58 protein-coding genes, 2 tRNA genes and 1 pseudogene (1 of these 61 running past the window's edge) are annotated in these 57,671 nt (G+C 43.1%); 13 read left to right on the top strand and 48 right to left on the bottom strand.

Translation table 11 applies throughout. From position 1 onward, the window contains the following. The 19 genes from nrfF to rsuA all read right to left on the bottom strand — a co-directional run. Positions 1-482 carry the beginning of a heme lyase NrfEFG subunit NrfF gene (gene nrfF / locus ACO5E4_RS05265; protein WP_485862308.1) on the bottom strand. Its footprint begins 568 nt before the window's first position, so the window shows 482 of its 1,050 coding nt (coding positions 1-482); it begins with the start codon at positions 480-482; the stop codon falls past the left edge of the window. Then, positions 479-1,009: a DsbE family thiol:disulfide interchange protein gene (locus tag ACO5E4_RS05260; RefSeq protein WP_230621623.1), complete on the bottom strand. Its 531-nt coding sequence runs from the start codon at positions 1,007-1,009 to the stop codon at positions 479-481. Before ACO5E4_RS05260 ends, nrfF begins: the two co-directional genes overlap by 4 nt. Continuing rightward, complete coding sequence (gene nrfE / locus ACO5E4_RS05255; protein WP_485862307.1) at positions 1,002-2,912, bottom strand: heme lyase NrfEFG subunit NrfE; 1,911 nt, start codon at positions 2,910-2,912, stop codon at positions 1,002-1,004. Before nrfE ends, ACO5E4_RS05260 begins: the two co-directional genes overlap by 8 nt. Before the next feature lie 349 nt (positions 2,913-3,261). Further along, on the bottom strand, positions 3,262-4,227 hold the full coding sequence (nrfD, locus tag ACO5E4_RS05250; protein ID WP_290520998.1) for a cytochrome c nitrite reductase subunit NrfD: 966 nt from the start codon (positions 4,225-4,227) through the stop codon (positions 3,262-3,264). Continuing rightward, entirely contained in the window at positions 4,224-4,901 is a 678-nt protein-coding gene (nrfC, locus tag ACO5E4_RS05245; protein ID WP_212510414.1) for a cytochrome c nitrite reductase Fe-S protein, read from the bottom strand. The genes nrfD and nrfC overlap by 4 nt, the downstream gene beginning before the upstream one ends. Beyond that, positions 4,898-5,563, bottom strand: a complete 666-nt coding sequence (nrfB, locus tag ACO5E4_RS05240) for a cytochrome c nitrite reductase pentaheme subunit (RefSeq protein ID WP_485862306.1) — start codon at positions 5,561-5,563, stop codon at positions 4,898-4,900. Before nrfB ends, nrfC begins: the two co-directional genes overlap by 4 nt. 72 nt (positions 5,564-5,635) lie before the next feature. Beyond that, the gene (gene nrfA / locus ACO5E4_RS05235; protein WP_485862305.1) at positions 5,636-7,159 is read right to left on the bottom strand and encodes an ammonia-forming nitrite reductase cytochrome c552 subunit; all 1,524 of its coding nucleotides are present in this window, start codon (positions 7,157-7,159) and stop codon (positions 5,636-5,638) included. Between the two features lie 395 nt (positions 7,160-7,554). Beyond that, entirely contained in the window at positions 7,555-7,839 is a 285-nt protein-coding gene (locus ACO5E4_RS05230; RefSeq protein WP_485862304.1) for a hypothetical protein, read from the bottom strand. 6 nt (positions 7,840-7,845) lie between these two features. Beyond that, a complete protein-coding gene (gene ccmI / locus ACO5E4_RS05225) occupies positions 7,846-8,784 on the bottom strand; it encodes a c-type cytochrome biogenesis protein CcmI (protein ID WP_485862303.1) in 939 nt (312 codons plus the stop codon). Next, positions 8,781-9,266 (bottom strand): cytochrome c-type biogenesis protein, encoded by a 486-nt coding sequence (locus ACO5E4_RS05220; RefSeq protein ID WP_485862302.1) that lies wholly within the window; start codon positions 9,264-9,266, stop codon positions 8,781-8,783. Before ACO5E4_RS05220 ends, ccmI begins: the two co-directional genes overlap by 4 nt. After that, on the bottom strand, positions 9,266-9,817 hold the full coding sequence (locus ACO5E4_RS05215) for a DsbE family thiol:disulfide interchange protein (protein WP_021615852.1): 552 nt from the start codon (positions 9,815-9,817) through the stop codon (positions 9,266-9,268). Before ACO5E4_RS05215 ends, ACO5E4_RS05220 begins: the two co-directional genes overlap by 1 nt. A 29-nt stretch (positions 9,818-9,846) precedes the next feature. Continuing rightward, positions 9,847-11,805, bottom strand: coding sequence for a heme lyase CcmF/NrfE family subunit (locus ACO5E4_RS05210; protein WP_485862301.1), 1,959 nt, complete (start codon positions 11,803-11,805; stop codon positions 9,847-9,849). After that, on the bottom strand, positions 11,805-12,323 hold the full coding sequence (gene ccmE, locus ACO5E4_RS05205) for a cytochrome c maturation protein CcmE (RefSeq protein WP_314954607.1): 519 nt from the start codon (positions 12,321-12,323) through the stop codon (positions 11,805-11,807). The genes ACO5E4_RS05210 and ccmE overlap by 1 nt, the downstream gene beginning before the upstream one ends. Further along, positions 12,320-12,526, bottom strand: a complete 207-nt coding sequence (gene ccmD / locus ACO5E4_RS05200) for a heme exporter protein CcmD (protein ID WP_454904906.1) — start codon at positions 12,524-12,526, stop codon at positions 12,320-12,322. Before ccmD ends, ccmE begins: the two co-directional genes overlap by 4 nt. Positions 12,527-12,543: 17 nt before the next feature. Beyond that, positions 12,544-13,281, bottom strand: coding sequence for a heme ABC transporter permease (locus ACO5E4_RS05195; RefSeq protein WP_314954603.1), 738 nt, complete (start codon positions 13,279-13,281; stop codon positions 12,544-12,546). Between the two features lie 10 nt (positions 13,282-13,291). Continuing rightward, positions 13,292-13,957: a heme exporter protein CcmB gene (gene ccmB / locus ACO5E4_RS05190; RefSeq protein ID WP_314954601.1), complete on the bottom strand. Its 666-nt coding sequence runs from the start codon at positions 13,955-13,957 to the stop codon at positions 13,292-13,294. 4 nt (positions 13,958-13,961) lie between these two features. Further along, a complete protein-coding gene (ccmA, locus tag ACO5E4_RS05185; protein WP_485862300.1) occupies positions 13,962-14,597 on the bottom strand; it encodes a cytochrome c biogenesis heme-transporting ATPase CcmA in 636 nt (211 codons plus the stop codon). 192 nt (positions 14,598-14,789) lie between these two features. Next, the gene (locus ACO5E4_RS05180; RefSeq protein WP_032997769.1) at positions 14,790-15,986 is read right to left on the bottom strand and encodes a Bcr/CflA family multidrug efflux MFS transporter; all 1,197 of its coding nucleotides are present in this window, start codon (positions 15,984-15,986) and stop codon (positions 14,790-14,792) included. Between the two features lies 1 nt (position 15,987). Further along, positions 15,988-16,692 carry a 16S rRNA pseudouridine(516) synthase RsuA gene (rsuA, locus tag ACO5E4_RS05175; RefSeq protein ID WP_485862299.1) on the bottom strand — a complete coding sequence of 235 codons (705 nt, stop codon included), beginning with the start codon at positions 16,690-16,692 and terminating at the stop codon, positions 15,988-15,990. Positions 16,693-16,918: 226 nt separating this feature from the next. Between rsuA and ACO5E4_RS05170 the strand changes: the two genes are divergently transcribed. Further along, entirely contained in the window at positions 16,919-19,183 is a 2,265-nt protein-coding gene (locus ACO5E4_RS05170) for an NADP-dependent malic enzyme (RefSeq protein ID WP_485862298.1), read from the top strand. 143 nt (positions 19,184-19,326) lie between these two features. Then, positions 19,327-19,971 (top strand): superoxide dismutase [Mn], encoded by a 645-nt coding sequence (sodA, locus tag ACO5E4_RS05165; RefSeq protein ID WP_485862297.1) that lies wholly within the window; start codon positions 19,327-19,329, stop codon positions 19,969-19,971. 67 nt (positions 19,972-20,038) lie between these two features. Here sodA and plsY read toward each other — a convergent pair whose 3' ends face one another. Next, the gene (gene plsY / locus ACO5E4_RS05160) at positions 20,039-20,635 is read right to left on the bottom strand and encodes a glycerol-3-phosphate 1-O-acyltransferase PlsY (RefSeq protein ID WP_109432751.1); all 597 of its coding nucleotides are present in this window, start codon (positions 20,633-20,635) and stop codon (positions 20,039-20,041) included. A gap of 94 nt (positions 20,636-20,729) precedes the next feature. Here plsY and folB point away from each other — a divergent pair, with 94 nt between their 5' ends. The 3 genes from folB to ACO5E4_RS05145 are packed head-to-tail and all read left to right on the top strand — an operon-like array spanning position 20,730 to position 22,742. Next, positions 20,730-21,083: a dihydroneopterin aldolase gene (gene folB / locus ACO5E4_RS05155; RefSeq protein WP_048750628.1), complete on the top strand. Its 354-nt coding sequence runs from the start codon at positions 20,730-20,732 to the stop codon at positions 21,081-21,083. 23 nt (positions 21,084-21,106) lie between these two features. Next, positions 21,107-22,627 (top strand): membrane-bound lytic murein transglycosylase MltF, encoded by a 1,521-nt coding sequence (mltF, locus tag ACO5E4_RS05150; RefSeq protein ID WP_485862296.1) that lies wholly within the window; start codon positions 21,107-21,109, stop codon positions 22,625-22,627. Beyond that, positions 22,596-22,742, top strand: coding sequence for a hypothetical protein (locus ACO5E4_RS05145; protein WP_162837158.1), 147 nt, complete (start codon positions 22,596-22,598; stop codon positions 22,740-22,742). Before mltF ends, ACO5E4_RS05145 begins: the two co-directional genes overlap by 32 nt. Before the next feature lie 59 nt (positions 22,743-22,801). Here the strand turns inward: ACO5E4_RS05145 and dsbB are convergent, their stop codons facing one another. After that, positions 22,802-23,341 (bottom strand): disulfide bond formation protein DsbB, encoded by a 540-nt coding sequence (gene dsbB / locus ACO5E4_RS05140; RefSeq protein ID WP_109859219.1) that lies wholly within the window; start codon positions 23,339-23,341, stop codon positions 22,802-22,804. Between the two features lie 24 nt (positions 23,342-23,365). Beyond that, positions 23,366-24,907, bottom strand: a complete 1,542-nt coding sequence (gene nhaB, locus ACO5E4_RS05135; RefSeq protein ID WP_485862295.1) for a Na(+)/H(+) antiporter NhaB — start codon at positions 24,905-24,907, stop codon at positions 23,366-23,368. 187 nt (positions 24,908-25,094) lie between these two features. On the opposite strand from nhaB, the gene fadR reads away from it, so the two are divergent. Continuing rightward, on the top strand, positions 25,095-25,820 hold the full coding sequence (fadR, locus tag ACO5E4_RS05130) for a fatty acid metabolism transcriptional regulator FadR (RefSeq protein ID WP_485862294.1): 726 nt from the start codon (positions 25,095-25,097) through the stop codon (positions 25,818-25,820). A gap of 93 nt (positions 25,821-25,913) precedes the next feature. Here the strand turns inward: fadR and ACO5E4_RS05125 are convergent, their stop codons facing one another. Next, the gene (locus ACO5E4_RS05125; RefSeq protein ID WP_485862293.1) at positions 25,914-27,128 is read right to left on the bottom strand and encodes a pyridoxal phosphate-dependent aminotransferase; all 1,215 of its coding nucleotides are present in this window, start codon (positions 27,126-27,128) and stop codon (positions 25,914-25,916) included. Between the two features lie 117 nt (positions 27,129-27,245). On the opposite strand from ACO5E4_RS05125, the gene ACO5E4_RS05120 reads away from it, so the two are divergent. From ACO5E4_RS05120 to metK, 5 genes are all read left to right on the top strand, one after another. Next, positions 27,246-28,553, top strand: a complete 1,308-nt coding sequence (locus ACO5E4_RS05120) for an isochorismate synthase (RefSeq protein WP_485862292.1) — start codon at positions 27,246-27,248, stop codon at positions 28,551-28,553. Then, the gene (menD, locus tag ACO5E4_RS05115; RefSeq protein WP_485862291.1) at positions 28,544-30,250 is read left to right on the top strand and encodes a 2-succinyl-5-enolpyruvyl-6-hydroxy-3-cyclohexene-1-carboxylic-acid synthase; all 1,707 of its coding nucleotides are present in this window, start codon (positions 28,544-28,546) and stop codon (positions 30,248-30,250) included. The genes ACO5E4_RS05120 and menD overlap by 10 nt, the downstream gene beginning before the upstream one ends. 51 nt (positions 30,251-30,301) lie before the next feature. Next, positions 30,302-31,066: a 2-succinyl-6-hydroxy-2,4-cyclohexadiene-1-carboxylate synthase gene (gene menH, locus ACO5E4_RS05110; RefSeq protein ID WP_485862349.1), complete on the top strand. Its 765-nt coding sequence runs from the start codon at positions 30,302-30,304 to the stop codon at positions 31,064-31,066. 80 nt (positions 31,067-31,146) lie between these two features. Then, positions 31,147-31,416: a 30S ribosomal protein S15 gene (gene rpsO, locus ACO5E4_RS05105; protein WP_021615823.1), complete on the top strand. Its 270-nt coding sequence runs from the start codon at positions 31,147-31,149 to the stop codon at positions 31,414-31,416. Between the two features lie 200 nt (positions 31,417-31,616). Further along, a complete protein-coding gene (gene metK, locus ACO5E4_RS05100; RefSeq protein WP_485862290.1) occupies positions 31,617-32,771 on the top strand; it encodes a methionine adenosyltransferase in 1,155 nt (384 codons plus the stop codon). An 86-nt stretch (positions 32,772-32,857) separates the two neighbouring features. Here metK and ACO5E4_RS05095 read toward each other — a convergent pair whose 3' ends face one another. From ACO5E4_RS05095 to tpiA, 15 genes and pseudogenes are all read right to left on the bottom strand, one after another. Next, positions 32,858-33,409 carry an REP-associated tyrosine transposase gene (locus ACO5E4_RS05095; RefSeq protein ID WP_485862289.1) on the bottom strand — a complete coding sequence of 184 codons (552 nt, stop codon included), beginning with the start codon at positions 33,407-33,409 and terminating at the stop codon, positions 32,858-32,860. 260 nt (positions 33,410-33,669) lie between these two features. After that, complete coding sequence (locus ACO5E4_RS05090; RefSeq protein ID WP_485862288.1) at positions 33,670-34,518, bottom strand: hypothetical protein; 849 nt, start codon at positions 34,516-34,518, stop codon at positions 33,670-33,672. Positions 34,519-34,581: 63 nt separating this feature from the next. Next, complete coding sequence (purL, locus tag ACO5E4_RS05085) at positions 34,582-38,475, bottom strand: phosphoribosylformylglycinamidine synthase (protein WP_485862287.1); 3,894 nt, start codon at positions 38,473-38,475, stop codon at positions 34,582-34,584. A gap of 159 nt (positions 38,476-38,634) precedes the next feature. Continuing rightward, on the bottom strand, positions 38,635-38,931 hold the full coding sequence (fis, locus tag ACO5E4_RS05080; RefSeq protein ID WP_032997766.1) for a DNA-binding transcriptional regulator Fis: 297 nt from the start codon (positions 38,929-38,931) through the stop codon (positions 38,635-38,637). A 20-nt stretch (positions 38,932-38,951) separates the two neighbouring features. After that, a complete protein-coding gene (gene dusB / locus ACO5E4_RS05075) occupies positions 38,952-39,914 on the bottom strand; it encodes a tRNA dihydrouridine synthase DusB (protein WP_485862286.1) in 963 nt (320 codons plus the stop codon). Between the two features lie 288 nt (positions 39,915-40,202). Then, positions 40,203-41,087, bottom strand: coding sequence for a 50S ribosomal protein L11 methyltransferase (prmA, locus tag ACO5E4_RS05070; RefSeq protein ID WP_485862285.1), 885 nt, complete (start codon positions 41,085-41,087; stop codon positions 40,203-40,205). Positions 41,088-41,103: 16 nt separating this feature from the next. Then, complete coding sequence (panF, locus tag ACO5E4_RS05065; RefSeq protein ID WP_485862284.1) at positions 41,104-42,537, bottom strand: sodium/pantothenate symporter; 1,434 nt, start codon at positions 42,535-42,537, stop codon at positions 41,104-41,106. Next, complete coding sequence (locus ACO5E4_RS05060; protein ID WP_485862283.1) at positions 42,537-42,809, bottom strand: YhdT family protein; 273 nt, start codon at positions 42,807-42,809, stop codon at positions 42,537-42,539. The genes panF and ACO5E4_RS05060 overlap by 1 nt, the downstream gene beginning before the upstream one ends. 58 nt (positions 42,810-42,867) lie before the next feature. Beyond that, positions 42,868-44,214 (bottom strand): acetyl-CoA carboxylase biotin carboxylase subunit, encoded by a 1,347-nt coding sequence (gene accC / locus ACO5E4_RS05055; RefSeq protein WP_314954554.1) that lies wholly within the window; start codon positions 44,212-44,214, stop codon positions 42,868-42,870. A gap of 41 nt (positions 44,215-44,255) precedes the next feature. Beyond that, entirely contained in the window at positions 44,256-44,714 is a 459-nt protein-coding gene (gene accB, locus ACO5E4_RS05050; RefSeq protein ID WP_485862282.1) for an acetyl-CoA carboxylase biotin carboxyl carrier protein, read from the bottom strand. Between the two features lie 149 nt (positions 44,715-44,863). Beyond that, entirely contained in the window at positions 44,864-45,313 is a 450-nt protein-coding gene (gene aroQ / locus ACO5E4_RS05045) for a type II 3-dehydroquinate dehydratase (protein ID WP_485862281.1), read from the bottom strand. A gap of 105 nt (positions 45,314-45,418) precedes the next feature. Then, the gene (menC, locus tag ACO5E4_RS05040; RefSeq protein WP_485862348.1) at positions 45,419-46,420 is read right to left on the bottom strand and encodes an o-succinylbenzoate synthase; all 1,002 of its coding nucleotides are present in this window, start codon (positions 46,418-46,420) and stop codon (positions 45,419-45,421) included. Positions 46,421-46,441: 21 nt separating this feature from the next. Further along, a pseudogene (locus tag ACO5E4_RS05035) lies at positions 46,442-46,708 on the bottom strand (nucleotidyltransferase domain-containing protein); the annotation flags it as partial. Positions 46,709-46,835: 127 nt separating this feature from the next. Continuing rightward, positions 46,836-47,693, bottom strand: a complete 858-nt coding sequence (gene menB, locus ACO5E4_RS05030; protein ID WP_485862280.1) for a 1,4-dihydroxy-2-naphthoyl-CoA synthase — start codon at positions 47,691-47,693, stop codon at positions 46,836-46,838. A gap of 111 nt (positions 47,694-47,804) precedes the next feature. Then, positions 47,805-48,596 carry a triose-phosphate isomerase gene (tpiA, locus tag ACO5E4_RS05025; protein WP_485862279.1) on the bottom strand — a complete coding sequence of 264 codons (792 nt, stop codon included), beginning with the start codon at positions 48,594-48,596 and terminating at the stop codon, positions 47,805-47,807. Positions 48,597-48,771: 175 nt separating this feature from the next. Here tpiA and ACO5E4_RS05020 point away from each other — a divergent pair, with 175 nt between their 5' ends. Then, a complete protein-coding gene (locus tag ACO5E4_RS05020; protein WP_454906442.1) occupies positions 48,772-49,215 on the top strand; it encodes a GNAT family N-acetyltransferase in 444 nt (147 codons plus the stop codon). 111 nt (positions 49,216-49,326) lie between these two features. Here the strand turns inward: ACO5E4_RS05020 and hemN are convergent, their stop codons facing one another. The 10 genes from hemN to gltX all read right to left on the bottom strand — a co-directional run bounded on the left by hemN (position 49,327) and on the right by gltX (position 57,336). Continuing rightward, positions 49,327-50,694: an oxygen-independent coproporphyrinogen III oxidase gene (gene hemN / locus ACO5E4_RS05015; RefSeq protein WP_485862278.1), complete on the bottom strand. Its 1,368-nt coding sequence runs from the start codon at positions 50,692-50,694 to the stop codon at positions 49,327-49,329. 16 nt (positions 50,695-50,710) lie between these two features. Next, positions 50,711-51,145 carry a DUF2489 domain-containing protein gene (locus ACO5E4_RS05010; protein WP_006717057.1) on the bottom strand — a complete coding sequence of 145 codons (435 nt, stop codon included), beginning with the start codon at positions 51,143-51,145 and terminating at the stop codon, positions 50,711-50,713. Between the two features lie 13 nt (positions 51,146-51,158). Continuing rightward, positions 51,159-51,719: a Der GTPase-activating protein YihI gene (gene yihI, locus ACO5E4_RS05005; RefSeq protein ID WP_485862277.1), complete on the bottom strand. Its 561-nt coding sequence runs from the start codon at positions 51,717-51,719 to the stop codon at positions 51,159-51,161. 99 nt (positions 51,720-51,818) lie between these two features. Next, positions 51,819-52,346: a tRNA adenosine(34) deaminase TadA gene (tadA, locus tag ACO5E4_RS05000; protein ID WP_485862276.1), complete on the bottom strand. Its 528-nt coding sequence runs from the start codon at positions 52,344-52,346 to the stop codon at positions 51,819-51,821. Between the two features lie 63 nt (positions 52,347-52,409). Then, positions 52,410-53,261: a thymidylate synthase gene (locus ACO5E4_RS04995; protein ID WP_485862275.1), complete on the bottom strand. Its 852-nt coding sequence runs from the start codon at positions 53,259-53,261 to the stop codon at positions 52,410-52,412. Further along, complete coding sequence (gene lgt / locus ACO5E4_RS04990; protein ID WP_485862274.1) at positions 53,258-54,055, bottom strand: prolipoprotein diacylglyceryl transferase; 798 nt, start codon at positions 54,053-54,055, stop codon at positions 53,258-53,260. Before lgt ends, ACO5E4_RS04995 begins: the two co-directional genes overlap by 4 nt. A gap of 8 nt (positions 54,056-54,063) precedes the next feature. Beyond that, entirely contained in the window at positions 54,064-54,861 is a 798-nt protein-coding gene (locus ACO5E4_RS04985; RefSeq protein WP_485862273.1) for a sulfite exporter TauE/SafE family protein, read from the bottom strand. A 2-nt stretch (positions 54,862-54,863) separates the two neighbouring features. Then, positions 54,864-55,463 (bottom strand): RNA pyrophosphohydrolase, encoded by a 600-nt coding sequence (gene rppH / locus ACO5E4_RS04980; RefSeq protein ID WP_485862272.1) that lies wholly within the window; start codon positions 55,461-55,463, stop codon positions 54,864-54,866. A gap of 273 nt (positions 55,464-55,736) precedes the next feature. Then, positions 55,737-55,812: transfer RNA gene (locus ACO5E4_RS04975), tRNA-Ala, on the bottom strand. Between the two features lie 78 nt (positions 55,813-55,890). Continuing rightward, the gene (gene gltX, locus ACO5E4_RS04970; RefSeq protein ID WP_485862271.1) at positions 55,891-57,336 is read right to left on the bottom strand and encodes a glutamate--tRNA ligase; all 1,446 of its coding nucleotides are present in this window, start codon (positions 57,334-57,336) and stop codon (positions 55,891-55,893) included. Between the two features lie 170 nt (positions 57,337-57,506). Between gltX and ACO5E4_RS04965 the strand changes: the two genes are divergently transcribed. Beyond that, positions 57,507-57,582, top strand: a tRNA-Val gene (locus ACO5E4_RS04965). Positions 57,583-57,671: the final 89 nt, after the last annotated feature.

Here is a 57,671-nt window from a genome sequence, read left to right as displayed (position 1 = left end):
ACGATCAATGCCGATTTAAGTTCAAATTTGACCACACTTTTCTCTTGTAAGGTTTGAAAGTGCAGTCGATTTTCCACCTGTTTTTCCGGTTCAAGCGGTGATGAACTGCGACTGGAAACCCAAATCAACCCAAACGCCACCAACAACAAACCTGCCGGTAATAGCCAAAGCAACGCCGTGTTCCATTGGAACGGCGGCTTATAATTGACGAAGTTACCGAAACGCGAGGTCATGGCATCAATAATTTGCTGGTTCGTTTTGCCTTCATTCACCATGTTATACACCTCAATGCGCAAATCATAGGCAATGGGTGAATTCGATTCGACTAAGTTTTGGTTTTGACATTGCGGACAACGCAACGACTTCGCCAATTCCACGGCACGGGTGCGATCTGCCTGATTCTGAAATTCAAAGGTATCCACCATTTCAGCAATGGCATTGACACTGATAAATAAAAAAATTAACGCGAAAAATCGTTTCATGGTTGTAATAGCTGGTTAAGTTGAGGCACGAAAGTTTTTTGCCAAGTTTCCCGATCTAATAAGCCGGAATGACGGTAACGGATAATGCCGTTGGCATCCACTAAATAGGTTTCCGGCGCACCATCCACACCGAGTTTTAACGCCAATTCGCCACGGCTGTCATCAATGACTAAGGTGTAAGGATTGCCCATATGTTGCAACATCGCTATACCATTTTGCGGTTTGTCGCGATAGTCCACACCCACGATAGGAATCTCTTTTGCTAACTCAAGCAATAATGGGTGCTCTTGCTGACAATAACCACACCAGCTTCCCCAAATATTGATCAAAAATGGGCGTTTCGGAAAATCTTTTGGGCTAAGCGTTTGACGATTATCCAATAAATTTGCCTGATAAAACTCTGGCACAGGCTTATCAATTAACGCAGAGGCGATTTTTTTCGGGTCTTGATTCAATCCCGCCAACAATAAAACGCATACGCCAAGTAACAATGCTAATGGCAGGAAGAAAATCACTTTTCTATTCATCACGCTTTCCTCTTCGCTTCGTGGTCAATACAGAACACAATGCACCAAATGCCATCAATACACCACCGAACCACAACCAACGAATCAATGGTTTGTAATGAAGTCGGAACGTAAACTCACCCTTATCGAGCGGATCCCCCATAACAATATACAAATCGCCCCAAAAACCACCGGACAACCCTACTTCACTCATGGTCATGGTACGCACATCATAATAACGGCGTTCCGGCTGTAATTCGGCATACGGCTTACCGTTTTCTGCCACGCTAAACGTTGCCACTTCAGCCGTAAAATTCGGGCCGATTTCATTGGAAAATCGTTCATAGTGAAAATTAAATGCACCGAGTTGTTGGCTTTGTTGCGGCGATAAACGTACACCAATTTCACTACCGAAATAACTGCTCATGACGGCGCCCATTGTGGCAATGGCCACACCGCTATGCGCAAAAATCATCGCATAGTGAGAAAGGCCTAACTTTCGCCAATTTTGCCACAACGTCGCCAATAACAACCAAATCGCTAAGGTGAGTAGGAAATAGGCTGTCCATTTGAACTGTAATGCACTGTCATTTTGCATAACGTGGCGAATGGCTAAATAGGCAAGCAACAAAGAGGGCAACAATAACGCCGTACGTTTTAATAAAATGCGTTTATCCGCCTTTGCCCAATGCAAGCCGAGCGAAATCACCATGGCAATTAACACTAACGCAATCAGCGGAAGGAAAATACTGTTGAAGTAAGGCGCACCAACAGAAATAGAGCCCCAATTCATGGCTTGGAATAACATTGGATAGAAAGTGCCGAGAAACGTGCTGACGGTAGCGATGCTCAATAAAACATTCAAAAAAAGCACCGCACTTTCTTTAGAAAGTAACTTTAATTTCACAGATTGCTGCTGCATATTCGCTTTGAAAGCAAACAAACCGAGCGCCCCAACAGTCAACAGGAAGAAAATCACAAGCAATGCAGTGCCTCGCTGGCTATCGACTGCGAAAGCATGTACAGATGTCAATGCACCTGAGCGCACGATAAAGGTGCCGAGTACACTGAAAGCGAACGCTAACAGCGAAAAAAGCGTTGTCCAATAATTAAAGATGCCCCGCTTTTCACTGACAATTAAACTATGTAACAGCGCCAAACCTAATAACCACGGCATTAATGACGCGTTTTCTACCGGGTCCCAGAACCACCAGCCGCCCCAGCCGAGCTCGTAATATGCCCACCATGCTCCTAGCACAATACCTAACGTTAAAAACAACCAAGAGACCAATACCCAAACTCGCATCACGCGGGCAATTTGGCTTTCTAAATGTTGATGTAACAAGGCGCTAACACTCAGGGCAAAATTCACTGCAAAGCCAACATAGCCGAGATACAACAACGGCGGATGAAAAATCAGCCCCACATCCTGCAACATCGGATTCAGATCTCGTCCTTCCAACGGTGCGGGGAATACGCGTCCATACGGATTAGAAAAGAAAACGATAAAAACCGCAAAGCTAAAACAAATTAAGCCTAAAATCACCAAGCTTTGTGCCACAAAAGTGCGGTCATTTTTTCGATTAAATAATGCAAACAGCACAACCCAAACGGAAAGCGAAAACAGCCAGAACAACATGGATCCTTCATGCCCGCCCCACGTTGCCGCAATTTTGAAGAAAGTCGGCAATTGAGAATTCGAATGGGCGGCAACATATTCCAAGGTAAAATCATCCACCGCAAAGGAATACGCCAAGATGGAAATCGCGGCTAACGTAAATAAGCCAAAGCAATAGCTTAATCCCCAAGCTAATTGGGTCAATGCGGGCTTACGCAGCCAAAGCCCAAGTTGTGGAACAACGGCGAGCAGCAACGCGCTCATCGTAGCGAGAAGAAGAGAGATAAAGCCAAGTTCGGGGATCATAAAATAATCTCGTGTTTTAGATTGTCATGTTGGTTTTGTGGATGATCACTTCAGGTTTCGCCTGCATTTTATACCGTCTCTTTAAGAAAGAAGAAGTTAGGAGGAGATATTGACGATATTGAACAACCTATAAGATTGAAATCACTTCTGCCAAATCTCCGCCCCCCTCTTTGCTATAAAGAGCGGAAAGTGAGATAAAAACGTTTAAAATTTTAACCGCACTTTACTCGTAGAAAAAACAAATCAGATTTCCTTCTTTGAGCCGTCTTTCTTTTTTATTTGCCAAAGAAAATAACGCCAAACAAAAAGGCGTATTTTACTACGCCTTTTGATACAAACAAAAACCTTATCATGCGGTTGTAAGCTGTCCTGCGTACAGAATAAAGTAACGCAAGCATAACACCCCAATCAAGTCGAAAATCGACACAAGGATGATAAAATTCTTGTTGAATTTCAAACGATCGCTAACAAACATATTAGCAATCAACGGAATTAAGATACCGATAAAGAATACCCCAATCCAGAAGACTGCGCCCCAGAAACCGGATAACGCATTATGTAACGCCACCACTTTTTGTCCGCCACCGAAGTAGAGTCCCACGAAGAAACAGATTAATAGCCCGAGCTCGGTTACCATAATCGGCACTTCAAATTTATGAATGAAGTGTGATTCATGGCTATCACCTTTTAATTTACCTGCAATGAGGATAAATAAGAAGGTCGCAGCGATACCGGAAGAGGTTCCGGAGGCTAAGAAGAGCGCCGGTAATACCGGGTTATTCAACATCGGATAGCTAATCAACGCAGAAAGTAAGAAACCGGTATAAGCCCCTAGCACCGCGGCTAAGATGAAGAGAATAACTTCAACAGGGGAGATTACGCGTTCTAATACATTGATAATTTTACCGACAAAGCTAAGTTTTGGCATAAAACGTTGGATCAATGCCATAATATCTTCTTTGAAGATAACGACACACCAACAAACCAAGAACAGCATATACACTTGGAATAACATAACCCCCATAGACATCACGGAATTAAATTGATAGTTAAACATCAATTTCCAGAATGTCCAAGGACGCGCCAAGTGGAAAATCAACAAGGTTAAACCGATTAATGTCGGCACACTCCCCAATACGGCAGCGGCACGAATAATCCAGTTTTTGTTTGGATTTTCAAGTTTGTTACTACGTTTATACGCAATCGCTAATTGTACCGCACCGGAAGAAATACCAAGTAAGAACAAGTAGATAGCGATTGTTGAATCCCACACCAAATTAGGTGTGTGAAACGGAACAGGATAATCTAATGTCATCTTCTTGGTTCTCCGTGTTGGAATGGAATATGGTAAAGATTCGGTTGTGTACCTAATTCCACTTTCGTGCGGTAAACAGGACTTTGTTTTACCTTGCGTGCCACTGCGCTTGTCGGATCATTCATATCACCAAAGGTTAATGCTTTGGTTGGACAAGCTTCTACACAAGCCGGTTGTTTACCAGCTGCTAAGTTTGTATCACGACAGAAGTTACATTTATCCGCAGTACGGTGTACCGGATGAATGAAACGTACGCGATATGGACAGACGGCAATGCAATATTGGCAACCGACGCAAAGATCTTTATTCACATCCACGATACCGGTTTCATGATCGATGAATGATGCCCCGGTTGGGCAAACCGCCACACAAGGTGCATTCGTACAATGTTGGCAAGATTGACGGAAAAACTCGTACTCTTGATTCGGGAATTCCCCATAAGGTTCGCTACGTAGGATTTCCAAACGTGAAACGCCTTCAGGCACGTGGTTAGTTTCACGACAAGCATCCATACACGCAGTACAGCCAATGCACGCGGTTTCATCGTGCACCATCGCGTAGCGTTTCGGTTTATCCGCCTTTTCCTCTTTCGCTAAAGAGGTCACTGATGTTCCCGTCATAAGGATCAACGCCCCCATGCCGGAAACAAAGTTTCGGCGTGAGCAAGTTGTCATTGTTTATCCTTTTGTTCGGTTGATTGCGTTTGTGATTGTGCGTCTTTTGCCGCTTTGCGTTTTTGTTGTTCGCCGTGGCAATCTACACAAAGTTTCACACGATTTTTCGGTTGAATACCTTTCATCGCATCATCTTTCGGGTGTAATGTGTGGCAGCTTGCACAAGGCAATTTCATTGCATGAACATCATGCGCCCAAAGTTTTTCACGAAGTTTATCCGGTTGGTGACAAGAGAAACAGACTTGGTTTTGTTCTTGTGCGCTATACATCGGTTTTTTCTCACCGAAAATATCGCCGTCAAAACGCATCACGTCTTTTGCACCACGACGGTGATCTTCAGAAATATTGCCATGGCAGTTCACACAATTAATTGGTTTACCGTTATTCGGGTTTTTCTGATTTAAGTGCGCACCATGAAACTTACCGAAGTGTAATTCACCACCGGATTGATCCAAGGTTTGGTTTTTATCGACTTTGTCGAATTTATGGCATTTGGCACAGTATTGGTTTGGATCGCGTTGATTATCCAATTGCGGTTCGTAAGTAAACTTGTCCGCAGCAGACGGCTGACCTTCTGCTTGTGCGAGCATCGGTGCGGCGACCAATACTGCAAGCAATGCAAGGGCTTTTGCCGGTTTGCGGAGTAGAGACGTTAAATTCATTCTGATTACCTCAAATTTGTTTTTGAAAATGACCGCACTTTTATAAAGTGCACAAAAGTGCGGTACGTTTTTCTATTGTTTTGTTGCGGAATCTTCAGCTAATTTGCCATTGGCTTTAGCTTCTTTGACCCATTGAGGTACAACAGTTTCTAAGAATTCTTTTTTCGCTTTACGTTCTTTCTCGATGTCAATACCCATTACTTTCCATGCTTTATCAGCTGTAGAAATATCTGGTACTTCAACCGGAGTTTTCACGCCATGTTTAGTTAAGATTGCTGCAAGTTTAGCACGTGCATCTGCTGCTTTGTCGATACCAGAACCTAATACGCGAAGCATTACATCAGGTGCGTGCATGTGACCACCGTGACTTGCTGCTGCGTAGTCCCAACGCCATTGAGCGTGACGGATATCCATTAAAGCAGGTTCCATTTCTTCTTTAGTTGCACCAGCATCCCATGCCGCTTTCGCTTCAAAGTGAGCACGAACAAGTTGATCTTCTAAACGACCCATTACATCTTTCACTTCTTTTTTACGTGAAGCAACGATGTCTTTAAGTTTTTCTTTGCTTTGATCGTGACAGTTTGCACATGTGGTATCAAATGCATCGAATGGGTTTTGGATTTGGTGGTCGGTGTAAACTTTACCATCTTTACCTTGTACTTTAGGCATGTGACAGTCGATACAAGTTACGCCGTTTTTACCGTGCATACCTAAAGACCAAATTTCAAAGTCAGGGTGTTGCGCTTTTAACATTGGTGCTTTAGAAAGCGAGTGAGTCCAGTCACTGAAGCCGATATCATCGTAGTATTTTTCGATGTCATCAACAGTTTGACCGTTGTTCCACGGGAAGGTTACTTGTTTTAAGTCGCCTGCGAAGTAGTATTCAACGTGACAGTTTGCACAGATTTCAGCACGTTTTTCAGTGCGAGCAGCTGTGTTAAAGCTTAAGTTAGCTTGTTCTTTACCTTCAGCTTTTGCTTTTGCTTGAAGTGCATTATTTAAGTGATCTAATGCACGAAGAACGTGTGGACGAGCAATACGTAATGCAGGTTTGCCTTCAGCAAAGTCTTTAGAGGTCGTATCGTGACAGTCAGCACAACCGATCGAGTTGACAATTTCTGGTCCACCTTTAGCCCATTTGGCACCAAAGTAACCATCTTCACCCCATTCTGCAATTAAACGAGGAACGTCTGGACCTTTACACGTCCAACATGCCATTGGTTGTGGGCCATCATTTGCATTTTTGGGCGCACCAGTACGTAAAATATTACGTACATCTTCTACTGCATAAACGTGACCACGAGGTGCGTTATATTCTTTTGCAAAAGAATAGCCGCCCCATAACACGATTAAACGAGGATCTTGTTCGTCGGCGTAGATAATTTTGTCACCTTTTTCAGTCGCTTTCCACGAATTGAATTGGCTAGGATATTTCTCAGCAAATTTTTCATTCACTGCTTCGATTTTTAGATTTGGGTTAGGCGCTTCAACCGGCTGCTCAACCGGTTTATACACCAATTCCGCCATCGCCGAATTACATACGCCGAAAGCTGCGAAAGAAGCTGCTACGAGTAAGCTTTTTCTCAATGCGTTCACGATAATCACTCCAATAAGGTTATAAATATAACTTCTATTAGTGCTAATAGAAGGTGGTAAAATATCTATTATCAATTGTTAGTAATGAGAATTTTTATCATTAATAACAATATGATAGAAGACATAAAGACTTTAAATCGTCGCTAACATAACCAAATGCACATATTTTTTCTATGGATATTTTGCGTTTTCTTGTTCTTGATCAATTTTTTCAATTCAACTGATTATTTTGTGTCTTTTACCACTTAAGAGTGATGGGTTGAAATGCGATGAGTGCCTCTTTAAAGAGGCCAATTAGAGAGGTATCGATGTCTAAAAAAAGCGAAGTTTCTCCAAGAAACTTCGCTCTTCTTTAAAGCAAGTGCAGTGAAAAATAACTGCGTTTTATGTTGAAGCTACCAGCTGTGATAATACCCCACTGACGGCATCACCATAATCGATGGGGGACGCTCGCGATAAATCACCTGTTTTGACGCATTATCACTGGCATTTAAAACATTCTCTGCCGGTTTTTCCGCCTTCACTTTATATTGCGCTGGAACGGTATTGCCGCTGTAAACCTTTGCTTGGTAAGCGGCAACCGCTTGCGTATCCAAAGGCGCATTCCCTTGAGAAAGGGAAGAAGAACAGGCTGCTAAAAGAACACTTGTCCCTACAATTAAAATCACGTTTTTCATCATATTATTTCAATCTTTCGGTGTTTCTGTCGGCGCTTGTGCCGGTATCATTTGTTGATGTTTTTCCTGCTCTTGTGCATCTAGCGCATCACGCGCAGAACGAATGCTGCGCTCAATAATGGAAACACGTTGATCGTCTTTCGGCAACAGTTTTAACATCATCGCCCAAGTCACAATCGCCATTTTGTAATCTTCCGTTTCAAAATAACTGAACGCCAATAAACTTAACGCATCAATGTTCGTATGATCTTCACGAATCACTTCACGCAGTAAATTGTTTCCTTTTAATTTATCTGTCGGATCTTCAGAGAACATTAAAATACGTGCATAAGCCAGCTTATATAAATTATTTTTCGGATCTAATTTATTGGCACGCGCAAAACTCTCTAAGGACATTTGCGGTTTATCCAAATTCAAACCAATTTGTCCAAGTAGCCACCAGTTTTTTGCATTCGTCGGATCTTTTTGTAAATCCAAACGTAATGCTGTGGCAAACTGTTGCATTTCACTTTCACTTAATGGGTTCGTTTCTTCCGTTTTCATTCGTTCAAAAAAGTGCGGTAACTTTTCAACAGATTTCTCTAACATAATCTCTGTTTGCCAAGCCCCCACTGAGAAATAGGCGGAAACCGCAATAATACCCAAGGCTAAGACACCGGAAATAAACCACAATTTACCGTAATTTTTGCCCTCCTCTAGTTTATTAGAGGCGTGTTGTGGAATATCTTCTAATAAAGCTTGTTGCAATTCCACTTTAAGCTGTTCGGTATTTTCCAACAGCCCTTGTTTTTCATCACGTTCAATTTCTTTTAAACGTTCAAAATAAAAGGCTTTATTTAACGTATCGCGTTGTACTGATGGTTTTTGTATGCTTTTTTTCAAGAGTGGAAAGAAACAAACCAAGGCAGCGATCAGCGTTAGTGCAAGAATGCTTAACCATAACGTCATTTGTTATTCTCCTTGTTTAATAGCTCATTTAAACGCTGTTGCTCCTCTTCACTTAAAGCGGTTGTCGAGGCAGTCTCGCATTTTGTTGCCACGGAAAGCGTTTGTGACTGTTTACGACGAAAAACAAACAATACGCCAAACAAAATTAGGACAATCGGTGCTCCCCAAAGAACCACGGTTGCCGGCGTAAGTGGTGGATCATAAGTCACAAAATTACCGTAGCGATCCACCATGTACTTCACCACCTCTTCTCTAGATTTGCCTTCTTGTAACAACTCAAAAACTTTACCACGCATATCGACTGCAATAGTCGCATTAGAATCGGCAATGTTATTATTTTGACATTGTGGACAACGCAATTCTTGGGTTAAAGAATGATAGTCATCTTCTTGCTGTGACGAACTGAAATTCAGTGCATCAATGGCACCAAATGCCGTCACACTAAAGAAAAGTGCGGTAGAAAATAAAAGTGTTTTTCTCATCACTCCTTCCCTCCGCCTAATTTTTGATAAATCGGCAGTAACGTTTCCTGCCAAACTTTTTCATTCACATCACCGGCATAGCGATAATGAATCACGCCATTGCCATCCACAATGAAGGTTTCCGGTGCACCGTACACGCCGAGATCTAAGGCAAAAGATCCTTTTTCATCTTTCAATACCACTTGATACGGATTGCCTAAATCATTGAGCCATTTTACTGCTTTCGCACTGCTGTCTTTATAATCGAGACCAATAATCGGCACCCCCTGTTTTGCGAGCTGATTCAAGTACTGATGCTCGGCATAACAGGTCGGACACCACGTTGCCCACACATTTAACAAAAGCGGTTTGCCTTGTTTGAACAGCGATTCGTCATAGCTTTTATCTGTGGCCAATAAATCCTGCAAGGTTTTTGCCGGCACCGGTTTCCCGACTAACGCTGACTCTAAAGCTTTCGGATCATCCCCTTGTGCATTGCGTTGCAGTTGCACCAAAAACGCCGCCACCAAAGCAAGAAAAATAATTAAAGGTAAATATAATTTCTTATTCATTAACAATACTCTACTATTTTAATTCAGATTTATTGCACATTGTCTTTGGCTAAAATCTGACTAAACCGATAGCGACGATCGAACATACACAATACGCCACCCAGCGCCATAAACAATCCGCCGAGCCAAATCCAGCGAATAAACGGTTTGTAATATAAACGTAGCGCCCAAGCATTATTGTCTAATTTTTCACCTAACGCAGCATATAAATCGCGACTAAAGCCCCAATCGATCGCCGCTTCGGTCATCGGCATTTTACTGACCGTATAAAGCCGTTTTTCCGCATAAAGTGTGGTTTCGTATTTTCCATCACGGCTAATATCAATTTGTGCTTTTCCGCCCACATAGTTTGGGCCATTGGCATCGCGGATCCCTTTAAAAGTGAAATCGTAACCGGCGATTTGTACCGTATCACCGACATTCATACGAACATCACGTTCAATGCTGTAATTTTGGCTAAATGCAATCCCCCAGACCGTCATGGCAACACCTAAGTGTGCCAAAATCATGCCCCAGTGAGAGCGAGATAACTTGGTAATCCCACGCCAAAAAGTGTCACGATACGTTGCCCGTTGATGCATTTCATAGAGACTTAACAGCACGATAATGACTGTCATCATGGTGCCGAGCACGGCGCTGACCGTAAGTTTGTCTTGTAATAAATACGGCAAGGCAAACCCGGCAATAAGCATGATAATCACACTGGCAATCACCGGCGTGCGAATGGCGGAGAATTGGTCGCGGCGCCATTTCACCAAAGGCCCAATGCCCAGTAACAAGGCAAACGGCGTCATAATAATCAGGAACATTTGATCAAAGAACGGCGCACCAATAGAAATTGACCCTAAGCCTAATTGTTTGTGTACAAGTGGCAACAAAGTGCCCAACAACACGACACAAAGTGCAGTCATTAATAAAATATTATTTAACAACAACAAGCTTTCACGGGAATAACGCTCTGCATTGTCACGTGACCGAATTTGACTTCCCTTGTAAGCATATAAGGTCAGTGAGCCACCAATCACCACGATTAAATAGGCCAACACATATAACCCACGCGTCGGATCAGAGGCAAAGGCGTGAACAGAGACTAAAATGCCGGAACGCACCAAGAACGTACCAAGCAAACATAAGGAGAAGGCTAAAATCGCCAGCAATACCGTCCATGCTTTAAAGGATCCGCGTTTTTCCGTAACCGCCAAAGAATGCAAGAGTGCTGTCCCCGCTAACCACGGCATGAAAGAGGCATTTTCTACCGGATCCCAGAACCACCAGCCGCCCCAGCCTAATTCGTAATACGCCCACCAAGAACCAAGCACGATACCAAGTGTTAAGAACACCCAAGCTGCCATCGTCCAAGGACGAGACCACCGTGCCCATGCCGTATCTAATTTACCGGTCATTAAAGAGGCAATGGAGAAAGCAAATGCCACGGAAAACCCAACATAGCCCATGTATAATAATGGTGGGTGGAAAATTAAACCGATATCTTGTAATAATGGATTTAACTCTTTGCCGTCCACCGGAAAGTCAGGAAATGTACGAGTAAACGGATTGGAGGTAAACAACACAAAAAGCAGGAAGCCAATACTGATAATCCCCATGATACCCAATACACGGGCAACTGCCTCTTGTGGTAAACGTTTACTAAACAAGGCAACCGCTGCACTCCACAAAGATAACAACCAAATCCACAACAGCAAGGAACCTTCATGCGATCCCCAGACCGCGGATAAACGGTAATAAATCGGCAATGTCGTATTTGAGTTATTAACAACATATTGCACGCTGAAATCATTGATGGCGAATACATAAAATAGCGCGCCAAAAGACACGCTTAAGATGAGAAATAAACCGTATGTCATCGGACGAGCCAATGCCATGAACTGCACATTGCCTTTTTCAGCGCCCCACAGTGGAAAAATCGCTAACAACACCGCGATGGCTAAACTCAACGCAAGCGCATAATTTCCTAATTCTGCAATCATTACCGACCTTCTTGTCCTTTCGCTTGACGATCACGTTCACTCTCGCCTTTCAGATCAGAAATCCCCATAGGTTTATGGACTTTTTGCATTTGTTTTTCCAAATCCGGCGGCACATAGTTTTCATCATGTTTCGCTAATACTTCGCTGGCAACCAATAAGGTTGGCTCTTTTAAGATACCTTGCGCCACAATACCCTGTCCTTCACGGAATAAATCGGGAAGAATTCCTTCGTATTCAACACTGATAGATGGGCCAATATCATTTAAATCAAACCGCACTTTTAAACTTTTCGGATCACGTTCTACCGTACCGGCCACCACCATGCCGCCGACACGAATACGCTGCCCCACTTCCGGTTTTAAATCGGCATCATCGTTTTTACCGTAAATCACTTCTGACGGTGTATAGAATAGGTCAATATTTTGGCGTAATGCGTATAATACTAAAGCAGAAGCCACAGCAACACCTAACAGCACGAATAAGACAACAGATAAACGAGATTTACGTCTCGGATTCATAGCGTATCTCCTTTTTGTTTCATTTGTTGTAAACGGGCTTCACGTTGTTGTTCACGTTTGATAGATTTTAGCACCGCACTTTTACCTGAAAGGCTTTGCACAATAAGCATGACAATCGCCAATAAGCTCAGACCATAAGAAAGCCACACATAAAAACCATAGCCTCCCATATCAAGTAATTCACTCCAAGATTCAAAAAACATAGTTCCCCCAGTTCAAACTAGAATTTTTCAGCTAATGCTTTTACCCATGGGCGTTTAGCATCTTCTTTCAATAATTCGTTACGATAACGCACCAATGTCAACCAAATGAATAACGTCAGAAAACCAAAGATACATAAAATCAGCGGAATTAACATCGGAGTTGCAATAGATGGACGTTCCAATTTTGTAATACTCGCGCCTTGATGTAGGGTATTCCACCATTCCACCGAGAAATGGATAATTGGCAAATTCACGACACCCACGACACATAACACACTCGCGGCTTTTGCCCCCACATTACGATCTTGAAAAGCAGAATAAATCGCCAATACGCCTAAGTATAAGAAAAATAAAATCAATTCGGCAGTTAAGCGCGCGTCCCAGACCCACCAAGTTCCCCACATGGGTTTTCCCCAGATCGCACCAGTAATCAAGGCTAAAAGGGTAAATAATGCGCCAATCGGTGCCATCGCAATCATGGCTAACTGCGCTTGTTTAATCTGCCATACTAATGCCACTAATGCCGCCACCGCCATAGAGCCATAAACGCCCATAGACCAAATAGCCATCGGTACATGCACGTACATAATACGGAAGCTATTGCCTTGTTGATAATCCGCCGGCGCAAATGCAATCCCCCAAACAATGCCAACCGTTAATAAAAGTGCGGTTAAAATTGCGAAGAAAGGGCTAAATTTGCCACATAAATGATATTGTGTTTCCGGTTTTGCATAAGGATGTAACCATTTCCACATAAATAATCCCCTATTGATCCAAACTGATGCGTAATGCCGTAGCGATAGCGAATGGCGATAATGTCATCACGCCGGCTAAAATGGCACCTAAAATAGCTAATTGTCCGTTATAAGGCAGGTTTAATCCTGCAGCATCCAACACGGAAGCAGAAAAAATAAGCACAGGAATAAATAACGGCACGACCAACAAACTGAGCAATACACCGCCTTTACGCAAACCCACCGTTAACGCGACACCAATAGCGCCAAGACAACTCAATACCGGTGTGCCTAATAATAATGTCAGCACCAATGCCCACCAAATTGGTATTTCCAATGACAACAATAATGCGGCGATAGGTGACAACAAAATCAGCGGCAACCCTGTCAATAACCAATGCGCCAAAACTTTAGCAAGTGCAGTTAAAACCAAAGGTTGCGAGGTGAGCATTAACTGCTCTAAAGAACCGTCGATATAATCGTCACGAAAGAGGCGTTCAAAGGACAACAAAGCGGATAACAACGCCGCCACCCATGCCACGCCTGGTGCAATACGTGACAATAATGCCGGATCCGGTCCGATCACCAAAGGGAACAACGTAATTACAATCAGGAAAAACCACAACGGGTTAAGAATCTCCGCCTGTTTGCGCATGGCAATTTGTAATTCGCGTTTAATAATATGCCAAAAGATCATGCCGTTACTCTGTACACTTAAACTGTTCTAAATTAATTTTTTTCAAATGCGCACTCGGCACTTCCTGATGACTGGTTAAGATCACGATACCGCCATTTTGCGCGTGTTGTTCAAAAAGTGCGGTCAACACCATTACGCCTTTTTTATCGATCGCATTAAATGGCTCATCTAAAATCCATAACGGTGCTTTTGATAACCACAGACGCGCCAATGCAATGCGTTTTTGCTGCCCGGCTGAAAGCTGTGCCGCAGGAATGTCTTCACGCCCCAGTAGTCCCACTGTTTGCAACACATCCCACAGTATTTCATCACCTTGGCGACAAGAGGTAATTTGTTGATAAAAACGCAAATTCTCCCACGCATTCAATTCCGGTTTAATGCCACTCTGATGTCCTAAATACAACAAATTAGAATGAAAAGCTTCGCGCTGTTTAACAATTACGTCAGAATTCCACCGCACTTCGCCTTCTAGAGGAGAGGCAAGCCCGGCAATAATGCGTAACAAACTGGTTTTCCCAATGCCGTTGTGCCCTTCAATTTGCACAAAATCACCTGCCTGAATGTGTAAATTCACGCGATGAAAAAGGACTTTATCTCCCCGTTGGCAAGCGAGATTCTCAAGAATTAATTGATTGACCATAACAGATTGTTTCACAGACTTATTTTTGCGGGGCATTCTATCATAAGGAAATGAAATCACAGGTTAAATAACACAACTATTTAGAGGTAGTTTAACTACTCTTTGACTTAGAACAAATTTCGTTCTTTGTTACAAATACGAATACCTCTCATAATGTGCGAAACCCTTGATATAACTGAGTTAATTCGTGGGTTATTCCCGATGTTTAACCGTTAACGTAACGTAGCAAACGACCGCAATCACAGAACAAAGCACCATGGCGAATAACATTGGCGCCGCCGAATTGATCGGCAATAAAGACACCAAAGATCCCATGCAAGCGCCAATGCCAAACCGTACGCTCCCGACCATAGAATTCGCCGATCCTGCCGAATTGGGGAACTTTTCTAAAATAGAGGCCATCGCATTAGAGGAAATCAATGGATTTTGTCCCACAAACACTGCTACGCCCAGCGCCATTGACCAAAAACCCAAATCTAATAACGCCACAAGCAACAACCAGATGCCCGCCAAACCTTGTATCCCAAGCCCCAAACGGAACATGGTCTCCGCCCCCCATTTAGCCACTAAACGCCCATTTAAGAATGAACTAAAGGTCATCACGCCAATGTTCAACATAAAGAAATAGCCGAAATTTTCAGGCTTGATGCCGTAAATCCCGATATACACAATCGATCCTGCCGTTAAAAACGCAAATAAGCCGGCAAAGGCAAAGGACGTTGAGAACATATAACCTAACACCGGTTTTTGTTTCCATAACGCCATAAAATTACGGGCAATAATATTCAAGCGTAACGGAATCCGATTTTCTTTATGATGCGTTTCCGGCACCACAAAAAAGACCAGCAAAATACTCAATAGTCCCATGAAAGCAGTCACATAAAAAATGGCGTGCCAATGGAAAAAATAGACAATATAACCGCCGACAACCGGTGCGATCAACGGCGCAATCATAAACACCAGCGTAATTGTCGACATCATTTTGGAAAGTGCATTCTTGTCAAACAAATCACGCAACAATGCGCCCACCAATACCACCGGCGCCGCACCAAAAAAGCCCTGAACAAAACGAAGTGCGGTGAAATTTCCGATAGAATGGATTTGCGTTAAAATCAATGCCGCTATCGCAGAAACCGTTACGCCTAACAAAATAATTGGCTTGCGTCCGAAACTGTCACCGAACGGCCCCCAGAATAATTGCCCCAGCGCCAAACCATAAGCAAAAGCGGTTAGCGTATGTTGCACCTGATCGTTTGTGACCTGTAAATCCTGCGCAATATTCAAAAACGCCGGCAGGTACATATCCACACCCAATGGCGGCAACATGGACAAAATACCCAACGCCACCACAAAAATAAAATTTGTTTTGACTGTTTTATTTGAACTCAAACTAGGATTCTCCACCTAAGTATGCGATTTCTTCCTCTGTTAAAGAACGAAATTCGCCTTCTGCCAAATGTTCATCTAACACCACATTACCAATCTTCCAACGATGTAATGCAACAACTTTATTACCCAAAGCGGCAAACATTCGTTTAACTTGATGATAACGCCCTTCGCTCAGGGTTAAATTCACGTTGTAATCATCTAAAATTTCGAGTGTAGCAGGTTTGGTTAGTTCTTTCTCGCCACGCAGCAAAATGCCATCAGCACAAGCCTGCACATAATTCGCTTCAACAGGGTCGGCCAAGGTGACCAAATACGTCTTCTCACAATGAAATTTAGGTGAGGTAATTCGGTGCGACCACTGACCGTCATCTGTCAGCAACACCAAGCCCGTGGTATCCACATCCAACCGCCCAGCACTGTGCAAACGGGCAGATAACGGATAATCAAAAAATTGATAAATGGTCGGATAATCGCCATCTTCATGGGAGCAAATGTAACCTTGCGGTTTGTGCAACATAATGTATTGCCCGTTTTCTACCCACATTAAACGCTCACCATCATAATAAATTTCATCGTCAGGGCTCACTTTCGCTGCCCCGCTCTTTTCAATTTTACCGTTAACGGTGACCGCACTTTGACGTAATACTTTTGCCGCCTGTGAACGGGTTAAACCGGTTGTTTCTGCTAAAAATTTATCTAAACGCATAAAAATTCCTTATAAAAAATATCACGCATTATAACGCTAATTTCCCCCTCCGCCCTGGAAAAACATAACAAGAAATAACCGCACTTTATTAAAACGCCATAGATCTACATTTCTATACGTCCAACAAATTGTTAATAATGTGTGAAATGTCACAGAATTCTTTTTTATTTTAATTATAATGCGGGGTACTTTTTCTAACTGAATTTATTCAAAAGAGGATATTTTTATGGATGAACAACTTAAAAAAGCGGCATTAGATTTTCACGAATTCCCGATTCCGGGAAAAATTGAAGTGACGCCCACCAAATCGCTTGCGACTCAACGCGACTTAGCCTTGGCTTATTCCCCTGGTGTTGCTGCGCCTTGTTTAGCCATTCAGGCAGATCCGGCAGACTCCTATAAATATACCTCTCGTGGCAACTTGGTGGCGGTGATTTCAAACGGTACCGCCGTGCTTGGTTTAGGAAATATTGGTGCTTTAGCAGGTAAACCGGTGATGGAAGGGAAAGGCGTATTATTTAAAAAATTCGCCGGCGTCAACGTCTTTGACATTGAAGTGAATGAACACGACCCAGATAAGCTCATCGATATTATCGCGTCCCTTGAACCCACCTTCGGCGGCATTAACTTAGAAGACATTAAAGCACCGGAGTGTTTTTATATTGAACGTAAATTGCGTGAAAGAATGAAAATCCCGGTCTTCCATGATGACCAACACGGCACAGCCATTATTTCTGCTGCGGCGGTACTCAACGGTTTACGCATCGTCAATAAAAAAATTGAAAATGTAAAACTGGTAGCCTCCGGCGCCGGTGCCGCATCGATTGCCTGCTTAAACTTATTAGTTTCCCTCGGTATGAAACGGGAAAATATCACCGTCTGCGACTCCAAAGGCGTGATCTATAAAAACCGTGATGATCGCATGGATGAAACCAAGAAACTGTATGCGATTGACGATAACGGCAAGCGTACGTTAGCCGAAGTCATTCCAAATGCGGATATTTTCTTAGGTTGTTCTGCTGCCGGCACGTTAACGCAAGACATGGTTAAAACCATGGCAGCACATCCCTTAATTTTGGCACTCGCCAACCCGGAACCGGAAATTCTACCGCCATTGGCAAAAGAAGTCCGTCCGGATGCCATTGTGTGTACCGGTCGTTCCGACTACCCAAACCAAGTCAACAACGTACTTTGCTTCCCGTTCATTTTCCGCGGGGCATTAGACGTCAGCGCTACCACCATCAATGAAGAAATGAAACTTGCCGCGGTGCGCGCCATCGCTGACTTGGCATTGGCCGAACAAAGCGATGTGGTGACATCCGCTTATGGTGATACCGAACTCACGTTTGGCCCGGAATACATTATTCCAAAACCCTTTGATCCGCGTTTAATCGTGCGTATCGCACCTGCTGTGGCAAAAGCGGCGATGGATTCCGGTGTCGCGACTCGTCCAATTAAAGATTTTGATGCATACATCGAACAACTCACCCAGTTCGTTTATAAAACCAACTTGTTTATGAAACCGGTGTTTGCGCAAGCGAAACAAGACAAGAAACGTGTGTTATTAACCGACGGTGAAGAAACCCGAATTTTACATGCAGTGCAAGAAATCTCGACCTTAGGCATCGCTTATCCGATTTTACTCGGTCGCCCAAGCGTCATTGAACAACGCATTAAAAAACTCGGGTTACATATTCAGGCGGGACGTGATTTTGAGTTAATTAACATCGAAAATGACGCACGTTATCAAGAATGTTGCAAAACTTACTATGACATGCTCAAACGTGCAGGCGTCACGCCGGATATTGCTAAACGGGAAATGTTTAACAACCCAACCGCTATCGGTGCCGTGTTATTACATTTAGGCCACGCTGACGCCATGTTATGTGGTTTAGTGGGACATTATGCCGACCATTTAAAAACCCTCAAAAACGTTATTGGTTTGCAAGAAGGGGTACATACGGCGGCGACCGTTAACGGCTTAGTGCTACCGGCTGGCAACTTATTCCTTGCCGACACCTTCGTGAACAACGATCCGACAGCAGAAGAATTAGCAGAAATTACGCTCATGACAGCAAAAGAAGTCAGTCTATTTGGTATTGAGCCACAGATTGCCTTAATTTCACATTCTAATTACGGCAGCAACAACACACCAAGTGCTGTCAAAATGCGTAACGTTTTACATTTAGTGAAAGAACGCGCACCTGAACTCACTATTGACGGTGAAATGCACTGTGATGTTGCCTTATCACAACAGCTCCGTGATGACGTGATGCCGGACAGCCCACTCAAAGGTGCCGCAAACGTGTTGGTAATGCCAAATATGGAAGCTGCACGTATCAGCCTAAATCTATTACAAGGTACGGCAACGCCAACAACCGTTGGCCCTATCTTAATGGGTTTGAAAAAATCAGCGCATATTCTAACCTCAGTCGCGTCTGTTCGCCGTATTATTAATATGGTGGCAATCGCTGCGGTAAAAGCGCAATAATCGCCTACCAAAAAATAAAGAAGATGGCTAGTTGCCATCTTCTTTTTTATGCATAAAACATAGCATTTAATGATCTTAATCAATTTTTATGCTATCATTTTCCAGATTTTAAACATGAATTTACTCTAACAAAAGGAAAAATTATGGCTTATACTCTACCCGAATTAGGTTATGCCTATGACGCATTAGAACCCCATTTCGATGCGCAAACCATGGAAATCCACCATACTAAACACCACCAAGCGTATGTCAACAACGCGAACGCGGTGTTAGAAAACTCTCCCGAATTACAAGAACTTGCCAGCGGTTGTCCGGGTAAATTATTGGCGCACTTACATGACGTTGCACCGGAAAAACGCCCAGCATTACGCAACAATGCAGGTGGCCACTTAAACCACAGCTTATTCTGGAAAAGTTTGAAAAAAGGCACCACATTACAAGGTGCATTAAAAGACGCCATTGAACGTGATTTTGGTTCTGTTGAAAACTTCAAAGCGGAATTTGAAAAAGCGGCAGCGACCCGTTTCGGTTCCGGTTGGGCATGGTTAGTGTTAGAAAACGGCAAACTTGCGGTGGTTTCTACGGCAAACCAAGACAACCCAATTATGGGTAAAGAATTTGCGGGCTGTTCAGGCACACCAATCTTTGGTTTAGACGTTTGGGAACACGCTTACTATTTGAAATTCCAAAACCGCCGTCCGGACTACATCAAAGAATTCTGGAATGTATTGAACTGGGATTTTGCTAATGAACGCTTTGAAAAAGCATTAGCCGGTGTTCACCACTAATTAAGGCTTATAAAAACAAAAAGTGCGGTCCAAAATGACCGCACTTTTTTATTCTCACTTTTCACTTCTACTTTTTAAACTTATTCCACATTTTATCTTCTTCTCCGCGCCATAAACGTTGAATGTTCTCATGGTGACGATAAATGAGAAGACAACAAACTAAAGCAACAGGAAAGGTGAACTCCGGTTTAAACCACCAAACATAGAGCGGAACTAATAACGCGCTAATCACTGCGCTGAGCGAGGAATAACCGCTAATAAGGAAAACGAAAACCCAAGTTCCCAAAGTTGAAAATAATACCCCCCAACCAATTGGTGCAATGGCACCGAAAGCCGTTGCAACACCCTTTCCTCCTTTAAACTTGAAGAAAATAGGAAAAATATGCCCTAAACATGCACCTAACGCTACCATGCCTAATTCAAATTGGGTTAAACCTAAAGAGTAACCGAGCCAAACCGGCAACATACCTTTTAAGATGTCACAAATTAACACCCCAAGCGCAATCCAACGTCCACCAATACGCAATACATTTGTTGCACCAGGATTATTCGATCCTGCCTTTCTTGGATCCGGTAAGCCGGCAATACGACATAATAAAATCGCGCTAGAAATAGAACCAAGTAAATAGCTCAATAACATGTAGAAAAGGGCGAAAAGGCTCATAGGACTTCCTTGAAGTGGAAAAATTGTTCGTCTATTGTACCCAAAGTTGATAGTATAAGCCCACAAAAATTTAAGCGATAACGATAGGAACATCATGAAAGATCTCATTTTTATTGAAGGATTGAGCGTATTTGCGCAAATTGGCGTTTACGATTGGGAACAACAAATTAAACAAAAACTGATCTTTGATGTCGAAATGGCTTGGGATACGCGTCAGGCCGCAATAACGGATGATGTTCAATACACGTTAAATTATGCCGAAATCAGCCAATTTATCATTGATTATGTGCAATCCAAGCCATTCTTGTTAATTGAACGGGTTGCCAATGAAGTGGCAGATCAATTACAACGTCAATTTAACATTAGCCGACTTCGACTCAAATTGAGCAAACCAAAAGCTGTTGCACAAGCCAATAACGTTGGTGTCATTATTGAGCGGAATCGCTAATATTTTTTAGAGAAAGAGAGCATTTGAAAGGTTTATTTTTACGTATTATTGCAGGCATATGCTTGCTCTTATGGGCACTAGACATGGTATTTCCATGGCGACAAATCATGTCTTCGGAAGAAAATCCTTATCACGCCATTCAAAGTCGTGGCAAATTAATTGTAGGTACTATTAACAATCCTATTTCTTACTTTATCAATGCAGAAGGGCAATCCGGTTTAGAATATGAACTCAGTAAAGCGTTTGCGGATTATTTGAACGTTGAGCTAGAAATCAAACCGTTAAACAATAGTGAAGAACTTTTCACCGCCTTAAATGAGCATGCTATTGATATTGCGGCGGCCAATCTTTTTTATCAGCCCAATAAAGTTGAACATTTCCAATTGGGACCGTCATATTATTCTGCTTCTTGGCAAATTGCTTATCGAAAAGGTGAAAATCGGCCACGTTCGCTAGCGCAAATTAATGGCCAACTCGTCATTCCGGATAATGCAGAACTGGAGCATATCCTGAAAGAGGCCAAATCAAAAAATCCACCTCTAACCTGGACGGTAAATAAAAAACAAACGCAAGAAGAACTGTTGTTACAAGTTGCTGACGGCAAAATTGATTATACGATTGCCAATTCTTTGGATATTTCAGCTGCACAACACATTAAACCACAAATTGCTGTGGCTTTTGACTTAACCGATGAAATGAGCGTGCATTGGTATTTAGCAAACAACGCTTCCAATGAATTGCAATCAGCCTTGTTAGATTTCATGAATGGTGCTATTGATTCCGGGTTAATTGCCAATATTGAAGAAAAATATTTTAGTCATTTTCGTGACTTTGACTATGTTGATGCAAAATCTTATTTAAATGCGATAGAAACAATTCTTCCAAAATTTGAACCGCTCTTTACCAAACATAAAGGTAATTTGGACTGGCGCTTATTAGCGGCGATCGCCTATCAGGAATCCCATTGGAATCCTGATGCCACCTCACCAACGGGTGTTCGAGGCATCATGATGCTGACGAAAGATACCGCTGAACATATGAAAATTCAGGATCGAACGGATCCCGAGCAAAGTATCAAAGCCGGTTCAGAATATTTACATTGGTTGCTTGAACAGATACCAACTAGTATCAATGAGGAAGAAAGAATTTGGTTTGCCCTTGCCGCTTATAACATGGGGCTAGGCCATTTGCTGGATGCCCGCCGTCTCACCAAAAATTTAGGGGGCAACCCGGATAACTGGCTTGATGTCAAAAAGAATTTACCTTTATTAGCCGAAAAACGCTATTATTCAAACCTTAAATACGGCTATGCAAGAGGCTATGAAGCATTTCAATACATCGAAAATATTCGTCGTTACATGAATAGTATTGTGAATTATTATCGCGTTCAGCAAAATCAAAGCGAGAAATTAACGCAAGAATCTGATAATGAGAGCAAAAATGCAGAGAAAGAACATTCCGATTTGAGTGAAAATAAACAACATGAAAATCGACAAATAGAGGAAAATATCAATGAACAAGAAAAGATTTCTCAAACCAACTAAGAAAAAATTCATTCATCAACAACAAGCACGTACTTTGCGTTTAAAGCATTTAAAACAACGTAAAGCGAAATTGTTTGCCCGCCATGCGTTACAATTCGTGGTGCAAGATATATAAAATAAAAAAATGGTGTTGTTTTATACAACACCATTTTTTACATCTTTCGATAGAAAACGTTACTTGAATAAACGTCTTCTCCCTCTCGTATCAAGACGTTTAAATTGGCTAATTAAAACAACTAACAACACAAGTAAATAAACGGCAAACATGGCTACAATCCATTGCGCCATTGAAAAGCCAAGGAATGACCAAGCCACATCCTCACAAGAGCCTGTAGGTTGAAATAGCACTGGAAACCATTTATCTAACGGTAGAGTTTGTGGAAATTCCGGCAAATAAGAACACTGGTTCCAAGGCGCCGGATGAAGTTGGTAGTCTACATGTTTGAGAGAAAGCAACAGCCCTTTAACCACGCTGACAAAACCAATTAATAGCGCCAATAAACGGACTATTAAAAAACGTGGTGCGATTAAACCGAAAAGTCCAGCAAAGGCTAATCCAAACAATGCGACTCGTTCATAAACGCACATTACGCAAGGTTGCAATTCCATGCCATATTGGAAATAAAGTGCAATCCCTTCCAACACCAATGCTGAGATTATCAATAACAACCAACCGCTACGTTGTACGGAAAGTGTTTTGAAAAATTTTAGCATAGCACCCTTTCTCCCTAAAAAATGTTAAATTGGCATGATTAGGCCTAAATTCGCCAACCAAATTGTCATTGGCGGTAAAATATATTCCACAGCCAAGAAACCTACCAACGATAACACAATGGTGTAAGGCAATGCCATGTAAACCATTCTACCATAGGAAAGGTTAATAAGCGGTGCAAGTGATGATGTCAATAAGAATAAGAAAGCCGCTTGTCCATTTGGTGTTGCGACGGAAGGCAAGTTAGTCCCCGTATTAATCGCCACAGCTAATAATTCAAACTGATGCGGAGGAATAATATTCGCTGCCAACGCATTTTTCGCTTCGTTAATATAAACTGTTGCCACAAATACATTATCAGAAATAGCAGAAAGGATACCGTTGAAAGCGTAGAATAAGGTGAGTTGAGTACTTTCTTCCGCAGACAAAACATAGTGCACAATCGGTGCAAAAAGTTTTTGGTCAATAATCACTGCAACAATCGTAAAGAACACCACTAAAAGTGCGGTAAATGGCAAAGACTCTTGGAAAGCCTTACCTAAGGTATGCTCACTTGTGATACCACAAAATGCAGTACATAAAATGATGATACTTAACCCGATCAACCCTACGGAAGCTAAATGAAATGCTAAACCGATAATCAACCAAATACCAACTATTGCTTGCACAATGAGTTTCAGACGTTCTTGTTTACTCATTTTTTTCATATTGTCGCGATCAAAATCGGCCAATACTTCCCATACCTTTTGCGGTAATTTTGCACCATATCCGAACAAATGAAATTTCTCTAACGCAACACAAGTTAGCAAGCCCAAAACAAAGACCGGAACGGTCACCGGCGCCATGCGAAGGAAAAACTCAACAAAATTCCAACCAGCTTGGTCCGCGATAATCAAGTTCTGCGGTTCACCAACCATCGTCATTACGCCACCCAATGCAGTACCAACCCCGGCATGCATCATTAAGCTACGTAAAAAGGCGCGGAATTCTTCTAAGGTTTCATGGTGAGAACCGATTTTCTCGTCATTCGTAATATCGGTAGAATCATAGAATGTGCCACCGGAAGCGACTTTGTGGTATACGCCATAAAATCCCATTGCAACGCTGATGATTACCGCAACCACAGTTAACGCATCCAAAAATGCAGATAAAAAAGCTGCACTGAAGCAAAACGCCAAGGAAAGCACTAATTTAGAATGGATGTTAAGAAGCAGTTTAGTGAACACAAACAACAATAATTGTTTCATGAAGTAAATACCCGCTACCATAAACATCAATAGCAAAATCACTTCAAAGTTAGCCAACACTTCTGCTTTAATGTGCTCTGGTGTTGTCATGCCAATAAAAATCGCTTCAATAGCAAGTAACCCGCCGGGTTGTAGTGGATAGCATTTTAGTGCCATCGCCAAGGTGAAAATGAATTCAATGACTAATAACCACCCAGCCCAGAAAGGGGAAATTGAAAATAAGATAGGGTTAATAACAAGAAAGGCGACAATCGTTATTTTGTACCAATCCGGGCTCGAGCCCAAAAAGTTTTTTAGAAACGCCTGTTGATAATTGTCCATACAAATTGACCTTAATTCTTTTAATTAACAATATTTTAACCTACGCTATTGGAGGCAATTCCGCGTTCAACTCTGTCAAAAATCACAAATATTGTCAATGAATTTAAAAAATAATTATCTAATTGTAATGTATAGGCGTTTCTACGATAATAACGGCGAATTTACCCTCTATTTATACTGAACAATTATGCATAATGACTCGACTCTTCTGAAGGCACAAAGTCCTGCCGCTTTAGCTGAAGAATATATTGTAAAAAGCATTTGGAATAATTATTTTCCCCCAGGTTCTGATTTACCTGCCGAACGTGAACTTGCCGATAAGATTGGTGTAACCAGAACAACGTTGCGTGAAGTATTACAACGCTTAGCTCGTGATGGTTGGCTCAGCATCCAACATGGTAAACCAACAAAAGTCAATGATATTTGGGAAACCTCCGGTCTTAATATTCTAGAGACCATGATTCAGCTCGATGGCACAAGATTGCCTTCGCTTATTGCCAACATGCGCTCGGCGCGTACTGACATTTCAATGATTTACATTCCCAAAGCCTTTAAACGCGCAAAGGAACAATCACTCCGTATTTTGCAACCGCTCAATAACTTACAAGATACAGCTGAAGATTACACAAAATTCGACTACGATGTATTCCGTAATTTGGCATTTGCTTCAGACAATCCAGTTTATGGCTTAATTTTAAATAGCTTCAAAAGCTTATATTCCCGCATCGGCTTATTTTATTTCCAAAATCCGGAAGCTCGCGCACTTGCCAAACGCTTTTACACTAAACTTCAAGATATTTGCCAACGCGAGGCTATTGATGAAGTGGCCCCTTGCGTGTTGCAATACGGAAAAGAAAGCGGCGTTATGTGGAGTAATATGCAGGCATTTTTACCGGAAAATTTTAGCGAATAATACTGAATTAAAAATCTTCCGAAAAAATGACCGCACTTTATGCTAAACAAAAAGCCCCGAATGGATATTCGGGGCTTTTTCTTCGGGAAGTCATTACTGATGATAATGCGACAAGAACCGCGCAAATTTGCCCAAAGCTTCTTCAATTTGATGAACATACGGCAATGTTACAATGCGGAAGTGATCCGGTGAATGCCAGTTAAAACCGCGACCGTGCACCAATAACACTTTTTCCTGCGCCAATAAATCAAACACCATTTTTTCATCGTCATACATATTAAATTTTTTGATGTCGATTTTCGGGAACATATACAACGCCCCCATCGGCTTGGTACAACTAATTCCCGGAATTTGGTTGAGCAATTCATAGGCTTTATTGCGTTGTTCTAACAAGCGTCCGCCCGGCAAAATGAATTCGTTAATGCTTTGATAGCCACCAAGTGCGGTCTGAATCGCATGTTGCATCGGCACGTTGGCACACAAACGCATAGACGCCAACATATCTAAGCCTTCAATGTAACCTTTGGCGTGTTTTTTTGGCCCATTTAAAATCATCCAACCTTGGCGGAAACCGGCTACACGATAAGCTTTTGATAAACCGTTAAACGTGACCGTCAATAAATCCGGTGCTAATGCGGCAATATGGTGATGTACCGCACCATCGTATAAAATTTTGTCGTAAATCTCGTCGGCAAAAATAATCAAATTATTCTGACGTGCCACTTCAACGATTTCTAACAATAATTCTTTGCTGTAAACCGCACCGGTCGGGTTGTTCGGGTTGATTACCACAATCGCTTTCGTGCGTGAGGTGACTTTGCTTTTAATGTCTTCCACATCCGGGAACCAATCCGCCTGTTCATCACACAAATAATGTACCGCTTTACCGCCTGCCAACGTTGCTGCGGCAGTCCATAATGGGTAATCCGGCATAGGGATCAGCACTTCATCGTCGTCATTCAGCAAAGCCTGCATGGACATGGTAATCAACTCTGACACGCCGTTTCCGATGTAAACATCATTCACTGTAACGCTACGAATATCTTTCGATTGATAATATTGCACAATGGCTTTGCGAGCAGAATAAAGCCCTTTGGAGTCACAATAACCTTGGGCTGAAGGAAGATTGCGTAAGACATCAACGAGAATTTCATCAGGCGCTTCAAAACCAAAAGGCGCGGGGTTGCCGATATTCAGTTTTAAAATTTTATGCCCTTCTTCTTCAAGGCGTAGTGCCTCTTTGTGCACGGGTCCGCGAATATCGTAACAAACGTGCTCTAATTTATCTGATTTGGGAAAGCGTTCCATAGTTTTGCCCTTGAGTAATTAAGAAATGAAATATTTTGTGAAAAATTCCCGTAAAGTGCGGTAGAATTGCGGTTCATTTTTAACTTATTTTCCCGTTAAAGACAATGCTTTTTCAAAATGGATAGTTTGCAATCAATTAAAACGCAATTAATCAGTCAAATTAATGCATTACAATTAAATCAACCTCATCACATTGCGGTTTGTTCAGTACAAGCCGAATGCGCGGTTGATTTATTAGGTTGGCTAAAAGCACAACCGCACTATCCGCAATTCTATTTTCAATTACAGCAAACAACACAATGCTTTGCCACGCTTGGCGCCGTTCGCACATTTCAACAATTAGACGCGGCGCAAGATTTCGTGAATCAACACAATTTGCCTCTTTTCGGCGGTATTCAATTTTACGGGCAAACCACCTTTTTTCTGCCACAGTTAGTGTTAGAACAGCGCGACAATCAGATTCAAGTCACCGTTTTTATTGACCAAGATGATTTTATTCACAATAAAGACAAGGCGTTGCAGGTTTTAAAAACATTTGAAAAAACGACCGCACTTTTACCGCTTCAAACTCGAGCGGATTTGATTGAGCAGCAAGCGAATCCGACACAATGGGCAAATTGGGTAGAAAAGGCTCTTGCGCAAATTCATGAAAAAGCGGTCACCAAATTAGTGTTAGCCAATAAAAGCACCTTTGCCCTCAATCAACCGCTCAATGCCAAGGATTTTTTAGCGCAAAGTGAAATTTACAATAAAGGCTGCTACCACTTTCTTTTCGCGCAAGATGACAAAACCAGTTTCCTTGGTTCTTCGCCAGAACGTTTGTATGCACGTCATGAGCGTCATTTAAAAACAGAGGCTCTCGCAGGCACTGCGCCTATGAGCGAGGATCATCAAAGCAATCGCAAACAAGCCGATTGGTTACTTAGCGACAAGAAAAACATTCATGAAAACCAATTGGTGGCGGATGGGATTTGCGCCAATTTAGCCCCTTTTACTCAACACATTGAAATAGGCAACCTAGGCATCAAACAGCTACGTCAAGTACAACATTTACGCCGAGAAATCACCGCACTTTTAACCGAAAGTTGTACCGATTTAGACTGTTTACAAGCTATTCATCCAACGGCTGCCGTTGCCGGATTACCACAACAAAAAGCCAAAGCATTGTTACAACAAATTGAACATTACGATCGCAGTTGGTATGCGGGCACATTGGGCTTTTTTAATCAACAACAAGCCGAGTTTTGCGTGGCGATTCGTTCTGCCTTTGTTGAAGCAGACAAAATTCATGTGTTTGCCGGCGCCGGTATTGTTGAGGGCTCAGTTCCCTTGCTAGAATGGCAAGAAATCGAGCGAAAAGCCGCGGGATTAATCTCATTATTAAAAATAACGAAATCTGAAAACGGAGAGCAAAAATGTCAGTAAGCGTCTTTAATCGTTGTTGGTCGAAAGTGATCTTGGAAACCCTTGTGCGTCAAGGTGTAACCCACTTTTGTATCGCGCCCGGTTCGCGTTCGACCCCACTGACATTGGAAGCCGTACGTTTACAAAATGCCAACCGAGCCCTTTGTCATACGCATTTTGATGAACGTGGTTTAGGTTTCTTTTCCCTTGGCATCGCAAAATCCACCAAAAAACCCGTTGCCGTTATTGTCACTTCCGGCACGGCTGCCGCCAATTTATATCCGGCAATCATTGAAGCCCGTCAAAGTCACGTCAATCTGATTGTACTCACTGCGGATCGCCCGCCGGAACTCTTAGAGTGCGGTGCGAATCAAGCGATTTTACAAGAAAATATGTTTGCCGATTATCCCCTTGCCAATTTGAATCTTCCTCGCCCAAGCCAAGATTATGCTGCAAGTTGGTTGATTTCAAAAATTGAGCAAGCCTGCCATAAACAAGCGGAAGAAGCGGGCGTGATTCACATTAATGTGCCTTTTGCCGAACCGTTATATGACGCCAATGCCGAAGAAATTGACGTGCATCCTTGGTTAGCACCTGTTCAACGTTGGTTAAGCCAAAATAAAAGTTGGACAACCTACCCTGCGCCACATCAAGAAGTGCTAATTCACGAACACTGGGATCAATGGCGTACCAAACGCGGAATTATTGTGGCGGGCAGAATGCCGGCAGAACAAGCCATGGGTATTGCTTCTTGGGCAAATACGATGGGCTGGGTATTGCTGACCGATATTCAATCCGGTGTGGAAGCCGGTTTGCCTTATGCGGATATTTGGCTGGCGAATCAAACGGTGAAACAAAAAATGTTGCAGGCAGATATTGTCATTCAGCTTGGTAACCGGTTTATTAGTAAACGCATTAACCAGTTTTTAGCCGAATTTAAAAACGAATATTGGATTGTGGATGAAAACCCACAAGCGGTGGATCCTTACCATCATTCCCACACCCGTTTTGTTGCCAAAATTCATCATTGGTTGCGCGCCCATCCGCCGTTAAGACAAAAACCATGGTTATTAGAAGCGTTGGCGTTATCCAAATTCTGCGCCACTTTCATTGAACAACAAGTGGGCGGTAATTTAAATGAAGCTGCCTTAGCTCACCATATCGAACGTTTACTGCCGAATAATGGCATTCTTTTCCTTGGTAATAGCTTATTTGTGCGTTTAGTGGATGCGCTCACCAAATTGCCGGAAGGCTACCCGATTCACACCAATCGTGGGGCGAGTGGAATTGACGGTTTACTTGCCACCGTTGCCGGCATTGGTATCGGCTCTAACCAGCCGGTCGTCGCCTTAGTGGGCGATACTTCCGCACTCTATGATTTAAACTCGTTGGCATTGTTCAAAAAACTTACCCAACCGACTATTTTATTTATTATCAATAACAATGGTGGGGCGATTTTTGATATGCTGCCGGTGGATGCTGAAGTGAAAGATAAATTCTATCGCATGCCACACCATACGGAGTTTTCCCAAGTGGCGTCCATGTTTGATTTAAAATATGCGCGTCCTTATACCTGGGCGGATTTAAGTGCCGTGTTGAAACAAGCCTACTCACGTCGCGAAGCGACTATCATCGAAATTAAAGTCGCGCCGAATGACGGCAGCACCATTTACAAACGCCTCATCGACCAAATCAGCTATGCGGTTATTGGTGAATAAACGAAAAGATCAAAAGCAAACGTGCACATGCGAGTTTGCTTTTTTCATGTGATGAAACCTTATCTCATTTTTTTACACGGCCTACTCGGCACTCAAGCCGACTGGCAAAAACTCACGGAAAATCTACCGCACTTTCATTGCATTGCCTTGGATTTGCCTTTCCACGGCAGCGCAAAAAATCACTCTGTACAGAGTTTTGATGACACCAGTGCTTATCTGGCACAACACATCCAAAGTGCGGTAGGAAATCACCCGTATTTTTTAGTGGGCTATTCCCTTGGGGGAAGAATCGCATTGTATTACGCCCTTTGCAGTCAACAAGACAAATACAACCTGCAAGGGCTGATTATTGAAGGCGGCAATCTTGGATTGACGAATGAGGCAGACCAAAAAGTGCGGTGGGAAAATGATGTATTTTGGGCGCAACGTTTTCGCCATGAAACCGCGACTTCCGTACTGAATGATTGGTATCAACAACCTGTCTTCGCCCATTTAACAAAAGACCAACGCAAGGCGTTGATCGAAAAACGCCAAGCCAACTGTGGCGACAATATTGCCAAAATGCTGTTGGCAACGTCTCTTGCCAAACAACCGGATTTACGCCCTTACGTCAAAAACAGTCCTTATCCGATCGAATATTTCTGTGGCGAACGAGATCATAAATTTAAACAAATGGCATTAGACAATCAGTTGAACCTGACACTGATTCCACAGGCAGGACATAATGCACATCAAGAAAATCCAACAGCATTTGCAGCCCAATTAAATGCGTTATTACAGGATAAATTCATTGCTTTTTCGCCGCGCAATGACTAAAATCTGCACTTCTTATTGTCGTCGCTGAATTAGAGATCGGCGAACGATGTATCATTAACCACTTCATATTAGGAGTTATTATGTCTCTAAGTACTGAACAAAAAGCAAAAATCGTTGCTGAATTTGGTCGCGATGGTAAAGACACCGGTTCTTCCGAAGTTCAAATCGCTTTATTAACCGCACAAATCAATCACTTACAAGCACACTTTGCTGAACACAAAAAAGACCACCACGGTCGCCGCGGTTTATTACGCATGGTTTCCCGTCGTCGTAAACTTTTAGATTACTTAAAACGTACTAATCTTGAACTTTACAGCAGCTTAATCGCGCGTTTAGGTTTACGTCGCTAACCTTTTTAGTTGTGTTAATCGAAAACCCTCAACACTTGTTGAGGGTTTTTCTTTTTTATCAATGCCGTGATTAATAGCAAATGAACAAAATCCCTCTGAAAAGTTGCATTTTTAGTCTAAAAGCGTATTATAGCCGTCCAGATGGAAATACTTCCAAATACCCTTACATTTATTCTGTATAAAATTATGCCGGAGAAACAATGAGTCAATATTTATTTACATCCGAATCCGTTTCCGAAGGACATCCGGATAAAATCGCTGATCAAATTTCTGATGCGGTATTAGATGAAATTCTTAAACAAGACCCAAAAGCCCGCGTTGCCTGTGAAACCTATGTGAAAACCGGAATGGCATTAGTAGGCGGTGAAATCACCACTTCTGCTTGGGTCGATATTGAAAACTTAGCTCGTGAAGTGATTTGCGACATCGGTTACACCAGCTCCGAAATGGGCTTTGATGGCCGTTCTTGTGCCGTATTGAATGCGATTGGCAAACAATCTGCCGACATCAACCAAGGAGTGGATCGTGAAAATCCATTAGATCAAGGCGCGGGCGACCAAGGCATTATGTTCGGTTACGCCACTAATGAAACCGATGTATTCATGCCGGCCGCCATCACTTATGCCCACCGTTTGATGGAACGCCAAGCACAAGTGCGTAAAAGTGGCAAATTAGATTGGTTACGTCCGGATGCGAAAAGCCAATTAACATTTAAATATGAAGATCACAAGATCGTCGGCATTGATGCCGTCGTGCTTTCCACCCAACATGCTGAAACCGTCAGCAAAAAAGATTTGCATGAAGGCGTGATGGAAGAAATCATCAAACCGGTATTGCCGGCGCAATGGTTATCTAAAGACACGAAATATTTCATTAACCCAACCGGACGTTTTGTGATTGGTGGCCCAATGGGTGACTGTGGTTTAACGGGTCGTAAAATTATCGTGGATACTTACGGCGGCGCAGCGCGTCACGGTGGTGGCGCATTCTCCGGTAAAGACCCATCGAAAGTTGACCGTTCTGCTGCCTATGCTGCCCGTTATGTAGCGAAAAACATCGTTGCTGCAGGCCTTGCCGATCGTTGTGAAATCCAACTTTCCTACGCTATCGGCGTTGCCGAACCGACGTCCATCATGATCGAAACCTTCGGCACAGGCAAAGTCACCAATGAATTATTAGTCAGCCTCGTGCGCGAATTCTTTGATTTGCGTCCGTACGGCTTAATTAAAATGTTAGATTTAATCCAACCGATTTACCGCCAAACCGCCGCTTACGGCCACTTCGGCCGCGAACAATTCCCTTGGGAAAAAATCGATCGCGCAGCAGAGTTACGCGCAGCTGCCGGATTGAAATAATCTTGAATTTAAAAATGAAAAAAGGATAAGTCAAAAGGCTTATCCTTTTTGTTTAACTAAAAACAAAGAAATTTTTAACCGCACTTTTAGCGAAGTACATCAATGTCTAAAATAGGATCAACCGCCTGCCAATAATTTTTCGCACTGCTATATTTCCAATCCTGCGGCTCAGATACAAACCCACTCATCACCGGATTTTGATGAATATAGTCTAGCTTCTCGTCAAAAAATTTATCGGAATGAATTTCGATGGGTTGGTTGTGGTGTTGCCAGAATTGGTATTTAGTAACTTTAGAACTACGTTTCCCTGCTCGTTCAAACATCCAAAGTAGCCATTCCTTACGACTTTCTTGTTGGTTATTTTTAATTAATCGAATTAATGAAGTTGCAGTAAAATGCTTTAAGTCTCGAATCAGTTCTGCGGGATCAGACTGTTCAGCTTTAAAGAGTAAATGAATATGGCTCGGCATAATGCAATAACCATAAATTTTCATCCCTCTATTCTTTCGACAATATTCCAATGCCTCTGTAACCTTTTCAAAATAAATTTCCCTGATAAAGACATCAATCCAAAAAACCGTAGCAAAACTAACAAAATAAATACCTTCAGGATTATAGAATTTATATTTTCTACTCATTCGCGTAATCATCTAAAAACAATAAAATCCTGAAACTATATAAATTTTATTTTAATAACCTATAAAGACCTCCTATTTTCTCGATCTAACTCACAAAAGTACAATCCAATCACTTAAAAAACTAAACTAATCATCAAATCGATAGCGCACGCTTCACAGCGTGTGCTTATCACTGAGTAAAAAAGAAAAAGGCACACGTTAGAAAACGTGCGCCATCATGGGGGTGCTTTTTTATTGTTCTTTATTAACAATCAGGCTTATCATTTGAATAATTCTATTAATCCAATAAAAATACCTAACATTGTAAATAACATATTCCATTTCTCCTGCCTTTTAATTTTCAAATCCTCAATATTTTTTCTTTTTTTATCATCATCTAGATTTAAAATATAATGCACACTAGATAATTGCTCTAATAATTCATCTGAAGCAGAATTTATGTCAAATACTTTATCTAAATATTTCCATGTTTCAATAAGGCTAACATTTTTCATCAAAACTGGCTGATGAAACAAAAACACTGCTTTAAACTTTGTAGCTTCAATATAAAGCTGTCTTAACTTTTCAATATCATCACTCTGGCAACAAATACATTCTGAAAGCCTATTGCTTATATTTTCAATAGCTCCTAAATAAGCATAAGCCAAAGCTAATAGAATTAGCCTACGACTGAAATTATATTCTTGGTCAGGAATTCTAGAATAGAATCCCATTCCTCTACCGTCAATATGCTCATAATGAGATGGATACTCTATAAAATGATGCTTCCTTATTGCTTTTGATTTTCTAATTTCAAGAGAAATCTCTTCAGCAAGAAGATCATCAAAAGCAGAATCATCAATGATCAATTTAGAAAGAGATAAAACCTGAAGATTCTTATAGCTCAATTCTTTTTGAGAGAAATCAATGAATATAACTTGCTCATATTGCTCCCCTAAAAAAAACTTCAATAACCAATTGCCATTTTCATCTTCGTAAAAAGAGTTATTAGATAATAAAACAGACCTTAAAAAAAGAATATTGCTATTATTAATCTTTAATTCATGGAATTCATGGAGTTCCTGACATTCAGTGACTTTATACATTCTCGCAGTAATGCGTTTCTTCATATTTCATTCCTTTAATAAAAGAATAGCGTTCCTTATAGAACGCTATTTCATAATTACACTATATTATTTAAAGACAGCTCTCGCATTCCTAAAAATTCGTATCCAAGCCCCATCTTCGCCCCACTCTTCCGGATGCCATGAGTTGCTCACAGTGCGGAAGACGCGTTCCGGGTGTGGCATCATGATGGCGACGCGACCATTGGTGTTGGAAAGGGCGGTGATGCCGAGGGCGGAGCCGTTCGGGTTTGCCGGGTACACTTCTGTCGGGTTAAGGTTGTTGTCGATGTATTGCGCCACAATCAAGTTTTGTGCTTGAAGTGCGGTTAAATTTTCAGGCGTTTTGAATTCCACTCTGCCCTCGCCGTGGGAAACGGCAATTGGCATATGGGAGCCCGCCATACCTTGGAACCACAGGGAGTTGCTTTCATTAATGCGAACCAACGCAGCGCGAGCTTCGAAACGTTCAGATTTATTGCGCACGAAACGCGGCCAATTTTCTGTGCCGGGGATGATTTCCGCCAAGGTGGAAAGCATTTGGCAGCCGTTGCAAATGCCAAGTGCGAGCGTGTCTTCACGTTCAAAGAATTGGCTGAATTGTTCCCGTAAGTGCGGGTTAAATAAAATAGATTTCGCCCAACCGCCACCGGCACCGAGCACGTCGCCGTAAGAGAAGCCGCCGCACGCCACCAAGGCATTAAAGTGTTGCAAGTCATAACGGCGATTGTGCAAGTCGCTCATGTGAACATCGATAGCCTCAAAGCCGGCGCGGTCAAATGCTGCCGCCATTTCAACATGGCTGTTTACACCTTGCTCACGCAATACCGCCACTTTTGGACGTTTTCCGGTCGCAATATAAGGCGCGGCAATGTCTTCGCTTGGATCGTAGGTTAAATAGGCGGAGAAGCCTTTATCCTGCGGATTTTTCTTCGCCGCAAATTCTTGATCGGCACATTCCGGGTTGTCGCGTAAGCGTTGCATTTGATGGGTCAATTCCGCCCAAATGCCACGCAAGTCGGAACGTTTTTCATTAAGTAACACTTTGTTGCCGCGGGTGATTTCGATTTCGTCGTCTTCAGTAACGGCGCCCAATTCTTTCACTAAGTGCAACACATTGTGTTTAGCGAAGACATCGCGCACGAGACTCAAATCGCTATCACGCACTTGAATCACCGCACCCAATTCTTCGTTAAATAACACCGCTAAATCGTTGTCGCCTAAGGCGCTGATATCCACAGCCACGCCACAATGTCCGGCAAACGCCATCTCCGCCAAGGTGACGATTAAACCACCATCAGAGCGGTCGTGGTATGCCAATAATTTTTCTTGCGCCACCAAGTCCTGCATGGCGTTAAAGAAGTTTTTCAATGTGTCGGCGTTGACCACATCCGCCGGTTTGTCGCCAAGTTGGGCATACACCTGCGCTAACGCCGTAGCACCTAAGCGGTTGTTGCCTTCGCCCAAATCCACCAACAACAAGCGGGATTGTCCTTTGTCAGTGCGTAATTGTGGGGTGACGGTTTTGCGTACGTCTTCCACTCGGGCAAAGGCGCTGATGATTAAGGAAAGCGGTGAAGTTACGCTTTTTTGCTCGCCGTTTTCCTGCCAAGTAGTTTTCATGGACATGGAATCTTTGCCCACCGGAATAGTTAAGCCTAATTGCGGGCAAAGCTCTTCGCCCACGGCTTTCACTGCCGCGTATAAGCCCGCGTCTTCGCCTTTGTGGCCTGCGGCGGACATCCAGTTAGCAGATAATTTAATGCGTTTAATGTCGCCGATGTTCGTGGCGGCAATGTTGGTGATGGATTCTGCCACGGCTAAACGGGCAGACGCGGCAAAATCGAGCAATGCGACCGGCGTGCGTTCGCCCATGGACATGGCTTCGCCGTAGTAGCTGTCTAATGTTGCTGTGGTCACTGCGCAGTCAGCCACCGGCACTTGCCACGGGCCGACCATTTGATCACGCGCCACCATGCCGGTCACCGTGCGGTCACCGATGGTGATTAAGAAGGTTTTTTCCGCTACTGCAGGTAAACGAAGCACGCGATGTAACGCTTCTTTTAATTGAATCTGGCTTTGTTCAAGCGGTTCGCCGTTAACACTTGCCGTTTGCACGTCGCGGGTCATTTTCGGGGTTTTACCGAGTAACACGCTCATCGGTAAATCAATTGGATTGTTGTTAAAATGCTCGTCATGTAAGGCTAAATGTTCTTCTTCCGTGGCTTCGCCGATGACCGCATAAGGCGCGCGTTCACGGCGGCACAGTTCCTCAAAGTGCGGTAGTTTTTCCGGATGAATGGCAAGCACATAACGCTCTTGCGATTCGTTACACCAAATTTCCAACGGGCTCATTTCGCGTTCATCACTTAGGATTTTACGAAGTTCAAATTTACCGCCACGACCGCCGTCATGCACCAATTCCGGCATGGCGTTGGATAAACCGCCCGCACCCACATCGTGAATAAAGGCAATCGGGTTGTCATCACCCAGCTGCCAACAACGGTCGATCACTTCTTGGCAACGACGCTCCATTTCCGGGTTGTCCCGCTGTACGGAGGCGAAATCCAAGTTTTCTTTGGATTTACCGGACGCCATAGAAGACGCCGCACCACCGCCCAAACCGATGTTCATGGCCGGGCCACCAAGCACCACCAGTTTTGCGCCCATCGGAATGTCGCCTTTTTGCACGTGTTCGGCACGAATGTTACCGATACCGCCTGCCAACATGATTGGTTTGTGGTAGCCGCGCACTTCTTCACCGTTGAAACTATTCACTTTTTGTTCATAAGTACGGAAATAGCCGAGCAATGCAGGACGACCGAATTCGTTGTTAAACGCCGCGCCACCTAACGGGCCTTCCAGCATAATGTCTAAAGCGGAAGCAATACGGTTCGGTTTGGAAAGCGGGGCTTCCCAAGGTTGTTCAAAGTTTGGAATGCATAAGTTGGATACAGAGAAGCCCACCAACCCCGCTTTCGGTTTTGCGCCGCGACCGGTCGCGCCTTCGTCACGGATTTCACCACCGGAGCCGGTTGCCGCGCCCGGGAACGGGGAAATGGCAGTTGGGTGGTTGTGGGTTTCCACCTTCATTAAAATGTGGGTGTCTTCATTGTGATAACGGTAAATACCGTCTTGATCCGGGAAGAAACGTCCCGCTTTGGAGCCTTCCATCACCGCCGCGTTGTCTTTATACGCAGAAAGCACAAAATCAGGGGTCTTCTCAAAGGTATTTTTGATCATTTTGAACAGGGATTTATCCTGTTTTTTGCCGTCAATAATCCAGTCGGCATTGAAAATTTTATGGCGGCAGTGTTCCGAGTTGGCTTGCGCGAACATGTACAGCTCAATGTCGTGCGGGTTGCGTCCAAGTGCGGTGAAATTTTCCATCAAATAATCGATTTCATCTTCCGCCAATGCCAAGCCAAGTTCCACGTTGGCACTTTCTAAAGCGCTGCGCCCGCCGTTTAAAATATCCACGATTTTTAACGGCTTCGGTTCTTGTTGACGGAACAACACTTCTGCATCCGCAGCTTTACGCACCACGGTTTCCATCATACGGTCATGTAAAAGTGCGGTCAGTTTTTCCGTCGTTTTTTCATCTAACGGCTGTGTCAATTCAAAGTAATACACCAAACCACGCTCAATACGTTCCACTTCATTTAAGCCGCAGTTATGGACAATATCGGTGGCTTTAGACGACCAAGAGGAAATGGTGCCGACCCGCGGAATCACAATAAAACTTTCCCCTTTGGCTTCATGTTCGGCAAGGGTTGGCCCGTAATGCAGCAAGGCTTTCAGTTTGGCTTCCTGTTCAGCGGAAAGGGCGGCATTTAATGCCACGAAATGCACATACTCCGCATACACGGTTTTCACCGGTAATTGTTGCTGTTGGAATTTTTGCATTAAGCCATGAATACGGAATTCGGAAAGGGCAGGTGAGCCACGGAAAGTTTGAAACATGAGGATTACCTTTAAGGTTGAATGGAAACAAAAATTGCGGGCTATTATAAAGGAAATTGAGATAAACGAAAACGTTTGCGCAAGAAAAACAAACGGGAAAAAACAATAAAAAAGCCCTTGTCAAAAGGACAAGGGCAAGAATGAAAAATGAGCTAAAAACTAACCCATACCGTATTTTTTTAATTTTTTACGCAATGTACCGCGGTTAATGCCAAGCATTGTCGCCGCGCGGGTTTGGTTACCACGGGTATATTGCATAACCATATCCAACATCGGATGTTCAACTTCTGCCAATACCAACTCATAAAGATCGTTGACATCTTGACCGTCTAATTGGGATAAGTAATTTTTTAAAGCCTGTTTCACAGAATCGCGTAATGGCTTGTTGGTTACTTGAGATTGAGAATTCAGCACAGAAACAGTTAATGCTTCCGCCGGATTACGTTGTTCTAACATTGTTCTATCCATTAATTAAATCAAATTAAACGAAAAAATTGTTCTAATGCGTCTAACTGCGCCGAAGCGGAAGTGAGCGCATTAAAATCTTGTTTGAAAACAGAATGAGGTTGAATATCCTGTAAATACCAAGCGATATGCTTACGTGCGATTCGGTAACCTTTTTCATCACCGTAAAACTGATGTAGCTCACGGATATGTTGCAAAATTACACTGCACTTTTCTTCTAAACTTGGTTCGGTCACGATCGAGTTGTGTTCCACCAACCCCACCATGGTTTGAAACACCCAAGGTCGGCCTAATGCCCCTCGACCGATCATTACGCCATCTGCCCCCGTATAATCGAGCACAAATTTGGCTTGTTGTGGGGAAATCATATCGCCATTGGCAATCACCGGAATGGACACTGCTTGTTTTACCGCTTTAATCGAGTCATATTCCACGACGCCATCAAATTTACAGGCACGCGTGCGACCATGCACGGTTAACGCTTGAATGCCACTTTGCTCTGCGATTTTAGCAATCTCGACACAATTTCGATTTTCCGTATCCCAACCGGTGCGAATCTTCAACGTTACCGGAACGTTGACCGATTTCACGACAGCCTCAAGAATCTGTTGAACTAAGTCGGGATATTGCAAAAGAGCGGAGCCCGCCATTTTACGATTCACCTTTTTCGCCGGACAGCCCATATTTATATCAATAATTTGAGCGCCGTATTCCACGTTCACCTGAGCAGCTTGCGCCATTTCGTTGGGATCGGAACCCGCAATTTGTACGGCATTGATACCGGCATCTTGGTGGTGCGCTAAGCGCAATTTTGATTTCTCGGTATGCCACACTTGCGGATTGGTTGACATCATTTCTGAAAAGGTTAAACCTGCCCCATAATGGGCACAGATTCTACGGAAAGGTTGATCGGTAATTCCCGCCATGGGTGCCAATAAAATGCGATTTTTTAATTGATAATGACCAATGCGCATTATGACTCCGTGACTTTCCAACAACTTGACCAAACTCGGCTGCCAACCGACAAGGTGCGCTATCATACGCACTTTTAATGCGTTTGCAAAGGGTAATTTTTATACAAATTATAAATTTTTTAGATTCGATTCAATTTGCCAAATTTCTACTGAAATTTGCCATAAAAGAGTTGACTTTGAAAAGTAAATGGCGTTGTTCATTGAGCGCTATAAACACAAAAAGTACGGTGAAAAAACGTGATATTTTTCCACCGCACTTTTTTATCACCTACTGACGTTTATTGCGCGTTATGCCTTTAACTTACCGGTAATTCGACACCACTCTTCGCGCTCTGCCACCGGCTCGAGCACAAAACGCTCGGCGTAGGCATCACACACGGATTGCGCTTGTGTGGCTAAAATGCCCGACAAGCCTAAATCTCCGTTGGACTTCACTAATTGGCTAATCACCGGGTAAAGCTCCTTTAACGGCCCCGCCAGAATATTCGCCACCACCACATCAGCTTTCAAGTCTGACGGTTTTGCATCGGATAAAAACAGTTGCAAACGATCCGCCACACCGTTTTGTTCCGCATTGTTGCGGCTGGCTAAAATCGCTTGCGGATCAATATCAATACCCACCGCACTTTTCGCGCCTAGCTTCAATGCCGCAATAGCTAAAATGCCGGAACCACAACCAAAGTCGATCACCGTTTTATCTTTTAAATCTAAACTGTCAAGCCATTCCAAACAAAGCGCGGTGGTCGGGTGTGTTCCTGTGCCAAACGCCAAGCCCGGATCTAACATCACGTTCACGGCATTCGGATCCGGCACGTCGCGCCAACTCGGACAAATCCAAAGGCGCTTGCCGAATTGCATTGGGTGGAAATTATCCATCCACTCACGCTCCCAATCTTTGTCTTCGATTTGTTCGATTTTATAGGCGGAATTTTCGCCTAAATGCTTCGCTTGTTTAAGTGCATCCACGACGACATTCATATCGGTTTCCGCATCAAACAAAGCAATCACGTCCGTGTTGCCCCAAAGCCGTGTTTCTCCCGGCAACGGCTCAAAAATCGGCGTATCTTGGCTGTCCATAAAAGTGACCGACACCGAGCCGATCTCTTCTAAAAAATCACTGATTTGCTCTGCCTTTTCGTTAGTGCTGTTGAGGCGAATTTGAATCCAAGCCATGTTTATTCCTATTGTTTCATGATGAATGGCGTTTCTCACCGACTTTATTCCCCATCAAAAATGCCGCTAAGCCAAAGACTAAGGATGGGACAATCGGGTTGAAGCCAAAAAGTTTAATGCCAAATTGGGTAAATAAAATAAAAGAAACTAAGCCGACCAACATGGAGCTAACCGCGCCGTAAGCATTAGCTTTGTCCCAATACAGCCCTAATACGATAACCCACAAAAATGCAGCCTCAAGTCCCCCAAAGGCAAACAGGTTCAGCCAAATGATCATATCCGGCGGATTGAGAGAAGCAAAAATTAAAAGTGCGGTCAAAATTAACGTAATGATTGAAGAGATCCGCGCAATCCGTTTTTGGTTTTGCACCGCCTGCGGTTTTGCCGCCAAATACAAGTCTTTCACAAAAATAGAAGACGATTGGATAAGCTGTGCATCCACCGTGGACATAATTGCCGACATTGGTGCTGCAAGGAAAATCCCCGCTACAATCGGTGGCAACACCTGCAACATTAGGCTCGGAATCACTTTATCCGACACCGTTAAATCCGGCACGATAGCACGTCCCAATGCGCCCGCCAAGTGCATACCAAACATGATAATCGTCAACACGATCGTGCCGATCAGCATACCATTGTGCAGTGCTTTGCTGTCTTTAAACGCCATGCAACGTACAGCCGTGTGCGGCAAGCCAACCACACCGAAACAAACCAAAATCCAGAAAGAGGCCATAAATTGGAAATCCAACATCTCATTCGGTCCGTACGGGCTGACGAGACTTGGGTCAATTTCAGTTAATTTTTTGACCGCACTTTCCACGCCACCGACCTGATAAATCACACCAACTAACAACACAATCGTGCCAAGAATCATGACAGTACCTTGGATCGTGTCCGTCAACACCACGGCACGGAAACCACCGATGAAGGTATAAATCCCCACGGTTAAAGCGAAAATTAACAAGGCTTGGGTATAAGGAATGCCGATGGTGGTTTCCAATAAACGGGCACCACCGATAAATTGCACGGTCATCGCCGCAAAGAACGCGATCAACAACGCAACACAGGCAATCCATACCAAATATTTATTTTTATAGCGATAAAGCAATAAATCATTGATCGTCAAGGCGTTAGTTTCGCGTGAAAGCAAGGCAAATTTTTTCCCTAGCGCACCAAGCGCCAACCACACCGCCGGTACTTGGATCATGGCAAGCAAAACCCAGCCTAAGCCGTACTTATACGCGGCTCCCGGACCACCAATAAAAGAACTGGCACTGGCGTAGGTAGAAGCAGTTGTCATGGCAAGCACAAAGCCCGTCATAGAACGGTTGCCAACATAGTATTCGGAAAGAAAATCCCCGCCTTTCTGACGTTTGACATAAGCATAAATCGCTGCACCAAAGACAAAGGCTAAATAGATGACGAGTGGAAAAATAATCCCTAGGTTCATTAGTGACGCTCCGTTGTCGAATGTTGTTTTTTCTCTTCCACATCCAGCGGAATATCCTGAAACACAATTTTAATCAGCCAATAAGCCACCACAATAAACAGAATCGGCAGGTAAATACAGGCCAGTTCAAACCACAGAGGAAAACCTATTGGGCCTTGTGTACCTTTTGGCAAGTAAGCACATAAGCACCAACCAATTACATAAAGCAAAGTTAAGCCCAATGCCCAACGGGCTTCTTTAGTCGCTTGTTTATAACGTTGTTGTAAGTCCATATATCATTCCTAAACAAAAAAAGTGGATAAAATCCACTTTTTCTATTAATGCTACGTTTTATTCGTGCATACCTAATTTTTTCTCCAAATAGTGGATGTTGGTACCACCTTTTTGGAAGTTTTCGTCTGCTAAAATCAGATCATGTAACGGAATATTCGTTTTAATACCGTCAATGATGGTTTCTGATAACGCATTTTGCATACGGCGGATTGCCACTTCACGGGTATCGCCGTAAGTAATCAATTTCGCAATCATAGAATCATAATGTGGCGGAACTGTGTAACCTGCGTAAACATGCGAATCCCAACGCACGCCTAAACCGCCTGGAGAATGTAGGTGTGCCACTTTACCCGGGGAAGGCAAGAAGGTTTTTGGATCTTCTGCATTAATACGACATTCAATGGCATGGCCTTTCACTTTGATGTCTTCCTGTTTGAAAGAAATCGGCAAGCCGGAAGCAATACGTAATTGCTCTTTCACCAAGTCCACACCGGTAATCATTTCTGTGACAGGATGTTCTACTTGAATACGGGTATTCATTTCAATGAAATAGAACTCACCGTTTTCATATAAGAATTCAAACGTACCCGCACCACGATAACCAATTTCCACACAAGCCTTCGCACAACGGGAACCAATATCGCGACGTACTTCTTCGCTAATGCCCGGTGCCGGTGCCTCTTCCACGACTTTTTGGTGGCGACGTTGCATAGAACAATCACGTTCAGCAAGATAAACTGCATTGCCATGAGTGTCGGCCAATACTTGAATTTCCACGTGGCGTGGGTTTTCCAAATATTTTTCCATGTAAACCATGTCGTTGTTGAAGGCTGCTTTGGCTTCTGCTTTCGTCATGGCAATGGACTCTTCCAGGGCGTCTTCGCTACGGACGACACGCATACCACGACCACCGCCGCCGCCGGAAGCTTTGATAATAATCGGATAGCCGATACGTTTCGCAATTTCTTTATTTTTTGCGATGTCAGAAGTTAATGGACCATCAGAACCCGGTACGCAAGGTACGCCCGCTTTTTTCATCGCGTTAATGGCGGACACTTTATCGCCCATTAAACGAATCACGTCAGCGGTTGGGCCGATGAAGATAAAACCTGAGCTTTCAACTTGCTCGGCAAAATCCGCATTTTCAGAAAGAAAACCATACCCCGGGTGAATTGCGTCAGCGCCGGTCACTTCTGCTGCCGCAATGATCGCCGGAATATTTAAATAGCTTTTTGCAGATTGAGCAGGGCCGATACACACAGTCTCATCCGCAAGCAGAACGTGTTTCAATTCACGGTCGGCAGTGGAATGCACCGCAACGGTTTTAATGCCCAATTCTTTACAGGCGCGCAAAATTCGCAGAGCAATTTCGCCGCGATTTGCGATAACAACTTTTTCTAACATAATAAATCCATTCTTGTTTAAATTATGGTCTGCTATGTTAATTATTCAATAATAATCAACGGCTCATCAAATTCGACAGGCTCACCATCATTTACCAGAATAGCTTTTACTACACCGGCTTTATCCGCTTCAATACGGTTCATCATTTTCATCGCTTCAACAATGCAAAGTGCATCACCCACTTTTACGGTTTGGCCGACTTCAACAAAGGCTTTCGCTTCTGGGCTTGGGCTACGATAGAATGTACCGACCATCGGAGAACGGATCTTATGACCGGCAATTTCCTCAGGTGCGGCAGCAGGTGCTGGTGCTACGGCAGGTGCAGCAGGTGCCGCAACCGGAGTTGGTGCCGCTGCCGGAATGGAATATTGAACATTTGCCGGTGCAGCAACTGTAGCACGACTAATGCGTACAGAGCCCTCTTCTTCTGAAACTTCAAGTTCCGTAATGCCGGATTCTTCTACTAATTCAATCAGTTTTTTAATTTTACGAATGTCCATAGTTTTTCCTAAAACATATTAAATTTAAACCGCACTTTTTAGAAAAAAAAGCGCGGTGTGGATTAAGATAAATTTTCGGCTGAGAGATTACCGCAAAATCATCATTTTGGCGATAAAATTCTGTGATTTTCGTTAAATTTCGTCAAATTTTACTTTTTTGAAAGATAATTTACCGCAAACTGCAACGCAAAATCATATCCTTGCGCACCGCAGCCACAAATCACACTTTCCGCCACATCACTAAAATAGGAATGATGACGAAAGGGTTCTCGCTTATAAATATTGGATAAATGCACTTCAACGAAAGGAATGCCAACGGCAAGTAATGCATCACGCAACGCCACGCTGGTGTGAGTATAGGCAGCAGGATTGATAATAATAAAATCCACTTTTTGAAAGCTTTGGTGAATTTTCTCAATCAATTTTTCTTCGCTATTGGCTTGAAAACAATCTAATGCCACTTGCTGTTTTGTCGCCTGTTGTTGCAAATGCTGCTCAATTGCTGTTAATGATAAATGCCCGTAATGGGTTGGCTCACGCACACCTAACATATTCAAGTTCGGGCCATTTAACAGCCAAATGTTGTATTTTGATGACATATTACATTCCTTTTTATTCCGCGCATTATAATGATTTTTCGCTTTTGGCTGGTCTAATCTGTAAAGACATCACGGTAAAAAATAACCGAAAAAACGACCGCACTTTTAATCTAAAATCACTTCGGTAATAAATTCCGAATCCAAACCAACGACAGGTAACGTTGATCCCGGCCAAGTTCTGATGATTTGATAATCCATTAAATCCAAGGTGTCTAATCCCGGCGTAACATTTGGCGTATATTGTTTTGCCATACGCGCCAGTTGGGTTAAACCGAAGCTACTTTCAATGCTGGAACTGATAACCGCTTTAATGCCTAACGCGTGTGCCTGTGCAATCAACTCAGCACAACGTTCAATAGATCCCACCAAGGTCGGTTTAATCACAATCGCGGCCAAGTGCGGTTCTTTTTCCACACAAAAATCCGGTTCGCGTACGCTTTCATCCCAGGCAATGTTAATGCCGGTTTCTGCCGCAAATTGGCGACTTTCCTCACGAGTTTTGCAAGGTTCTTCAATAAATTGAATGCGCGCACGATGCTCAGGTTTTACATATTTAGCAAATATTTGCGCTTTAGCCGGTGTCCAACTGCGGTTAGCATCTAGCCGTAATTGCAAATCCGGAATAGCCTCTAACAGCATATCGGCAATGAGGCCATCACGATTGGCTTCATACATGCCCACTTTCACTTTCGCCACTTTTTCACCCTGCATTTGATCCAGCGGTTCATAAAGTTCATCGGGATCGCCATAACATAAAGGCGCCGTTTGATAATTGCCTTCATCGTCCAAGCGACCTTTCATTTCAAATAACGCACAGCTTAAACCAAATGCCACGGAAGGATACAAATCCGCTGTTAAATCCAGTTTTACATTACAACTGCGGGATTGATCCCATTTTTCCAGCCATTCGATAGCTTGGACTTGCGCTTGGTCTAAGGTTTCATGACTAAATTCCGGCAACGGTGCAATTTCGCCCCAGCCTTCATTTTGCCCACAGCACACTTTCACCAAAAGGCCTTCACGCTTTTTCAAAAAGCGATTGCGCAAAATCAGCTGCGAATCTACCGGAATGGAATAACGGAAAAGTTGGTAACGACGATGTTGAATGGCACAATTTTTCTTTTCATAGAAAATTTTACCCACCTGTTGAATATGTTCCAGTAAAGCCGGATCGGTAATCTTGTCATGAATAACTAAATCAAATTTATACGGCAAGGTGGTTTGCGACAGGGTTTGCAGTATGTCGTGCAACATGTCATCGGTGATACCATCGCCTTTTAAGGCTAAATCAATGTCTGAGTCTTCACGAAAATTCCCTTTTCCGCGCGAGCCAAACAAAATCGCCGTTTCAACTTGGGGAAAATGGCGCAAATGCCAACCGATTTTTTTAATCATTGTTTCTGTTAAACCGAAATCCATTGTCTTTACCTATATCAATTGCAGAAAAGAAATTATTGTGTGCGAAATGGCAAAAGTGCGGTCAATTTAAAAAACATTTTTAAAAACGACCGCACTTTTTATCTTAAGGATTGCGCTTAAATTTACCAAAATCAGGTGCGCGCTTTTCGTTGAAGGCGTTGCGACCTTCCTGACCTTCTTCCGTCATATAGAATAACATGGTGGCATTACCGGCAAGTTCTTGAAGACCGGATTGTCCATCACAGTCCGCATTGAGTGCCGCTTTCAAGCAACGTAAAGCAATCGGGCTGTTACGGAGCATTTCACGACACCAACGCACGGTTTCTTTTTCTAAGTCAGCGTAAGGCACTACAGTGTTCACTAAGCCCATGTCTAAGGCTTCTTGTGCATTATATTGACGGCATAAGAACCAAATTTCACGCGCTTTTTTCTGACCGACAATACGTGCCATGTAGCTTGCGCCCCAACCACCATCAAAAGAACCTACTTTCGGGCCGGTTTGGCCGTAAATAGCGTTGTCTGCGGAAATGGTAAGATCACACATCATGTGTAACACATGACCACCACCGATAGCATAACCTGCCACCATCGCCACTACCGGTTTCGGGCAAGTACGAATATCACGTTGGAAATCCAATACATTGAGATGATGCACACCACTATCGTCTTTATAGCCGCCGTAATCGCCACGTACTTTCTGGTCACCGCCGGAACAGAACGCTTTTTCGCCTTCGCCGGTTAGCACGATAACACCGATTTTTTCGTCAAAACGAGCATCAGCAAAAGCATTGATCATTTCTTTAACAGTTTGCGGACGGAAAGCATTACGCACTTCAGGACGATTGATGGTGATCTTAGCAATGCCGTCGGTAGATTTATGATAACGAATGTCGGTGTAACCCTCACTGTGGTCAATCCACTCAACCGGCGCATATAAAACATCATCTTTTGGATTTTGCATGATAAATTCCTTGAATTTAAGGTTAAAAAAGTGCGGTCATTATAGCGGAAGTTTCTGAAATCTGGAAACGAAAAGGGGCGGTAGTCACCGCCCCTCAAAGACAAAATGGAATTAATTTTTCGCTTTTGCCGCGGCTTTTACGATCACTGCAAAGGCTGGGGCTTTTAAGGACGCGCCACCCACTAATGCACCGTCAATATCCGGTTGGGTAAACAATTCTGCGGCATTCGCATCGTTTACAGAACCGCCGTATTGAATGATCACTTGATCAGCAACCGCTTGGGATTTTTTCGCAATGTGACCACGAATGAAGGCATGCACGGCTTGCGCTTGTGCCGGAGTGGCAGATTTGCCGGTACCAATTGCCCAAATTGGCTCATAGGCAATCACCGCACCGTTAAAGGCTTCTACGCCCAAGAGATTGATGACGGCATCAATTTGACGCGCGCAGACTTCTTCGGTTTTACCCGCTTCGTTTTCCGCTTCAGATTCCCCGATACATAACACCGGCACTAAGCCTGCTTCTTTTAACGCACCGAATTTTTTCGCCACAAATTCATCGCTTTCTTTGTGATAAGTACGACGCTCGGAGTGACCGATAATGATGTATTTCGCACCGAAATCTTTTAACATTTCAGTGGAAATATCACCGGTGAAAGCGCCTTTCACATTCACATCCACGTTTTGTGCGCCTAATTGGATGATATTTTCACCGCCGCAACTGCAACCACAGTTAGATAATAATTTTTCTGCTTCCGCCAAATACATGACCGGTGGGGCAATTGCCACATCGCAATCGGTCACACCGTGTAATTCTTCTTTTAAGCCGGTAATTAATTCGCGAGTGAATGCTTTGCTACCGTTTAATTTCCAGTTACCCATAACGAAAGGACGACGAGCCATTTTGTTTCTCCTTAATCTAATTGAATAAAAACTGTGGTTACTATAGCAAAAAAATCCCTCTTTTTCGGTAAAAAAGAGCATCATTCTAAAAAATTTTCTTTGTAACAGATGATTCTTTTGGGCTAAAAAGATACAATCCACTGTATAAATTTAACAAAAAATGACCGATTGCCTCATGATTAAAATTTTTAAAGCTGAACAATGGAACCTGGAAACACTCCTGCCGCTATTTGAAGAATATCGTCTTTCTCAGGGCATGGCAGAAAATCCGGATCGCACGCTTACCTTTCTTTCCAATCGAATTCGTTTTAGTGAAAGTATTTTTTTCCTCGCCATCGACCAGTATCAACAAGCACTCGGTTTTATTCAACTTTACCCTCGCCTTTCCTCACTGCAATTGCAACGTTATTGGCAATTAACAGATATTTTCGTGCGCCACAGCAATCAATCCCACGACATTTACACCGCACTTATCGCCAAAGCCAAAGAATTCGTCAGTTACACGCAATCCACGCGATTAGTGATAGAACAAGATAAACAGCAACATCATTTGCTGGAACAAGAAGGCTTCCGCTTAAACCCCAAAAAATCTGTGTTTGAATTGAATTTAGTGGGTTAATGACACCGCAAAAAAGTGCGGTTGAAATTTACTGTGAATTTCAACCGCACTTTTTATTCTAGGAAACAGACGTAGAGATAGGCATAAATCCCACTCTACAAAAATTTCAAATTAAATAATCCGCGAGAATTGCTGTTGTTTTGCTTGTGCGCGCGAATAAGTATCAAAACACAAACAAATATTACGAATCAACAAACGTCCTTTGGCGGAAACCGTGATTTGCTCATCACCGATATCCAATAAACCATCGGCTGCCAAAGGCGCTAGCAAGGTTAAATCTTCTGCAAAGTGTTGTTTAAAATCAATATGATATTGTTTCTCTAATGGGGCATACGCTAATTTAAAGTTGCAAATCAATTGTTTAATCACATCACGGCGCAGACAATCTTCTTCTGACATCGCTAAACCTTTATGTAAGGCAATGCCGTTGGTATCCACTGCGGTATAATATTCCTTCAAATCCTTTTGATTTTGCGCATAGGTATCGCCCAATAAACTGATTGCCGACACACCAAGCCCCAATAAATCACATTCTTCCTGCGTCGTATAGCCTTGGAAATTGCGATGTAACACCCCATTTTGCTGTGCGATAGCAAGTTCATCATCCGGTTTAGCAAAATGATCCATACCAATAAACTTATAACCTGCGCTGCTCAGCGTTTCGATGGTTTTTTGTAAAATTTCCAGCTTTGTCTCCGGTTTAGGCAACTGCCAATCTTTTATTTTTGCTTGTCCAGCGAAACGGCTTGGCAAATGGGCATAGTTAAATACGCTCAATCGATCAGGGTTGAGTTCAATCACTTTTTTCAAGGTGAACATAAAACTCTCAACACTTTGGAATGGCAAACCATAAATCAAATCTAGGTTTGTCGATTGAAAACCTAATTCTCGAGCACGCACCAATAGCGCATTCACAAAGGTTTCATCTTGCTCGCGATTCACCGCTTTCTGCACGTCTTTATTAAAATCTTGCACTCCCATACTGATGCGGTTAAACCCAATGTTGCGCAGATGGTCCAGCATGGAGAGCTCGATTTTACGTGGATCCATTTCAATACTGATTTCTGCGTTATCGGCAATATTAAAATGGTCACGTAACATTTGCATTAAACGGGCAGATTGTGCCTCCGTTAAATAAGTTGGCGTACCACCGCCCCAGTGCACTTGCGTTGCCACACGATTTGTAAATAATGTTGACCGCTCTTTTATTTCTCGTTCCAGAAAATCCAAGTAAATGTCAGCTTTGTGTTGATGGCGCGTAATGACTTTATTACAGGCGCAGAAATAACAAAGTTTGTGGCAAAACGGAATGTGTACATATAACGACAGTGGGCGTGTTGGATAACGTTGTGCCGCGGCAATAAAGTCCTCATTCGTATACTGTTCGTTAAACTCAAGCGCTGTCGGATAGGATGTATAGCGCGGACCGGATTGATTATATTTTTGAATTAATGCTAAATCCCAAATGATCTCAGACATTCAATTTTCCCCACGTTTATAATGTTTGGATATCCGTTAGAAGTCGGTTTAGTTCTGACTTAATCTTGCTTTCAAGCTCGGCTTCTGTGCTTTCACGCTGTAAATCCAAACGCATTCTTTCGTTCTTTTTTAATTCCCTGCGCGCCTCATGAGTCGGCATATCTTCGACCGTTTCATACAATCGCCACATAGCAGAATAATGTTTGAGGCTCATGCCCACCGGTTCCAACAGCATTTTTAAACGCAATACACCTTCTGACAAATTACAATCACCGTTCAACATGGCTTTCGCAATAATTTCAAGGCTTTCTTTTATGCGATGAATACGGTTTCGGCGCGCTTGCAAGAGTGCTTTTTTCTGCTTTTGCAACGCCAGCAATAAATATGCGGCATAACCGACCATACCGGCAATGATGATGACGGCTGCAATGAGTAAAAACGTTTTCCACATAATTTAAAGAGGCTTATTTAAATTGGTTGATGTCGATTCGTTCAAAAGTGCGGTATAAATCTTCATCGTTTTCTTCATCGTCCGCAATGCCTAATTCGTCCATTAATTGCGCGACACGCGCCAAACACGCATCCACAAATTTTTGATCTTCAGCGGACAATTTTTTACCTTCGTCCAATTGATCCAGCAACTGGTTCAAACATTCATTATTTTCTAACTGTTCTAATTCAAGCATCGGATCCAATGTTGCTTTTGAGTCAGATTTTGCAACTGACACAACTTGCGCTTTTTGCGGTTTATTGACGAATTCCACCATCAACGGCACTTTTTTACGGCTACCAAGGCGTGGATCCTGAATTTCTTTTACTTGATTCGCTGCTTTATTTTCCGGCGCACTATGACGAGAACCGGAATCCAATCCTTTATGCTTACGTTTTTTCTTCTCTTCACGGGCTTTCGCATCCAGTTCATAACGTGTCGCTTTGCGACCGGAAAGAAGTTGTTCCGGTTTCTTATCGGATTTGCGGGCCGGCATGATATCTGTAAGGCGGCGAGTCTTTTTCTGACGGGACATAACTTATCTCTTGACTAATAAAATTGAGCGGCGATTGTATCACTCCGCAGGAAATTTAACGAGGGATATTAAAAAATGCTGAAAAAAATGACCGCACTTCTAACCATCAGACTTCGCTTCAGTCATCAACTGCTGCGCTAATTTCGCTTCTTTTTGTTGTGCGCGACGTTTTTGAAAAAACGCACTGAGTTTTTCACTGCATTCCTGTTGCAACACACCACCGGTAATTTCGATGGCATGGTTCATTTTATAATCCTCGAAAAAATGAAAACGGGAACCCACTGCACCGGTTTTATAGTCCGCTGCGCCAAACACCAAGCGTTTAATGCGGCTGTGCAAAATCGCCCCGGCGCACATGGTGCAAGGCTCAAGGGTGACGTATAAGGTTGCGTTCAACAAGCGGTAATTTTGCAAGCGCTGGCCGCCTTGGCGTAAAGCCACAATTTCGGCGTGCGCTGTGGGATCAGAATCAATGATCGATAAATTCCAACCTTCACCGATGATCTCCCCCTCCTCGCTCACTAACACGGCGCCCACAGGAATTTCACCCAAGGCTTCTGCTTTGTCCGCCAACATTAAGGCGTGGCGCATAAATTGTTCATCCAGTTGCTGTTGAGATTCAGTCATGAGGCTATTCAGATGGAAAGTGCGGTGGATTTTAAAAACGTTTCTAAAACCGACCGCACTTTGTTAGACGGAAAACGGATATTTAATCGGTTCGTGGCATTGATAACCCGTTACCTCAAAATCATCCATGGTGACCCACGTTTCCAAGTCTTCCAAAGATTTAATGTCGGGGTTGATTTGCAACTGAGGTGATGGGAAAGGCTCACGTTTTAATTGCACATCACGCATGAGTTCCAACTGGTCTTCATAAATGTGCGCATTCACAATGTGATGAAACGCCTGCCCTGCTTTTTTGCCGGTAATTTGTGCCATTAACGCCAAGAAGGTAAACACTTGGATTTGGTTGAAATTCAAGCCAAGCGGGACATCACAAGAGCGCTGATAACTGGTGAGATATAACGTATCACCCAGCAAGGAAAACGTATGTGTGTGCATGCAGGGGCGCAAACAGCCCAAATTAAATTCACCCGGATTATAGAACGTCAAAATTTCGCCGCGGTCATCAATGCCTTTGCTGAGGTTATTAACGATTTTGCGCAACTGATCGAGATGTTCCCCATTCGGCTTGCGCCAGCTTCTGCCCTGCACACCATACACGCGCCCCATGTCATCGGTGCCTTTACGGTGCGGATTATTGAGCCAAGCCTGATTTTCATTGGCATTGGCATCCCAGGTTTTGGTACCCAGCTTGCGGAAGTCGGCAGCATTGTCATAACCGCGAATATAGCCTAGAAATTCGGCAATCGCGGCTTTCCAATAACTTTTACGGGTGGTAATCAACGGGAATTGGTTGTTTGCCACATCGTAAGTCAAACCGGCATTAATCACGGTTAAACAGCGTTTGCCAGTACGTTCGTTTTCTACCCAAACGCCTTCGTTAACAATGCGTTGGCACAAGTCTAAATATTGTTTCATTTTTTCACCGCACTTTTGTTGTATGCCCAAAGCATAATGAGAACACCGCCAAGAATCATTGGCAGACAAAGAAGCTGCCCTCTTGTGATCACATTAAGAAACAGCTCTACATCCGGTTCTCTAACATATTCAATCATAAAGCGGAAAATACCGTAACCAATAAGGAATAGCCCGGCAACAGCGCCTAATGGACGTGGTTTACGAACAAACCAATTGAGAATGAGGAACAACACTAAACCTTCTAGCACGGCTTCATATAATTGAGATGGATGGCGTGGTAGTAATAGCGGATCTGTTGGAAAAATCATGGCCCAAGGCACGTCTGTTGGACGCCCCCATAATTCTAAATTAATGAAGTTACCAAGACGCCCCATTCCTAAACCGAAAGGAATGAGAGGTGCAACAAAATCTGCTGTCGCCCAAAAGCGACGTTTTTGTATTTTAGAGGTGATGATCATGGCAATAATCACACCGATTAAACCGCCATGAAAGGACATCCCGCCTTCCCACACGCGGAATAAATACAGCGGATCCTGTAAAAAACGATCAAGATTATAAAAGAAAACATCCCCGATTCGACCGCCTAAAAAGACGCCCATGAAACCATTGAATAATAAAGAATCGACTTGATCTACTGTCCAACCGCTGTTTGCTTGCTGAGCTCGACGCACACCTAACCAACGGGCAAAAATAAAGCCAAGCAAATACATTAAACCATACCAACGTAAACCGATGGGGCCGAACTCAAAAATTGCCGGTTCGAAATGCGGTAATACAAGGTAATCTGAATTCATAACGTTCCTTATTTCAATAACATATTAATCGCCACCACAATTAAAAAGGCGGCAAACGCTTTCTTCAAGGTCGGCACCGGGAGTTTATTCGTTGCGTTGGCACCAAGTTTAGAGGTAAAAAATGATGTAACGGTAATCCCCAAAACAGCCGGGAAATATACGAAACCGATCGAATAAGGCGGCATACCCTGCACATTCCAACCGCTCACCATAAAACTTAACATCCCTGCAATCCCCATTAACATGCCACAGAACGCAGAAGTGCCAATAGCTTTTTTAATGTCTACGTTGCGAGAATTCAAAAACGGTACAATAAATCCGCCACCACCAATACCGGCAACACTTGATGCCATGCCAATTAAAGCGCCGCCAATAATCGAGGATAACGGTGTAATTTTTTTATTCGGGTCAATGTTTTTCGGTTTAATAGACAAAATCATTTTTGTGGCCAAATACACAACTAAGCAGGCAAACAACTTGCTGGAAATGTCATGAGGCAATTTACTAATGTATTGCCCCGAAACAAAAGCACTAATCATTAATGCGGGAGCAAAATACTTCAAGGTGGACCAAACGACATTGCCAAGCTTGTGGTGTCGTTGCGCAGAGGAAAAAGCGGTAATCACAATAGTGGCAAAGGAAGTGCCAAGGGCGGTAGACATTAAGAGCGAATCCGGTACACCGACAATTGGTAGCAAATAAACCATCATCGGCACAATTACCATACCACCACCAATGCCAAATAAACCGGCTAAAAAACCAGCGACACAACCGGCAAGTAAACAAAAGAGGAAAAAGGTTAGCATAATTATCCCTTATACTTCTGTGATGAATTTTTGGAATGCTTTGAGTAGTTTTTTCTGGGGGTTGAAAAAGTATTCTTTTTCTCTTCTACCGAGCTAGTTTCTGCCCGATGTAACAAATCTTTATTATTTTCATCAAATAACACTGTAGCAAACTCTTTCATCGCTTTACGATAGACATCTCTTTTGAAAGAGACTACTTGACGAACCGGATACCAGAAACTCACCCAACGCCAACCATCAAACTCCGGTGTTTTACTGCATTGCATGTTGATATTTTTAGTATCGCCCACTAACTGTAATAAAAACCAACGTTGTTTCTGCCCGATACAAATAGGTTTGGAATCATAACGTAACAAACGTTTTGGTAATTTATAACGCAGCCAATGCTTAGATGCATAAAGCACACGCACGTCTTTACGCGTTAAACCTACTTCCTCAAATAATTCTCGGTACATCGCTTGTTCCGGCGTTTCATTATCATTAATTCCACCTTGCGGAAATTGCCAAGAATTCTGTCCGTATCTTTTCGCCCACAGCACTTGTCCTTTGTCATTGCAAATAACAATGCCTACATTCGGACGGTAGCCATCGAAATCGATCACTATCGTATCCTTAAAATTCAGTTAATTTTTTAAATTGGAATAGCGACAAATTGTTTCATAAACTCATCTCGTGGGCAACTCATTTAGCAAGAAACAGGGAGAGGTAGGGCATTTAAGAAATGTTTGAATTCTCTTTTTAAGCATAAATTTCACATTAGATGAGATAAGTTTAGAGACAAGAACTTAATAGCATTTGCGTTGATAAGCATGAAGCACAACACAAAAAAAGAAAAAACCTTATCAATTTGCTTTAATTGATAAGGTTATAAAATTTGGTGGAGATAATCGGGATCGAACCGACGACCTCTTGAATGCCATTCAAGCGCTCTCCCAACTGAGCTATATCCCCGTAAGTGGCGGCTATGATAAATTCCGCCCCTTGGTCTGTCAATATTAAATTTTTAATTCATTGCCATCAGATTAAATATTAAACGTTTTGTGCGTGAATAAAATCAATGGCTCGTTGGATACGATTTAATACGCGCTCACGCCCAATACCCACAAGGGTCACATCCATAGACGGCGATTGCCCTGCACCGGTCACGGCGACACGCAACGGCATCCCCACTTTCCCCATGCCTACCTCTAATTCGGCAGCAGTTTGTTCAATGGCTTCGTGGGTGGAATGCAAATCCCAGTCAGAAAGTGCGGTCAGTTTTTCTTTTACTTTTTCAAGGGCTTCTACCGCGCCCGCTTTGAAGTGTTTTTTCACCGCGGCTTCATCGAAAGCGTCAAACTCTTCAAAGAAATAACGACTGGCAAGCGCCATTTCACGTAAGGTTTTACAACGATCCGCCAGCATGGTGATGATTTCCGTTAATGCCGGGCCGTTAGACGTGTCAATGCCTAAATCCTGATATTGCCAGGCTAAATGTTTCGCAACGTAGTCTGTCGGCAATTCACGAATGTAATGATGATTCAACCACAATAATTTTTCGGTGTTAAAGGCACTGGCAGATTTACTCACGGAGTGTAAATCAAATAAATCAATCATTTCTTGGCGGGTGAAAATTTCCTGATCACCGTGGCCCCAGCCCAAACGCACCAAATAGTTGATAAGCGCCTCCGGCAAATAACCTTCGTCACGATATTGCATCACGCTCACGGCGCCGTGACGTTTGGAAAGTTTTTGACCATCGTCCCCGTTAATCATGGAAACGTGTGCATATACAGGAATTGGCGCACCAAGGGCTTTTAAAATGTTAATTTGACGCGGGGTGTTATTAATATGGTCTTCACCACGCACGACATGGGTAATGCCCATATCCCAATCGTCCACCACCACGCAGAAGTTATAAGTCGGTGATCCGTCGGTACGACGAATAATCAAGTCATCCAATTCGCTGTTGCTGATTTCAATGCGTCCACGTACCGCATCATCAAATACCACGGAACCCTCTGTTGGGTTCTTAAAACGCACCACGTGCGGTTCATCGGCAGAATGTTCTGCATGATCATGCAAGCAATGGCGGTCATAACGTGGTTTTTCTTTATTTTGTTCTTGTGTATGACGTAATGTTTCCAAACGTTCTTTGGTACAGTAACAACGGTATGCCAAGCCCTGTTCAATCATTTGGTCGATAACTTGGTTATAACGGTCAAAGCGCTTAGTTTGATAGTATGGACCGTGCTCCCAAGCCAAATCTAACCATTCCATGGCTTCTAAAATTGCCTGTGTAGCTTCCGGTGTGGAACGTTCCAAATCGGTATCTTCAATACGTAACACAAATTCACCGTGATTGTGTTTGGCGTATAACCAGGAATAAAGTGCGGTACGTGCGCCACCAACGTGCAGATAACCGGTTGGACTCGGTGCAAAACGGGTGCGCACTTTCACGTTGGGATCCAAATCAAATAATGCTTCTAATTTCATGTTATAACCTTTTTCTGTGCAAATAATTGGGCGGTATTGTACTACGAGTTGCTTGAATTCATAAGGAAAAATCACGAATTGTGCCTATTTTTGAAACAACCGATGGATTTTTGGCAAAAATTTGTTGACTGAAATAATTGAGTAATTATAATGCACGCTCACAACATTGAGGGCGATTAGCTCAGTTGGGAGAGCACCTCCCTTACAAGGAGGGGGTCACTGGTTCGAGACCGGTATCGCCCACCACTTCTTACATACTTCCCTATTTTAAGATTCTAACGTGGGCGATTAGCTCAGTTGGGAGAGCACCTCCCTTACAAGGAGGGGGTCACTGG

The organism is Aggregatibacter sp. (genome assembly GCF_057314075.1).
Note: the sequence above shows the minus strand (reverse complement) of the source record. Positions and strands in the feature narration are given on the sequence as shown.

Bases quoted from the DNA above. Each gene is read 5' to 3' on its own strand.
- ACO5E4_RS05020 (WP_454906442.1), top strand. From the start codon at position 48,772: ATGATTAAAATTTTTAAAGCTGAACAATGGAACCTGGAAACACTCCTG.
- menD (WP_485862291.1), top strand. From the start codon at position 28,544: ATGTCAGTAAGCGTCTTTAATCGTTGTTGGTCGAAAGTGATCTTGGAA.
- ACO5E4_RS05095 (WP_485862289.1), bottom strand. From the start codon at position 33,409: ATGAGTAGAAAATATAAATTCTATAATCCTGAAGGTATTTATTTTGTT.
- sodA (WP_485862297.1), top strand. From the start codon at position 19,327: ATGGCTTATACTCTACCCGAATTAGGTTATGCCTATGACGCATTAGAA.
- rpsO (WP_021615823.1), top strand. From the start codon at position 31,147: ATGTCTCTAAGTACTGAACAAAAAGCAAAAATCGTTGCTGAATTTGGT.
- ACO5E4_RS05170 (WP_485862298.1), top strand. From the start codon at position 16,919: ATGGATGAACAACTTAAAAAAGCGGCATTAGATTTTCACGAATTCCCG.
- ccmD (WP_454904906.1), bottom strand. From the start codon at position 12,526: ATGTTTTTTGAATCTTGGAGTGAATTACTTGATATGGGAGGCTATGGT.
- ACO5E4_RS05195 (WP_314954603.1), bottom strand. From the start codon at position 13,281: ATGTGGAAATGGTTACATCCTTATGCAAAACCGGAAACACAATATCAT.
- yihI (WP_485862277.1), bottom strand. From the start codon at position 51,719: ATGTCCCGTCAGAAAAAGACTCGCCGCCTTACAGATATCATGCCGGCC.
- ACO5E4_RS05120 (WP_485862292.1), top strand. From the start codon at position 27,246: ATGGATAGTTTGCAATCAATTAAAACGCAATTAATCAGTCAAATTAAT.
- ccmE (WP_314954607.1), bottom strand. From the start codon at position 12,323: ATGAATCCGAGACGTAAATCTCGTTTATCTGTTGTCTTATTCGTGCTG.
- nhaB (WP_485862295.1), bottom strand. From the start codon at position 24,907: ATGGACAATTATCAACAGGCGTTTCTAAAAAACTTTTTGGGCTCGAGC.
- nrfE (WP_485862307.1), bottom strand. From the start codon at position 2,912: ATGATCCCCGAACTTGGCTTTATCTCTCTTCTTCTCGCTACGATGAGC.
- nrfB (WP_485862306.1), bottom strand. From the start codon at position 5,563: ATGAATTTAACGTCTCTACTCCGCAAACCGGCAAAAGCCCTTGCATTG.
- plsY (WP_109432751.1), bottom strand. From the start codon at position 20,635: ATGAGCCTTTTCGCCCTTTTCTACATGTTATTGAGCTATTTACTTGGT.
- purL (WP_485862287.1), bottom strand. From the start codon at position 38,475: ATGTTTCAAACTTTCCGTGGCTCACCTGCCCTTTCCGAATTCCGTATT.
- ACO5E4_RS04995 (WP_485862275.1), bottom strand. From the start codon at position 53,261: ATGAAACAATATTTAGACTTGTGCCAACGCATTGTTAACGAAGGCGTT.
- nrfD (WP_290520998.1), bottom strand. From the start codon at position 4,227: ATGACATTAGATTATCCTGTTCCGTTTCACACACCTAATTTGGTGTGG.
- accC (WP_314954554.1), bottom strand. From the start codon at position 44,214: ATGTTAGAAAAAGTTGTTATCGCAAATCGCGGCGAAATTGCTCTGCGA.
- ccmI (WP_485862303.1), bottom strand. From the start codon at position 8,784: ATGACGTTATGGTTAAGCATTCTTGCACTAACGCTGATCGCTGCCTTG.
- ACO5E4_RS05125 (WP_485862293.1), bottom strand. From the start codon at position 27,128: ATGGAACGCTTTCCCAAATCAGATAAATTAGAGCACGTTTGTTACGAT.
- ACO5E4_RS05230 (WP_485862304.1), bottom strand. From the start codon at position 7,839: ATGATGAAAAACGTGATTTTAATTGTAGGGACAAGTGTTCTTTTAGCA.
- ccmB (WP_314954601.1), bottom strand. From the start codon at position 13,957: ATGATCTTTTGGCATATTATTAAACGCGAATTACAAATTGCCATGCGC.
- rsuA (WP_485862299.1), bottom strand. From the start codon at position 16,692: ATGCGTTTAGATAAATTTTTAGCAGAAACAACCGGTTTAACCCGTTCA.
- panF (WP_485862284.1), bottom strand. From the start codon at position 42,537: ATGAACCTAGGGATTATTTTTCCACTCGTCATCTATTTAGCCTTTGTC.
- ACO5E4_RS05215 (WP_021615852.1), bottom strand. From the start codon at position 9,817: ATGAATAAGAAATTATATTTACCTTTAATTATTTTTCTTGCTTTGGTG.
- ccmA (WP_485862300.1), bottom strand. From the start codon at position 14,597: ATGGTCAATCAATTAATTCTTGAGAATCTCGCTTGCCAACGGGGAGAT.
- ACO5E4_RS05220 (WP_485862302.1), bottom strand. From the start codon at position 9,266: ATGAGAAAAACACTTTTATTTTCTACCGCACTTTTCTTTAGTGTGACG.
- folB (WP_048750628.1), top strand. From the start codon at position 20,730: ATGAAAGATCTCATTTTTATTGAAGGATTGAGCGTATTTGCGCAAATT.
- ACO5E4_RS05210 (WP_485862301.1), bottom strand. From the start codon at position 11,805: ATGATTGCAGAATTAGGAAATTATGCGCTTGCGTTGAGTTTAGCCATC.
- dsbB (WP_109859219.1), bottom strand. From the start codon at position 23,341: ATGCTAAAATTTTTCAAAACACTTTCCGTACAACGTAGCGGTTGGTTG.
- fis (WP_032997766.1), bottom strand. From the start codon at position 38,931: ATGTTAGAACAACGTAATCCGGCGGAAGCATTAACTGTTTCTGTGCTG.
- ACO5E4_RS05010 (WP_006717057.1), bottom strand. From the start codon at position 51,145: ATGTGGAAAACGTTTTTACTCATTGCAGCCGTCATCATCATTGCCGGT.
- prmA (WP_485862285.1), bottom strand. From the start codon at position 41,087: ATGGCTTGGATTCAAATTCGCCTCAACAGCACTAACGAAAAGGCAGAG.
- gltX (WP_485862271.1), bottom strand. From the start codon at position 57,336: ATGAAATTAGAAGCATTATTTGATTTGGATCCCAACGTGAAAGTGCGC.
- ACO5E4_RS05145 (WP_162837158.1), top strand. From the start codon at position 22,596: ATGAACAAGAAAAGATTTCTCAAACCAACTAAGAAAAAATTCATTCAT.
- ACO5E4_RS05260 (WP_230621623.1), bottom strand. From the start codon at position 1,009: ATGAATAGAAAAGTGATTTTCTTCCTGCCATTAGCATTGTTACTTGGC.
- dusB (WP_485862286.1), bottom strand. From the start codon at position 39,914: ATGCGCATTGGTCATTATCAATTAAAAAATCGCATTTTATTGGCACCC.
- hemN (WP_485862278.1), bottom strand. From the start codon at position 50,694: ATGTCTGAGATCATTTGGGATTTAGCATTAATTCAAAAATATAATCAA.
- aroQ (WP_485862281.1), bottom strand. From the start codon at position 45,313: ATGTCATCAAAATACAACATTTGGCTGTTAAATGGCCCGAACTTGAAT.
- ACO5E4_RS05060 (WP_485862283.1), bottom strand. From the start codon at position 42,809: ATGGACTTACAACAACGTTATAAACAAGCGACTAAAGAAGCCCGTTGG.
- lgt (WP_485862274.1), bottom strand. From the start codon at position 54,055: ATGAATTCAGATTACCTTGTATTACCGCATTTCGAACCGGCAATTTTT.
- menH (WP_485862349.1), top strand. From the start codon at position 30,302: ATGAAACCTTATCTCATTTTTTTACACGGCCTACTCGGCACTCAAGCC.
- ACO5E4_RS05090 (WP_485862288.1), bottom strand. From the start codon at position 34,518: ATGAAGAAACGCATTACTGCGAGAATGTATAAAGTCACTGAATGTCAG.
- fadR (WP_485862294.1), top strand. From the start codon at position 25,095: ATGCATAATGACTCGACTCTTCTGAAGGCACAAAGTCCTGCCGCTTTA.
- metK (WP_485862290.1), top strand. From the start codon at position 31,617: ATGAGTCAATATTTATTTACATCCGAATCCGTTTCCGAAGGACATCCG.
- tadA (WP_485862276.1), bottom strand. From the start codon at position 52,346: ATGACTGAATCTCAACAGCAACTGGATGAACAATTTATGCGCCACGCC.
- menB (WP_485862280.1), bottom strand. From the start codon at position 47,693: ATGCAAAATCCAAAAGATGATGTTTTATATGCGCCGGTTGAGTGGATT.
- accB (WP_485862282.1), bottom strand. From the start codon at position 44,714: ATGGACATTCGTAAAATTAAAAAACTGATTGAATTAGTAGAAGAATCC.
- tpiA (WP_485862279.1), bottom strand. From the start codon at position 48,596: ATGGCTCGTCGTCCTTTCGTTATGGGTAACTGGAAATTAAACGGTAGC.
- nrfC (WP_212510414.1), bottom strand. From the start codon at position 4,901: ATGACAACTTGCTCACGCCGAAACTTTGTTTCCGGCATGGGGGCGTTG.
- ACO5E4_RS04985 (WP_485862273.1), bottom strand. From the start codon at position 54,861: ATGCTAACCTTTTTCCTCTTTTGTTTACTTGCCGGTTGTGTCGCTGGT.